The organism is Litoreibacter sp. GN1-5, assembly GCF_055693805.1.
In genome coordinates this window covers 115344-173014 of the sequence record NZ_JBVFUP010000001.1, presented here as the reverse complement: position 1 = coordinate 173014, position 57671 = coordinate 115344, and the positions used below count along the sequence as shown (strand labels likewise).

At 55.3% G+C, this 57671-nt stretch carries 49 protein-coding genes and 7 pseudogenes (2 of these 56 cut by a window edge); 28 read left to right on the top strand and 28 right to left on the bottom strand.

Annotated elements, in window-relative coordinates; all coding sequences use genetic code 11:
* Positions 1–1039, bottom strand: partial view of a glycerol-3-phosphate dehydrogenase gene (gene glpD, locus ACZ1HF_RS00820; protein WP_472655724.1) — the 5' portion only. It extends 563 nt beyond the left edge of the window; 1039 of the gene's 1602 nt are visible here — the first part of the coding sequence; it begins with the start codon at positions 1037–1039; the stop codon falls past the left edge of the window.
* A 100-nt stretch (positions 1040–1139) separates the two neighbouring features.
* Between glpD and ACZ1HF_RS00815 the strand changes: the two genes are divergently transcribed.
* Positions 1140–1922 carry a DeoR/GlpR family DNA-binding transcription regulator gene (locus tag ACZ1HF_RS00815; protein WP_472655723.1) on the top strand — a complete coding sequence of 261 codons (783 nt, stop codon included), beginning with the start codon at positions 1140–1142 and terminating at the stop codon, positions 1920–1922.
* Here ACZ1HF_RS00815 and ACZ1HF_RS00810 read toward each other — a convergent pair.
* The 4 genes from ACZ1HF_RS00810 to ACZ1HF_RS00795 form a co-directional block, all read right to left on the bottom strand.
* Positions 1903–3318 (bottom strand): L-serine ammonia-lyase, encoded by a 1416-nt coding sequence (locus ACZ1HF_RS00810; RefSeq protein WP_472655722.1) that lies wholly within the window; start codon positions 3316–3318, stop codon positions 1903–1905. The two genes, ACZ1HF_RS00815 and ACZ1HF_RS00810, sit on opposite strands and share 20 nt — an antisense overlap.
* Positions 3319–3400: 82 nt before the next feature.
* The gene (locus ACZ1HF_RS00805; RefSeq protein WP_472658944.1) at positions 3401–4675 is read right to left on the bottom strand and encodes an ABC transporter permease; all 1275 of its coding nucleotides are present in this window, start codon (positions 4673–4675) and stop codon (positions 3401–3403) included.
* A gap of 65 nt (positions 4676–4740) precedes the next feature.
* Positions 4741–5547, bottom strand: a complete 807-nt coding sequence (locus tag ACZ1HF_RS00800; protein ID WP_472655721.1) for a taurine ABC transporter ATP-binding protein — start codon at positions 5545–5547, stop codon at positions 4741–4743.
* Between the two features lie 75 nt (positions 5548–5622).
* Complete coding sequence (locus tag ACZ1HF_RS00795; protein WP_472655720.1) at positions 5623–6621, bottom strand: taurine ABC transporter substrate-binding protein; 999 nt, start codon at positions 6619–6621, stop codon at positions 5623–5625.
* 510 nt (positions 6622–7131) lie between these two features.
* On the opposite strand from ACZ1HF_RS00795, the gene ACZ1HF_RS00790 reads away from it, so the two are divergent.
* The 12 genes and pseudogenes from ACZ1HF_RS00790 (at position 7132) to xth (ending at position 22608) form a co-directional block, all read left to right on the top strand.
* Positions 7132–8517: an aminotransferase family protein gene (locus ACZ1HF_RS00790; protein WP_472655719.1), complete on the top strand. Its 1386-nt coding sequence runs from the start codon at positions 7132–7134 to the stop codon at positions 8515–8517.
* Between the two features lie 369 nt (positions 8518–8886).
* The gene (locus ACZ1HF_RS00785) at positions 8887–9924 is read left to right on the top strand and encodes a PP2C family protein-serine/threonine phosphatase (protein WP_472655718.1); all 1038 of its coding nucleotides are present in this window, start codon (positions 8887–8889) and stop codon (positions 9922–9924) included.
* Between the two features lie 78 nt (positions 9925–10002).
* Entirely contained in the window at positions 10003–11457 is a 1455-nt protein-coding gene (gene pdxR / locus ACZ1HF_RS00780) for a MocR-like pyridoxine biosynthesis transcription factor PdxR (RefSeq protein ID WP_472655717.1), read from the top strand.
* Between the two features lie 320 nt (positions 11458–11777).
* On the top strand, positions 11778–13547 hold the full coding sequence (xsc, locus tag ACZ1HF_RS00775) for a sulfoacetaldehyde acetyltransferase (RefSeq protein ID WP_472655716.1): 1770 nt from the start codon (positions 11778–11780) through the stop codon (positions 13545–13547).
* A 150-nt stretch (positions 13548–13697) separates the two neighbouring features.
* The gene (locus ACZ1HF_RS00770) at positions 13698–14657 is read left to right on the top strand and encodes a YeiH family protein (protein WP_472655715.1); all 960 of its coding nucleotides are present in this window, start codon (positions 13698–13700) and stop codon (positions 14655–14657) included.
* 46 nt (positions 14658–14703) lie between these two features.
* Positions 14704–15639 carry a phosphate acyltransferase gene (locus ACZ1HF_RS00765; protein ID WP_472655714.1) on the top strand — a complete coding sequence of 312 codons (936 nt, stop codon included), beginning with the start codon at positions 14704–14706 and terminating at the stop codon, positions 15637–15639.
* A gap of 2 nt (positions 15640–15641) precedes the next feature.
* A complete protein-coding gene (locus ACZ1HF_RS00760; protein ID WP_472655713.1) occupies positions 15642–16400 on the top strand; it encodes a sulfite exporter TauE/SafE family protein in 759 nt (252 codons plus the stop codon).
* A 93-nt stretch (positions 16401–16493) separates the two neighbouring features.
* Positions 16494–19316 (top strand): molybdopterin oxidoreductase family protein, encoded by a 2823-nt coding sequence (locus tag ACZ1HF_RS00755; RefSeq protein ID WP_472655712.1) that lies wholly within the window; start codon positions 16494–16496, stop codon positions 19314–19316.
* A gap of 61 nt (positions 19317–19377) precedes the next feature.
* Positions 19378–20117: pseudogene (locus tag ACZ1HF_RS00750) on the top strand (4Fe-4S dicluster domain-containing protein).
* Complete coding sequence (locus tag ACZ1HF_RS00745) at positions 20118–20993, top strand: dimethyl sulfoxide reductase anchor subunit family protein (protein ID WP_472655711.1); 876 nt, start codon at positions 20118–20120, stop codon at positions 20991–20993. It begins immediately after the preceding pseudogene.
* Between the two features lie 70 nt (positions 20994–21063).
* Positions 21064–21801, top strand: a complete 738-nt coding sequence (locus tag ACZ1HF_RS00740) for a hypothetical protein (RefSeq protein WP_472655710.1) — start codon at positions 21064–21066, stop codon at positions 21799–21801.
* 27 nt (positions 21802–21828) lie between these two features.
* Entirely contained in the window at positions 21829–22608 is a 780-nt protein-coding gene (gene xth / locus ACZ1HF_RS00735; protein ID WP_472655709.1) for an exodeoxyribonuclease III, read from the top strand.
* On the opposite strand, the gene ACZ1HF_RS00730 is transcribed toward xth, so the two are convergent.
* Together ACZ1HF_RS00730 and dksA are read right to left on the bottom strand one after the other, a co-directional pair.
* Positions 22605–23195: a LysE family translocator gene (locus ACZ1HF_RS00730; RefSeq protein ID WP_472655708.1), complete on the bottom strand. Its 591-nt coding sequence runs from the start codon at positions 23193–23195 to the stop codon at positions 22605–22607. The two genes, xth and ACZ1HF_RS00730, sit on opposite strands and share 4 nt — an antisense overlap.
* Positions 23196–23265: 70 nt before the next feature.
* Positions 23266–23688 (bottom strand): RNA polymerase-binding protein DksA, encoded by a 423-nt coding sequence (dksA, locus tag ACZ1HF_RS00725; RefSeq protein WP_472655707.1) that lies wholly within the window; start codon positions 23686–23688, stop codon positions 23266–23268.
* Between the two features lie 194 nt (positions 23689–23882).
* On the opposite strand from dksA, the gene ACZ1HF_RS00720 reads away from it, so the two are divergent.
* From ACZ1HF_RS00720 to ACZ1HF_RS00695, 6 genes are all read left to right on the top strand, one after another.
* Complete coding sequence (locus ACZ1HF_RS00720) at positions 23883–24722, top strand: AAA family ATPase (protein ID WP_472655706.1); 840 nt, start codon at positions 23883–23885, stop codon at positions 24720–24722.
* The gene (locus ACZ1HF_RS00715) at positions 24719–25162 is read left to right on the top strand and encodes a GNAT family N-acetyltransferase (protein WP_472655705.1); all 444 of its coding nucleotides are present in this window, start codon (positions 24719–24721) and stop codon (positions 25160–25162) included. Before ACZ1HF_RS00720 ends, ACZ1HF_RS00715 begins: the two co-directional genes overlap by 4 nt.
* Before the next feature lie 7 nt (positions 25163–25169).
* On the top strand, positions 25170–26525 hold the full coding sequence (locus tag ACZ1HF_RS00710; protein WP_472655704.1) for a DUF2927 domain-containing protein: 1356 nt from the start codon (positions 25170–25172) through the stop codon (positions 26523–26525).
* A 3-nt stretch (positions 26526–26528) separates the two neighbouring features.
* Positions 26529–26699, top strand: a complete 171-nt coding sequence (locus tag ACZ1HF_RS00705) for a hypothetical protein (RefSeq protein WP_472655703.1) — start codon at positions 26529–26531, stop codon at positions 26697–26699.
* A gap of 3 nt (positions 26700–26702) precedes the next feature.
* The gene (locus tag ACZ1HF_RS00700) at positions 26703–27890 is read left to right on the top strand and encodes a vWA domain-containing protein (protein WP_472655702.1); all 1188 of its coding nucleotides are present in this window, start codon (positions 26703–26705) and stop codon (positions 27888–27890) included.
* 174 nt (positions 27891–28064) lie between these two features.
* Positions 28065–28763: a M48 family metallopeptidase gene (locus ACZ1HF_RS00695; RefSeq protein ID WP_472658943.1), complete on the top strand. Its 699-nt coding sequence runs from the start codon at positions 28065–28067 to the stop codon at positions 28761–28763.
* Positions 28764–28944: 181 nt separating this feature from the next.
* Here ACZ1HF_RS00695 and ACZ1HF_RS00690 read toward each other — a convergent pair whose 3' ends face one another.
* From ACZ1HF_RS00690 to ACZ1HF_RS00680, 3 genes and pseudogenes are all read right to left on the bottom strand, one after another.
* The gene (locus tag ACZ1HF_RS00690; protein ID WP_472655701.1) at positions 28945–29661 is read right to left on the bottom strand and encodes a calcium-binding protein; all 717 of its coding nucleotides are present in this window, start codon (positions 29659–29661) and stop codon (positions 28945–28947) included.
* A gap of 142 nt (positions 29662–29803) precedes the next feature.
* Entirely contained in the window at positions 29804–30343 is a 540-nt protein-coding gene (locus ACZ1HF_RS00685) for an RSP_2648 family PIN domain-containing protein (RefSeq protein ID WP_472655700.1), read from the bottom strand.
* Positions 30343–31529 (bottom strand): annotated as a pseudogene (locus ACZ1HF_RS00680) (RSP_2647 family RNA methyltransferase). Before ACZ1HF_RS00680 ends, ACZ1HF_RS00685 begins: the two are co-directional and overlap by 1 nt.
* A 109-nt stretch (positions 31530–31638) precedes the next feature.
* Between ACZ1HF_RS00680 and ACZ1HF_RS00675 the strand changes: the two are divergent.
* The 3 genes and pseudogenes from ACZ1HF_RS00675 (at position 31639) to ACZ1HF_RS00665 (ending at position 34618) form a co-directional block, all read left to right on the top strand.
* A pseudogene (locus ACZ1HF_RS00675) lies at positions 31639–32650 on the top strand (ligase-associated DNA damage response exonuclease).
* Positions 32647–34234, top strand: a pseudogene (locus ACZ1HF_RS00670) (ATP-dependent DNA ligase). Before ACZ1HF_RS00675 ends, ACZ1HF_RS00670 begins: the two co-directional pseudogenes overlap by 4 nt.
* Positions 34235–34327: 93 nt before the next feature.
* Entirely contained in the window at positions 34328–34618 is a 291-nt protein-coding gene (locus tag ACZ1HF_RS00665) for an SCP2 sterol-binding domain-containing protein (RefSeq protein ID WP_472655699.1), read from the top strand.
* Position 34619: 1 nt separating this feature from the next.
* Here ACZ1HF_RS00665 and ACZ1HF_RS00660 read toward each other — a convergent pair whose 3' ends face one another.
* From ACZ1HF_RS00660 to ACZ1HF_RS00640, 5 genes are all read right to left on the bottom strand, one after another.
* Positions 34620–35396: a gamma-glutamyl-gamma-aminobutyrate hydrolase family protein gene (locus ACZ1HF_RS00660; RefSeq protein WP_472655698.1), complete on the bottom strand. Its 777-nt coding sequence runs from the start codon at positions 35394–35396 to the stop codon at positions 34620–34622.
* A 141-nt stretch (positions 35397–35537) separates the two neighbouring features.
* On the bottom strand, positions 35538–35966 hold the full coding sequence (locus ACZ1HF_RS00655) for a GlcG/HbpS family heme-binding protein (RefSeq protein ID WP_472655697.1): 429 nt from the start codon (positions 35964–35966) through the stop codon (positions 35538–35540).
* Positions 35967–36052: 86 nt separating this feature from the next.
* The gene (locus tag ACZ1HF_RS00650; RefSeq protein WP_472655696.1) at positions 36053–38206 is read right to left on the bottom strand and encodes a malate synthase G; all 2154 of its coding nucleotides are present in this window, start codon (positions 38204–38206) and stop codon (positions 36053–36055) included.
* Between the two features lie 108 nt (positions 38207–38314).
* Complete coding sequence (locus tag ACZ1HF_RS00645) at positions 38315–38455, bottom strand: DUF2256 domain-containing protein (RefSeq protein ID WP_472658942.1); 141 nt, start codon at positions 38453–38455, stop codon at positions 38315–38317.
* 10 nt (positions 38456–38465) lie between these two features.
* Complete coding sequence (locus ACZ1HF_RS00640) at positions 38466–40001, bottom strand: FAD-binding domain-containing protein (RefSeq protein ID WP_472655695.1); 1536 nt, start codon at positions 39999–40001, stop codon at positions 38466–38468.
* 95 nt (positions 40002–40096) lie between these two features.
* On the opposite strand from ACZ1HF_RS00640, the gene pepN reads away from it, so the two are divergent.
* The 4 genes from pepN to ACZ1HF_RS00620 all read left to right on the top strand — a co-directional run bounded on the left by pepN (position 40097) and on the right by ACZ1HF_RS00620 (position 45363).
* Complete coding sequence (pepN, locus tag ACZ1HF_RS00635) at positions 40097–42637, top strand: aminopeptidase N (RefSeq protein ID WP_472655694.1); 2541 nt, start codon at positions 40097–40099, stop codon at positions 42635–42637.
* A gap of 69 nt (positions 42638–42706) precedes the next feature.
* Positions 42707–43234 carry a hypothetical protein gene (locus tag ACZ1HF_RS00630; RefSeq protein ID WP_472655693.1) on the top strand — a complete coding sequence of 176 codons (528 nt, stop codon included), beginning with the start codon at positions 42707–42709 and terminating at the stop codon, positions 43232–43234.
* A gap of 14 nt (positions 43235–43248) precedes the next feature.
* Positions 43249–43998, top strand: coding sequence for an SDR family oxidoreductase (locus ACZ1HF_RS00625; protein WP_472655692.1), 750 nt, complete (start codon positions 43249–43251; stop codon positions 43996–43998).
* A 345-nt stretch (positions 43999–44343) separates the two neighbouring features.
* Entirely contained in the window at positions 44344–45363 is a 1020-nt protein-coding gene (locus ACZ1HF_RS00620) for an IS110 family RNA-guided transposase (protein ID WP_472655593.1), read from the top strand.
* Positions 45364–45922: 559 nt separating this feature from the next.
* Here the strand turns inward: ACZ1HF_RS00620 and ACZ1HF_RS00615 are convergent.
* Both ACZ1HF_RS00615 and ACZ1HF_RS00610 read right to left on the bottom strand, forming a co-directional pair.
* Positions 45923–48063, bottom strand: a pseudogene (locus ACZ1HF_RS00615) (esterase-like activity of phytase family protein).
* A 135-nt stretch (positions 48064–48198) separates the two neighbouring features.
* A complete protein-coding gene (locus ACZ1HF_RS00610; RefSeq protein WP_472655691.1) occupies positions 48199–49392 on the bottom strand; it encodes an alpha-D-ribose 1-methylphosphonate 5-triphosphate diphosphatase in 1194 nt (397 codons plus the stop codon).
* Here ACZ1HF_RS00610 and ACZ1HF_RS00605 point away from each other — a divergent pair.
* Positions 49391–49984, top strand: a complete 594-nt coding sequence (locus ACZ1HF_RS00605; protein WP_472655690.1) for a DUF1045 domain-containing protein — start codon at positions 49391–49393, stop codon at positions 49982–49984. The two genes, ACZ1HF_RS00610 and ACZ1HF_RS00605, sit on opposite strands and share 2 nt — an antisense overlap.
* Here the strand turns inward: ACZ1HF_RS00605 and phnN are convergent.
* From phnN to phnG, 8 genes are read right to left on the bottom strand one after another with little or no spacing between them, the layout of a single operon-like run.
* The gene (phnN, locus tag ACZ1HF_RS00600; protein ID WP_472655689.1) at positions 49966–50511 is read right to left on the bottom strand and encodes a phosphonate metabolism protein/1,5-bisphosphokinase (PRPP-forming) PhnN; all 546 of its coding nucleotides are present in this window, start codon (positions 50509–50511) and stop codon (positions 49966–49968) included. The two genes, ACZ1HF_RS00605 and phnN, sit on opposite strands and share 19 nt — an antisense overlap.
* On the bottom strand, positions 50508–51191 hold the full coding sequence (gene phnL / locus ACZ1HF_RS00595) for a phosphonate C-P lyase system protein PhnL (protein ID WP_472655688.1): 684 nt from the start codon (positions 51189–51191) through the stop codon (positions 50508–50510). Before phnL ends, phnN begins: the two co-directional genes overlap by 4 nt.
* A 2-nt stretch (positions 51192–51193) precedes the next feature.
* Entirely contained in the window at positions 51194–51964 is a 771-nt protein-coding gene (gene phnK / locus ACZ1HF_RS00590; protein ID WP_472655687.1) for a phosphonate C-P lyase system protein PhnK, read from the bottom strand.
* Positions 51961–52824 (bottom strand): alpha-D-ribose 1-methylphosphonate 5-phosphate C-P-lyase PhnJ, encoded by an 864-nt coding sequence (locus tag ACZ1HF_RS00585; protein ID WP_472655686.1) that lies wholly within the window; start codon positions 52822–52824, stop codon positions 51961–51963. The genes phnK and ACZ1HF_RS00585 overlap by 4 nt, the downstream gene beginning before the upstream one ends.
* A complete protein-coding gene (locus tag ACZ1HF_RS00580; protein WP_472655685.1) occupies positions 52821–53420 on the bottom strand; it encodes an HAD family hydrolase in 600 nt (199 codons plus the stop codon). The genes ACZ1HF_RS00585 and ACZ1HF_RS00580 overlap by 4 nt, the downstream gene beginning before the upstream one ends.
* Positions 53417–54505 carry a carbon-phosphorus lyase complex subunit gene (locus ACZ1HF_RS00575; RefSeq protein WP_472655684.1) on the bottom strand — a complete coding sequence of 363 codons (1089 nt, stop codon included), beginning with the start codon at positions 54503–54505 and terminating at the stop codon, positions 53417–53419. The genes ACZ1HF_RS00580 and ACZ1HF_RS00575 overlap by 4 nt, the downstream gene beginning before the upstream one ends.
* Positions 54505–55083: a phosphonate C-P lyase system protein PhnH gene (phnH, locus tag ACZ1HF_RS00570; RefSeq protein WP_472655683.1), complete on the bottom strand. Its 579-nt coding sequence runs from the start codon at positions 55081–55083 to the stop codon at positions 54505–54507. The genes ACZ1HF_RS00575 and phnH overlap by 1 nt, the downstream gene beginning before the upstream one ends.
* Positions 55083–55538: a phosphonate C-P lyase system protein PhnG gene (gene phnG / locus ACZ1HF_RS00565; RefSeq protein ID WP_472655682.1), complete on the bottom strand. Its 456-nt coding sequence runs from the start codon at positions 55536–55538 to the stop codon at positions 55083–55085. The genes phnH and phnG overlap by 1 nt, the downstream gene beginning before the upstream one ends.
* Positions 55539–55619: 81 nt before the next feature.
* Here phnG and phnF point away from each other — a divergent pair, with 81 nt between their 5' ends.
* Entirely contained in the window at positions 55620–56339 is a 720-nt protein-coding gene (gene phnF, locus ACZ1HF_RS00560; RefSeq protein ID WP_472655681.1) for a phosphonate metabolism transcriptional regulator PhnF, read from the top strand.
* A gap of 29 nt (positions 56340–56368) precedes the next feature.
* Here phnF and ACZ1HF_RS00555 read toward each other — a convergent pair whose 3' ends face one another.
* The 3 genes and pseudogenes from ACZ1HF_RS00555 to phnE form a co-directional block, all read right to left on the bottom strand.
* Complete coding sequence (locus tag ACZ1HF_RS00555) at positions 56369–56998, bottom strand: LbetaH domain-containing protein (RefSeq protein WP_472655680.1); 630 nt, start codon at positions 56996–56998, stop codon at positions 56369–56371.
* A 2-nt stretch (positions 56999–57000) separates the two neighbouring features.
* Positions 57001–57495 (bottom strand): annotated as a pseudogene (locus ACZ1HF_RS00550) (SDR family NAD(P)-dependent oxidoreductase); the annotation flags it as partial.
* A 149-nt stretch (positions 57496–57644) separates the two neighbouring features.
* A pseudogene (gene phnE, locus ACZ1HF_RS00545) lies at positions 57645–57671 on the bottom strand (phosphonate ABC transporter, permease protein PhnE); it runs 1291 nt beyond the window's last position.

The following is a 57671-nucleotide window of genomic DNA, read 5'->3' as shown; positions in this document are numbered from 1 at the left end:
GGGGGCGGACGCCGGAATACGTCCAGACGATATCATCTTTGGTGACAGGTTGTTTGAAATACTGTGAGGCGAAGTTGAGGAGATAGTTGGATTCTTCCTCTGTACAGACAGGCTTGGTAGATGGGTCGTCATGCTCTGCATCCGTGGTTCCGATGAGGGTGAAATCTGTTTCATAAGGAATGGCAAAGATGATCCGGCCGTCCTCGCCCTGAAAGAAATAGCACTTGTCATGGTCAAACAGCTTGCGCGTGACGATATGGCTGCCACGCACCAGACGAACCCCTTCGCTTGAGTTAATCCGCGCTGTGTTGCGGATGACATCCTCGACCCATGGCCCCCCGGCATTGATCAGCATTTTGGCGTGATGCGTGAATTCACGTCCCGATGCGACATCTTGCAAGGTGATCTTCCACAAATCCCCATCCCGTTCTGCGGACAGAACCTTGGTGCGCGTCATGATCTGCGCCCCGCGCGCCTGCGCATCGCGCGCGTTCAGGACAACAAGTCTGGAGTCTTCAATCCAGCAGTCGGAATATTCGTAAGCTTTCTCAAACCTATCCTGCAATGGCATCCCGACCGGATCCTGTTTCAGATTGACCGTCGTTGTGCCGGGCAATATTTTTCGACCGCCCAGATGGTCATAAAGGAACAACCCCAATCGGATCAGCCAAGCAGGCCTGCGGCCTTTCATCCATGGCATGAAGATGTTCAGAAGCTTCGATATGGGCGTTTCTCCTTCAAACCGCATGTCCCTGTGATATGGCAACACAAACCGCATCGGCCAGCTGATATGTGGCATGGCGCGCAACAAAGTTTCGCGCTCAATCAACGCTTCACGAACCAGCCTGACCTCAAAATACTCAAGGTAGCGCAGGCCCCCATGAAACAGCTTTGTCGACGCGGACGATGTGGCAGACGCCAGATCGTTCATTTCCGCCAAGCCAACCCGAAGCCCCCGCCCCGCCGCATCACGTGCAATGCCGCAGCCGTTGATCCCGCCACCAATGATAAACAGGTCCAGAATGTCTTCGTTTGCCATGGGGTCTCCGACTCATAAGGGCTCAATACCCCCTTTAGAGGCATGTTTACTTTCGTTTCGTCAAGGCATAGCTTCGCTTTATCTTCGTTTGAGAGCTGATATGCCCCTAAACCTACGCCAATCCGAAATCCTGTCGCTAGCCCGTATCCATGGCAAGGTCGAGGTCGATGACCTCGCCAGTCGTTTTGCCATTAGCGTGCAGACCATCCGAAAAGATCTGAGTGAGCTCTCGGAAACCGGCAAGCTAAAACGGGTCCACGGCGGGGCAATCTTGCCATTTGGCATTTCAAATATCGGCTACCAAGAAAGGCGGAAGCTGAATGCATCCGCCAAAGCCGCAATCGCCAAAAGCTGTGCGGCAGAGATTCCGGAAAATACGACGCTGTTTTTGAATATAGGCACCAGCACCGAAGCTGTGGCCCGCGAACTTCTACACCACCGCAACCTTATGGTTGTCACAAACAACATCAATGTTGCGAATATTCTGAGCGAAAATCCCGATTGCCAGATCATGGTCGCTGGCGGCGTTCTACGCAGATCCGATGGTGGATTGACAGGGGCTTTGACCACAAAAATGATCCAGCAGTTCAAGTTTGATTTCGCCGTAATCGGGTGTTCAGCGCTGGATTCGGATGGCGACTTGCTGGACTTCGATTTGCAGGAAGTCGGCGTCAGTCAGACGATCATCGATCAGTCACGCCAGACATTTCTTGTGGCGGATCATTCCAAGTTTCAACGCTCGGCCCCGGTGAAAATAGCGTCTCTGCGGGATGTGAACAGCATCTTCATCGACACTCCGTTACATGAACCACTAGAAGCACAGTGCAACACTTGGGAGACACGAGTAGTGATCAGCCCCTCATTCAGCACTGAGGCAAGTTGACCGCCAACCCACCCTGACTGGTTTCCTTGTATTTCGTATTCATATCGAGCCCGGTCTGGCGCATCGCCTCGATGCAATTGTCGAGTGGCATGAAATGTTGCCCGTCCCCGCGCAGCGCCAGCGAGGCGGCTGAGACCGCTTTTATCGCGCCAAGCCCATTACGCTCGATACAGGGCACCTGAACCAGACCGCCAACCGGATCACACGTCATGCCCAGATGATGTTCCAGTGCGATTTCGGCAGCGTTCTCTATTTGCGCGTTGGTGCCGCCCAGCGCAGCGCAAAGCCCCGCAGCCGCCATCGAAGATGCCGAGCCGACCTCGCCCTGGCACCCAACCTCGGCCCCGGAAATCGACGCATTATGCTTGATCAATCCACCAATTGCCGCAGCGGTCAAAAGAAAAATTCGCACCCCGTCATCATTCGCACCAACGCAATGATCACGATAATAGCGCAGCACTGAGGGCAGCACTCCAGCCGCGCCATTTGTGGGGGAGGTCACGACACGCCCACCGGCCGCGTTTTCTTCATTCACTGCCATGGCATAGACGCTCATCCAGTCATTTATCGTGTGTGGCTGCGACAGATTCCTGCCCTGCTCGGACAGAAGTTGGTCGTGAATATGCTTCGCCCGCCGCTTGACCCTTAGGCCACCGGGCAGTTCCCCCTCCATGCGCAGGCCACGGTCAATGCAGTCGAACATGGCATCCCGCAAACGCATGATCCCTTTGTCCAATACGGCCTTGCCCATATGGCTAAGCTCATTTGCCTCTTTCATGTGCGCGATGCTTTTGTCTGAAGCAGCGCCCATCTTCAGCATCTCTTCCGCTGATCCGAATGGATAAGGATAGCCAATCGCTGCTTTCTGGGCGTGCAATGCATTGGCATCACCGCGTGCCATGTCTTCCAGTTCGGTCGCAGTTAGGACAAACCCGCCACCGATAGAATAATAGGTCTCTTGCAGGTAGAGGTTTCCGACCTCATCAAAGGCTTTGAGGATCATACCATTGGCATGACCGGGGAGCGCAGTGTCGTAGTCAAATACAAGATCAACCTGCGGATCGAAGCGCAATGCACCCAAACCATCTGGCGTCACAGTGCATGTCTGCCGCACCTCTTCCTCCAAAGCCTCAACCGAATCCGGATTCAGTGTGTCGGGCAGAAATCCCATAAAGCCCAACATAACGGCGCGGTCTGTGGCATGACCCTTGCCAGTAAACGCGAGCGAGCCGTGAAGTGACGCCCCTAGCCCAGCCATTTGCCCAGCGCCCGGTTCCTTGTCTCGCCCCCCGCGTAGATCATCCAGAAACCGCCCAGCCGCAGTCATCGGTCCCATTGTGTGGGACGAGGACGGACCGATGCCGATCTTGAATATATCAAAGATGCTCAGAAACATGATAGCACCCCACCCTGAAACGAAAACCACCGCCTGTCCGGACAAGACAGGCGGTGGCGAATTTACGACCTTGGCTTAAGGATCAGCTGCGGCCCTTCCAGGGCACCAGATATTTCTCGGCCTGACGGAACAGAATATCGATGCAGTAGCCGATAATGCCGATCAGGATGATCCCGACGATCACGATGTCAGTCAACTGGAAGCGGGATGCAACCATGATCATCATGCCTGCACCTTCCGTCGCAGCAACAAGTTCTGCCGCAACCACGGTGCCCCAGCAAACACCCATGGCAACCCGCGCCCCGGTGAAGATTTCCGGCAGCGAGTTCGGGATAATCACATGTCGCAATATCTGGAACTTGGAAGCCCCAAGCGAATAGGCTGCGTGAACCTTGGTAATATTGACACCAGACACACCAGCGCGCGCCGCAATCGCCATGATCCATAGCGCCGCAAGGAACAGCAGAATGATCTTACCGATCTCACCGATGCCCGCCCAGATGATCACCAACGGGATCAGCGCAAGTGGTGGCACGGGTCGCATGAATTCCACAATCGGATCGAACCAGCCACGGAACCAACCTGACAAACCCATTGCATAGCCCAACGGAATGCCCACGATTGCACCAAAGAGAAAGCCAATCACAACGCGAAATAAGGAATACCCCAGGTGTTCCACCAGAGTGGAGTTTTGATAGCCTTCCGTCATCAGTTTGAAAAACCGGCTTACAACCGTATCAGGGGATGGCAACCACAGCGGGTCCATCTGTATGCCCTTGGAGGGGATGAAATTCAGCGTCCCCTTAGGTGTCATACCGACTTGTCCCCCGTCCACACGAACGCGGCCACCAGCCTCAAGCGGCGTACCGTTGACTGCAACGATTGTCACGCCGTCATCTCGCCCACGCTCATCATTTTGGTCTACCCGGATCAGTTTGGAACGTCCGGCTTCAACAGTGACTATATCATTCTTTGCAAAACCATCGTCAGCACCTTCCGCAGCTGGGTCCTCAACATCCGTCCCGAATGTATGCACACGGGCGAATACCGTCGCCTCGTCCTCAACACCGGCTTCATCCTGCGCGGTGTAGGTGAAACTCGTATCACCTTTGAATGGCCCCGGCACATGCAGGAAGGATGGCAAAGCAGAAGACGCCGTAAACGAGCCCCATAGAATGAACAAAAACACGATTGAGACTACCGAGGCGACCCCATTGGACGAAACAGAGCTTTCATCCCCGAACGTCACGGTTTTGAGCGAACCATAATCAGCCTTTGGCGACAAAACCTTCCTGATCATCTGGTAGACGAACATCGTTGCAAGGATCAGAGCGACATATCCCAGTATGAACGGCATAGCCCTGATAATACCCGACAGCAGAATCTGAACCTCACCCCAGAGATCGGACAGCGCAAAAGCAATCATGCGTTTTCCTCCGTCCGGCCCATAATTTCCTCTTCCATATCCCAGATCATGCTCAGTATTTCCTCACGCGTAGATGCGTAGTCCTTGTGTTTCTTAACCTCACGCAGATCAGCGCCAACGCCCATTTCTGCGAATGGCAAGCGATATTCCTTGTGAATACGACCAGGGCGCGGTGCCATAACAAGCAGGCGTTCCCCCAATAGCAACGCTTCTTCAACCGAGTGGGTAATCAGAATGATCGTCTTGCCTGTCTCTTTCCACAACTTCAGCACCAGACCTTGCATCTTCTCACGGGTCAGCGCATCCAACGCCCCCAGCGGCTCATCCATCAAGATCACATCGGGGTCATTTGCAAGGCAACGGGCTAGGGCAACACGCTGCTGCATCCCGCCGGACAATTCGTAGATCGCTTTTTCCTTGAAGTCTTTCAGACCAACAACTTCCAGAAGATGGTCAACATTCTCGGCATATTCCGCAGGCTTTTGCCCCTTCATCTTTGGGCCAAAAGAGACGTTTTCACGAACGCTCATCCATTCGAACAGGGCTCCTTGTTGAAATACCATACCACGCTCTGCATCTGGGCCGGTAACAGTATGATCCCCAAGAATGATTTTGCCTTCTGTTGGGGCAAGAAACCCAGCAACAATGTTAAGCAGTGTTGTCTTTCCACAGCCCGAGGGGCCAAGAACAGACAGCAGATCACCTTGTTTGAGATCGAGTGATACGTTCTTCAATGCTTGAACAGATGTTCCGTTCGGCAGGTCAAAACGCATGGAAATATTTTCAATTGACAGACCGGACACGGGCTGTGCTCCTTTAACGAGGGCAGTCAAAAAGGCAGGTCAGAGACCCGACCCGCCTTTGAGGTTTTGCTTAATTTACTGGTTGCTTGACAGAGGGGCGGTATTTACATTGCCCTCATAGCTGTCGAGTGCATTTTCCACATCGCCAGCTTCCACAAACACGTCAGCAACACCCTTCATGAATGTCTGAGATCCGCCACCGAACCACTTGTCAGACAGCTGTTCTTCGACAGATGGGAAGCTGAACGTCGCCATTGTGCTTTCAGCATCGGCAAGCTCCATACCTGCGTCCTTGGCTATAACGGGCAGCATCTCGTCCTTGCTGTCACCAGCGTTCCATTTGGCGTTCATTTCCGCAGTCACAGCCACGAATTTCTCAACCATTTCAGCGTTTTCAGCGACAAAATCTGCTGGTGCAGTTGTGACGTCGAATACCAAAATACCCAGCTCTTCCTTTTCGGCACCGGTCAGCAGAACATTCCCATGCTCTTTCATGCGGCGCAATGCACCGCCCCACCCGCAGGCCATATCAACGGCACCTTGTGCAATCGCGGCAGCACCTTCTGGCGGAGCCATGTTCACGATATCAAGCGACGCGATATCGACGCCAAAATGATCCATTTGCTTCAGGAAGCCATAATGGGCAGCCGTCCCAAGTGGCACTGCAACTTTTTTGCCGGAAAGTTCTGAGGCCGAGTCCTTATCGATCTCAAGACCAGCCGATACAACGCAGTTGTCGTTTTCAGAATAGCTTACAGCAACGTCAATGGCCTGAAGATCCTGCCCGGCAGATGTAGCAACGACGAAAGGTGGTACACCTTGGCTAACAGAAATCTGGACATCGCCAGATGCCATGGCAGCAGACATTGCCGTGCCAGTATCAAATGCAACCCAGTTTACAGTTGTGCCCAAGGCTTCGTCGTAAAGCCCATTCACCTTCCCAAACTGAAATGGCATGGGCCATTCAAGGAAGTACCCTACTGTCAGACTATGGCCATCGGCATTCGCTGACTGTGCGCCAGCCAACATGGCAACGCCTGCAACGGCACTCATCAGTTTTGAAGTTAATTTCATTTCGTTCTCCCAGTAATGAACAGTTGATATTTTGTACTATAGTTTGCGGGAAGTGAGACTTTAACACCGCCCTACTTCTGATGATACTAACCATCACTTTAAAGCCTCTCCCAAGCTTGGCTGACGGTCACACTATATTTGCAGTTCCCCCGTATATATCATGTGCTGCGATACATCTTGTACTTATTAGCAGTGTACATGACCACTTCTCAAAATTGAGTGGAGAAAAGATTCTAGCACGAGTCAATGCTTTCATTCAAAATGCAGGTATATTTTTTAATGCTAATTTCAAAACTAATGATGATGCAAATCCGTTAAAAACAGCGATATATCTGCTTTTAGCCGCATAGATGCTCTGAAAATATCTTACATCTGGATATATCCTATTTGACTTTTTGGCCCTATTAGTTGGCTAATCTGTATGCAGCTTCTTAATTTAGTTACAAAGGTATGTCCGCCGGATTCGCGAGCATACCCCGCTCAACCCTAGTCACAGATTGGAAGACAACCATGGATGGCACTCTGCAAAGCAATGATCTTAGCGGTATCGTCGAGGCGGATCGCGCTCATGTCTGGCATCACCTGATCCAGCATAAACCTTTTGAGACCGGGGAACCGCGTATCATTGTCGAAGGCAAGGGCATGCGCGTCTGGGACCAGAAAGGTAAAGAACATATCGATGCTGTGTCCGGCGGGGTCTGGACTGTTAATGTCGGCTACGGACGTGAAAGCATTGCAAATGCAGTGCGCGATCAACTGGTCAAGATGAATTTTTTCGGTGGCACCGCAGGATCGGTTCCTGGTGCAATATTCAGTGAAAAACTAATCGAGAAAATGCCGGGTATGTCCCGCGTTTACTATGCGAATTCCGGTTCTGAGGCGAATGAGAAAGCCTTCAAAATGATCCGCCAGATTGCCCATAAGAAATATGGCGGCAAGAAACACAAAATCCTGTTCCGCGAGCGTGATTACCATGGCACAACCATCACAACACTCAGCGCGGGCGGTCAGCCGGAACGCAATGCGCTTTATGGCCCTTATACACCAGGCTTCGTGCAGGTTCCCCATTGTTTGGAATACCGCAACCAATATGGCGCTTGCGAAGAAGGGTATGGCGTACACGCAGCAAAGGCCATTGAAGAGGTTATACTACGCGAAGGCCCGGACACTGTTGGCGGTCTGTGCCTGGAACCCGTAACCGCAGGCGGCGGTGTTATCACGCCCCCGGAAGGTTATTGGGAAACTGTGCAAGAGATTTGTGCAAAATACGATATACTGCTTCACATTGACGAAGTTGTCTGCGGTGTGGGGCGAACCGGCACTTGGTTTGGGTATCAGAATTATGGCATCAAGCCTGATTTTGTGACCATGGCGAAAGGTGTGGCCTCCGGTTATGCCGCAATTTCATGCTGCGTCACGACAGAAGACGTGTTCGACATGTTCAAGGATGATGTAAACGATCCGCTAAGCTACTTCCGCGATATATCCACGTTCGGCGGCTGCACTGCGGGCCCAGCTGCCGCGATTGAAAATATGCGGATCATCGAGGATGAGAATCTGCTCGAAAATACCAAGCAAATGGGCGCACGCCTTGTCGACAATCTCAATGCACTGGCAGAGAAACACATCGCTATCGGTGACGTGCGCGGTAAAGGCTTGTTCTGCGGGGCAGAGCTTGTCACAGACCGCAGCACAAAAGAGCCGATGGACGAGAAAAAGGTTCAAGCCATCGTGGCAGATTGTATGCAACAAGGTGTCGTGATTGGTGCCACCAATCGTTCCCTTCCGGGCCTGAACAATACGATCTGCCTCAGCCCTGCTTTGATCGCGACCGCTGATGATATCGATCAGATCACTGATGCAATTGATCAGGCGATGGGTCGCGTTCTGGGCTAGACCTCAAAGCAAAATCACAATCAAAGCATAGCCCCCGTTCTTCGGGGGCTATTTTTCATTAAACATACCGGACTTAGACAGGCCAAGCCGCACAAAAATATAGCGCTCACGAATTTTTTCCGCTCACTTTTTAAGCGATCTCTGCAAGCAACATGGCAATGATGGATTTAGTGGATTTAAACCGCTCTTTTGTCATAATTTATCAAAATAAAATCCCAACCCGTTTTTCATTGCAAACTTAGATAACTCGGGAATAGAAAGATTTATAGTGTGAATAAAGAGTATGGAAATTCGAAAAATGTCGCATGAAACCTATATGGCTCCGACAGTGCCGAAACGGCTGAGTTTCCACGTATGGAGCTTCTTACGATGTCAGACAATACACCATCCGACCTGAACACTTTGTATTTTGACGTTGCCACGGCAGCGAACAAAGGTGGACGGGATTATCAGGAAGATACGCTGATTTCCGGCTTTGCCTTCGGTCAGAACTATGGCTTTGCTATTTTGGCTGATGGTATGGGCGGACACGCAGCCGGGGATATTGCAAGCGCGCTTGTTGCTGCTGAGGTTTTTGCACATTTTCAAATGAATGCCAGCAGCCTTGAGGACGGCTCGGACGTATTGCCATTAATCCTGCGTGATGCGGCTGAACATGCGAATGTGCGTATTGCTGCGCATGTAAAGCAAGAACCTTCCACCAAAGGAATGGGCAGCACGCTTCTTGCGCCTGTGTTTAGCGGCAACAGACTGTCATGGATATCGATTGGCGATTCACCGTTGTTGTTGTTCCGCGATGGCGCACTAAGAATGCTGAACAAAGACCATTCGATGGTTCCGCAGATTGAGCTGATGGTCAAAACCGGTGCGCTCGCCCCGGAAGCTGCTATAAACCATCCAGACAGCAACACATTGCTGTCCGTTGTCGATGGCAATGAAATTGCAGAAATTGACTGCCCCGACACGCCAATCAAACTGTTGCCGGGCGATATTATCGTCGCGGCAAGTGATGGGATACAGTTTCTAAGCAATGAAGAGATCGCAAATACACTCAAGAAATTCCAGAACACAACGAGCGCACAGATCACAGATGCGCTGCTTGATGCGTTGCTGAACCTCAACGATCCAGCGCAGGACAATATATCGTTTATCGTGGTAATGATCGGCGAGAATATCAAAGATAAGTCTGAGCTGAACCCGGATCAGATGCCTGTACTTGCTGTTGCGTCGGAACCAAGTGAGGGACAGGTTGAAGAACCCGCTCCGAAGGAGAAGCAAACGATCCTTCAAAAGTATTTCTACCGCGGAAAGGAATACGCCAAAGAAGTCGAGGTGAAAAAAACCGACGACGATGAAGGGCAATATTACTACTACCGGGGTCAACGCTATAAGCGCGAGGATAAATAAAAAGCGCGGGCGCATATCGCACTTTCCAGACACGCAAATTTCGCATATCCAGAAACTGAACCCAATAAGGCCAGTTTCATGCCTATCGCCGTAGAAACCTTTTTCCTCGACCCTGTTTTCGAGGGGACCCTTCAACAACAAATCCAGCAAATGGTGGCGGGCGGCATCCTGTCGGGGCGATTCCGTCCGGGGGAAAAGCTGCCCTCGTCGCGCAAATTGGCGCAGCATCTTGGAGTCAGTCGCATCACGGTGACGCTGGCGTATAATGAGCTGATGGCCGATGACTATCTCAGTTCGGAAGGGCGTTCGGGCTATTATGTCTCTGCGAACGCGCCTGAACCTCCGCAAGTCACGTCACGCAAATCCGGCGATACGGTGGATTGGTCACGCGCAATCGGCACACGCTTTTCCGGGAGCCTGCAACTCGAAAAACCACTTGATTGGCGGCGTTACAAATACCCGTTTCTTTATGGTCAGGTCGATCCATCCCTGTTTGACAGGCAGAACTGGCGACTTTGTGCGGTGCGTGCGCTGGGGCAACGGGATTTCGACAGCCTGACGGCTGATCAAGTGGACCGCGATGACCCGCAATTGCTGGAATTCATCGCCCGCAATACCTTGCCTCGTCGCGGCATTCTGGCAAATCCGGATGAAATCCTGATCACACTCGGCGCACAGAACGCGCTTTGGTTGACCGCACAGGTGTTGCTGACCCAACGCCGGACCGCCGCCCATGAAGACCCCTGCTATCCCGGCCTGCGCTCGATCCTGCGCCAATCCCGTTGTCATCGGATCACAATCCCCGTGGATGGCGACGGCCTGCCACCGGACCAGATTCCACCAGAAACAGACGTGGTCTTCACCACGCCCAGCCATCAGTGCCCGACAACAGCAACCATGCCAATTGAACGTCGGCAAGAGTTATTGAAACGCGCGACGCAAGATGATTTTCTGGTGGTGGAAGACGATTATGAATTCGAAATGTCGTTTCTCAAACCGCCCTCTCCCGCGCTGAAATCATTGGATTCAGAGGGCCGGGTGATCTACATCGGCTCGTTCTCGAAATCTCTGTTCCCCGGCTTACGACTGGGCTATCTGGTTGGCCCCGCGCCGTTTATCCGCGAGGCCCGCGCCCTCCGCTCGACCGTTTTGCGCCACCCGCCCGGCCATATACAGCGCACCGCAGCATATTTCCTGTCACTTGGCCACTATGACACGATGATCCGACGTCTCCGTAACGCACTCCATGACAGACGCAGGGCGATGGACAACGCCTTGCGCGAACACGGGTTGGAAGTCGCAGGCAGCGGCACATTCGGTGGGTCCAGCCTGTGGATGAAGGCTCCGGACGGGGTGGATGTGGAACTATTAGCGGAAAAACTGCGCGAGCGTAGCGTTTTGATCGAACCTGGCCCGGCCTTTTGCGAACGGGAAAACCGCACCAAAAGCCATTACCGGCTGGCTTACTCGTCGATCACCACCCCGCATATTGCCCCCGGTGTAGCCCTGATTGCTGACGCATTGAAGCAGTAGTGAGCGAGTTTGATGTCATGGGACACAAGGAAGCCAGGCCCTAGATAAGCGGAAGCTAATGCATATGGCATCGCTACAAAATACAAAGCTCCATCTGGTAAATACGATCAGCCAAGGTTGACAAATTGAACTCGATTATAACCGCTTAGCCGCGTGCAAACTGCGACATTTCAACCGACCCAGCTTGCACAGTTGAATTCAATCTGGATATATCGGCGCAATATTTTGGTTATAACACGGAATCGCAATCCAACATATCAACCCCTAGATAGCAGCACACTTTCCGGCCGCTGCGTTCTGCATTTATTGGGAGAACTGCAATGAAAATGACGACCGAAGAAGCCTTCGTAAAAACACTCCAGATGCATGGCATCAGACACGCTTTCGGGATCATCGGCTCTGCCATGATGCCAATTTCTGACCTTTTCCCTGCTGCTGGCATCAAATTCTGGGACTGCGCCCATGAATGCAACGCCGGGATGAGCGCCGATGGCTATACCCGCGTGACCGGCAAAATGTCGATGATGATCGCGCAAAACGGCCCCGGCATTACCAACTTCGTTACACCTGTGAAAACGGCCTATTGGAACCACACGCCGCTTCTATTGGTCACACCACAAGCCGCGAACAAGACCATTGGTCAGGGCGGCTTTCAGGAAATCGAGCAGATGAAACTGTTCGAAGATATGGTTTGCTATCAGGAAGAAGTTCGCGATCCATCTCGCATGGCCGAAGTGCTGAACCGCGTGATTGAAAAAGCCATCCGTGGCTCTGCCCCTGCTCAGATCAACATCCCACGGGATTACTGGACGCAGGTCGTCGACATTGAGCTGCCTCAGATCGTCCGCCTTGAGCGTCCTGCCGGTGGCGAAGAGGCCATCACTGAAGCTGCCGAGCTTCTGTCCAACGCGAAATTCCCGGTCATTCTGAACGGTGCTGGCGTGGTCATCGGCGGCGCGATCCCTGCCTCTGCCAAACTGGCCGAAGCGCTGGATGCACCTGTATGCTGCGGTTATCAGCACAATGACGCTTTCCCCGGCTCGCACCCGCTTTCTGTCGGACCACTTGGCTATAACGGTTCCAAAGCCGCGATGGAACTGATTGCAAAGGCCGATGTGGTTCTGGCCCTTGGCACACGTCTTAACCCGTTCTCGACACTGCCGGGTTACGGCATTGATTACTGGCCAAAAGATGCGAAAATCATTCAGGTCGACATCAATTCTGACCGGATCGGCCTGACTAAGAAAGTCAGTGTGGGCATTCAGGGCGACGCCAAAAAAGTTGCAGAACAATTGCTGGCAAAACTGTCAGATGGGGCTGGCGATGCAGGTCGTGCGGACCGCAAGGCACTTATCGCGGACACCAAATCCAAGTGGCTGCAACAGTTGTCCTCCATGGATCACGAAGAAGACGATCCGGGCACCAACTGGAACGAGCGCGCCCGCAATCGTGAGCCAGAGCGTATGTCACCCCGTCAAGCATGGCGTGCCATTCAGGCGGCTCTGCCGAAAGAGGCGATTATTTCCTCCGACATCGGCAACAACTGCGCTATCGGCAATGCTTATCCAACCTTTGAGGAAGGCCGCAAGTATCTGGCACCCGGTCTGTTCGGCCCTTGCGGCTATGGCCTGCCAGCCATCCTTGGCGCCAAGATCGGTAAACCCGATGTGCCGGTTGTAGGCTTTGCTGGTGACGGTGCATTCGGCATCTCGATGAACGAGATGACAGCTTGCGGCCGCAATGATTGGCCTCCGATCACAATGATCATCTTCCGCAACTACCAATGGGGCGCTGAAAAGCGCAACACAACCCTGTGGTTCGATGACAACTTCGTCGGGACAGAGCTTAACCTTGGCGTGAACTATGCCAAAATCGCAGATGCATGTGGTTTGAAAGGCGTTCAAGTCACGTCGATGGACCAGCTGACCGATGCTCTGAACACAGCTGTCAAAGAACAAATGAATGACGGTGTCACCACCTTCATCGAAATTGTTCTTAATCAGGAACTGGGGGAACCCTTCCGCCGCGACGCAATGAAAAAGCCCGCCCCTGTGGCTGGCATCAGCGCGACCGATATGGCTGCCGAATAATCTGCTGATACGACAATTGAACAGGCCGCTTTGGCGGCCTGTTTCCTAGCCAACACCTTTTGCCCTGCACGACAGAGAAGGATGCACAGGTTGCCAGCACTGTCGCCCCAAGGCATATCTGAGTTTACACAAAAGATGTGGCCCGGCTTCATGATGGCTGCGGTCTTGGCGGCTGCCGCCAAATACCTGTCCGAGCATTATGGCGCACCCGCAATGCTGATGGCTTTATTGCTTGGCATCGCCTTCCATTTCCTTGCCGAAGAGGGCAAATGCGTGGCCGGGATCGAGTTCACCGCCCGCACGGTTCTTCGTATTGGTGTCGCACTGCTTGGTGCTCGGATCAGTGCCGAACTGATCGTCGGGCTTGGCTTTAACCTGATTGCATTGGTTGTCCTTGGGGTTCTTCTGACAATTGGCATAGGCTTTCTGGGCGCAAAAATTCTGGGCCGCGGCTGGCGGTTCGGGCTGTTAACAGGTGGCTCGGTCGCTATTTGTGGTGCCTCGGCAGCAATGGCCATATCCGCCGTACTTCCCAAAAATGAACATTCTGAGCGCAACTTGATTTTCACTGTTCTCAGCGTAACCGTGCTCAGCACGCTTGCCATGGTGATCTACCCGATTGTGACGACAACGCTTGAGCTGGACCACCGTGCCACAGGTGTGTTTCTGGGCGGCACAATCCATGATGTGGCCCAAGTGGTCGGCGCTGGCTTTTCGGTATCGCAAGAAACCGGCGAGATTGCAACGTTGGTCAAGCTGATCCGGGTAACGATGCTGGCACCCGTTGTGCTTATTATTGCACTTGCCGTGCGTCGCTATGCCGATGAGACAGAGCTCAGCGGCACACGTCCACCGATTATACCCTTCTTCGTCATTATGTTTCTTGTCTTCGCCGCCATGAATTCCGCAGGTGCTTTGCCCACAATCGTCATCGACGCAATGAGCGAGGCGTCGCGATGGGCGCTTCTGACTTCGATTGCGGCTGTGGGCATGAAAACGTCGCTCAAACGAATTTTCGAAGTTGGTGGTCAGGCAATCGCTCTGATCGTGGCCGAAACCATTTTCATCGCCATTTTTGTTCTGGCAGGTCTTGCGTGGTTGTCGCAATGATACCTCTGGATGCTCCAAACTCATCACCTCAAGGGAAAGTATGACCATGACGCACACCCCCTTTCTGTCCTCGCGCGAAGCTGTTTGCCCGCAAAACCTGATCGACATGGCACGCAAGGCTGGCGCGCCTCGTGTTGCTATTGCCCGCGCTGGCTCGGCTTTGCCAATGGAAGCCGCGCAGGATGCAACCGAGGCTGGCATTATGGTGCCTGTCTTCACCGGCGAACGTGCCTTGATTGAAGCTGAGGCCGAAAAGCTGGACTGGGACATCTCGGGGTTCGAACTGATCGAAGCCGAGGGCGAAGCAGAAGCCGGTAAAGCCGCCGCCTTTGCTTGCGGTGAAGGCCGTGCAGATGTGATGATGAAAGGTCAGCTGCATACAGATGTCTTCATGAAATCAGCCCTGAACCGCGACGCAGGCTTGCGCACGGGCAATCGTCTTGTACATGTGTTCCACATCACCCACCCCGACGGGGGCAAGCCCCTTGTCATCTCGGACGGGGCCGTGAATGTGGACCCAAACCTTGAAACACGTCAGGATGCCAGCCGCGAAGTGGTCAAGCTGCTGCATAGGCTTGGCAATCCGCATCCCAAAGTGGCCTATCTTTCGGCGACTGAGTCTGTGATCCCCTCGGTTCCCAGTTCAGTTGAGGCGGAAGAGCTGACCACATGGGCCAGAGCGAATATCGACAATGCATCTTTCTCGGGTCCGCTGGCACTCGACCTGATCCTGTCGCCCGAGGCCGTTGCAACCAAAGGATTAACCGACGACCCAGTCGCAGGTCAGGCCGATGCTATCATCGTGCCTGACATCGTCTCGGGCAACGCTTTGTTCAAATCTGTAGTCTATCTGGCTGGCGGATGTGCAGCGGGCATCGTTATGGGGGCCAAAGTGCCAATCCTTTTGACCTCTCGCGCTGATCCACCTGCGGCCCGGCTTGCATCCGCAGCCCTTGCCGCGATCACGGTAGGGCAAAGCTGAATATGGATAATCTCAGCCAGATCACCGGCCTTAGCTCGGGCGATTTGACTGTCCTGATCTTTATCTGTTTCGCCGCAGGTTTGGTCAGGGGCTTCTCGGGCTTTGCCTTGTCTGCCCTCGTCATGGCCACCGCTGTTATAATCATTCCACCTGCGCAATTGATCCCGATCTGCTGGTTTCTGGAAATGACCGCGTCTCTGCTGATGGTACGAGGCGGCATAAAGGAAGCTGACCGCAGGATTGTCACAGGCCTTGTGCTGGGGTCGGTCATTGGCGTGCCGATCGGTCTTGCGCTGACCACATCAGTCCCGGTCGAGACGTCAAAACTTATCGCATTGATCGTTGTGCTGACCCTCGCCGCCATCCAACTGACCAAACTCAAGTTGCCATTCCTTGCCACCAAACCCGGCCTTTACGGGTCCGGCCTGACCGCTGGCATCGTCACCGGGCTGGCTTCAGTCGGTGGCATGGTCGTCGCACTCTATGTGCTCAGCCAGAACGCCCCTGCCCGCATCATGCGCGCCAGTCTGGTAATGTTTCTGTTCCTGTCTTCACTCGCCACCGCGGTCTACCTTACGCTCTATGGCTTGATGACACAGCATACGGTTTCCTGTGGTCTGGTTCTGGCCGTTCCCACAGCGGCCGGCGTGATCCTTGGTAAAACGCTTTTTGTCCCAAAGTGGGAAATCTACTACCGGCCTTTTTGCTTGTCCTTGCTCGTTGGCCTTGCATCCCTTGGCATCATCCGGATGGGTCTGTAAAATGAGACCGAATATCTCAAAAGAACATATAATTTCACTCGCCAAGCCCGGCTCGGGTAGGCTAGATATACAAAGCTTATCGAGGGGGAGACGATGACGCATCACCAGCCTGACCTGAACCTGTCACCGAAAGTCAGTGACGAGGTTCGCAAAACCACCTGCTACATGTGCGCCTGCCGTTGCGGGATCAACGTCCACATGAAAGACGGGAAGGTTGCCTATATCGAAGGCAATCGGGATCATCCGGTCAATCAGGGTGTGCTCTGCGCCAAAGGCTCTGCTGGAATTATGCAGCACAACGCCCCATCGCGGCTGAAAGCGCCTCTGAAACGCACTGGTCCACGCGGCTCCGGCGAATTCGAAGAGATCACATGGGAAGAGGCTTATGACATAGCGGTCGGCATCCTCAAGCCAGTGCGCGAAACGGCCCCAGAGAAACTGGCGTTTTTCACTGGCCGCGACCAGTCGCAAAGCTTCACCTCGCTTTGGGCACAAGGTTTCGGCACACCTAATTACGCGGCCCATGGCGGCTTCTGCTCGGTCAATATGGCTGCGGCCGGTATCTACACGATGGGCGGTGCGTTTTGGGAATTTGGTCAACCCGATTGGGACCGCACCAAAATGCTGATGATCTTTGGCGTGGCCGAGGATCACGATTCAAACCCGATCAAGATGGGTCTGGGCAAGATGAAAGGCCGGGGTGCAAAGGTTATCGGCGTCAACCCTGTGCGTTCCGGTTATAACGCCATCGCCGATGAATGGGTCGGTATTACGCCGGGCACCGACGGGCTGTTTATTCTTGCGCTGGTGCATGAGCTGTTCAAAGCAGGCAAACTCGATCTCGACTATCTGGCACAGTTCACCAACGCACCGGTTCTGGTCAATGGCGACGAGAAGTCCGAGGATTTCGGCCTGCTGATGCGTGACGCAGATAACAAGCTGATGGTCATAGACCGCGCCACCGGTAAACCAGCGGCCTATGACGGCACCGGCGTCAAACCGGACCTCGCAGGCAGCCTTCGCGAGGCTGGCGTCACCCATCGCTCTGTCTTCCAGCACATGGCCGAGAAATATCTCGACCCCGCCTACGCGCCCGAAGCCGTAACCAAACGTACCGGCATCACCGCCCACCGCATCAAACGTATCGCGGCAGAACTGGCAGATGTTGCGTTCAACCAGGCCATCGAAATTGATCAGGAGTGGACCGATTTCCGCGGCCATAAGCACAACAAATTCGTCGGCCGCCCCGTCAGCTTCCATGCGATGCGCGGTATCTCGGCCCATGCCAACGGCTTCCAGACCTGCCGCGCGCTGCACCTGTTGCAAATCATCCTTGGCAGCGTCGAAACCCCGGGCGGTATGCGCTTCAAGCCACCCTACCCCAAACCACCAGAGGCACATCCAAAGCCGCATTATGGTGTAACACCCGGTCAAGCCCTCGATGGGCCACACCTTGGCTTCACTCATGGCCCTGACGATCTGTGCCTGAAGGAAGACGGCTCCCCCGCCCGCATCGACAAGGCCTTCACTTGGGAAAACCCCATGTCGAGCCATGGGATGATGCACATGGTGATTTCTAACGCCCATGCCGGTGTACCCTACAAAATCGACACGCTGTTTATGTATATGGCCAATATGTCGTGGAATAGCTCCATGAACACGCGCGGCGTGATCGACATGCTGACGGACAAGGACGCTGACGGCAATTACGTCATCCCCAACATCATTTACTCGGACGCATACAGCTCTGAAATGGTAGCCTATGCCGACCTGATCCTGCCCGACACCACCTATCTGGAGCGTCACGACTGCATCAGCCTTCTGGACCGCCCCATCTGCGAGGCCGACGCAGTGGCTGATGCCATCCGCTGGCCCGTGGTCGAGCCTGACCGCGACGTCAAAGGATTCCAATCCGCGCTGTGTGACCTTGGCGGTCGTCTCGGCCTGCCCGGTTTCGTGAACGAGGACGGCACCCAAAAATACAAAGATTACGCCGACTACATCACCAACCACATCCGCCGCCCCGGCGTCGGACCTTTGGCTGGGTTCCGTGGCAATGGTGAAGATCACGGGCGCGGTGAAAGTAACCCTGCGCAACTGGATCGCTACATCGAGAATGGCGGTTTCTGGATGGAGCACGTCCCCGAGGACGCCACCTATTACAAGCCCTGGAACATGAACTATCAGGACTGGGCGGTGAAGATGTCTTTCTTCGACAAACCCCAGCCTTATGTATTCAACCTCTACGTGGAACCCATGCGTAAGTTCCAGCTTGCAGCCGAAGGCCACGGCACTCGTCAGCCGCCCGAGCATCTGCGCGAGCGTATCAAGACCACGATGGACCCGCTGCCGATCTGGTATTCCAATGAGGACGACAACAAGGCGGCAGACTTCCCCATCACCGCACTGACGCAACGCCCAATGGCGATGTACCACTCCTGGGGGTCACAAAACGCATGGCTGCGCCAAATCCACGGCCACAACCCGCTCTACGTCTCCAAGAAAATATGGGATGAGAACGGGTTCCAAGATGGCGACTGGGCAAAAGTGACCTCACCCCATGGTGAAATCACCGTGCCCGTGGCCCTGCAGGCTGCCTTGAATGCCAACACCGTCTGGACATGGAACGCCATCGGCAAACGCAAAGGCGCTTGGGCCTTGGAGGACGACGCGCCTGAAACCACCAAAGGCTTCCTGCTGAACCACTTGATCCACGAGCTACTGCCAGCAAAAGGCGACGGGTTACGGTGGGCCAATTCTGACCCTATCACCGGCCAAGCCGCATGGTTCGATCTCAAGGTCCGCGTCGAAAAAACCGACGCGCCCGCGGATGTGCAAACCCAACCCAATATTCCGGCACAGAAATCGCCAGTAGGCCAAGGACCGGATCATCTGGAATGGAAGGTGGAAAAATGACCCTATCATTGTTTCCAAAATACTCCCGCCGGAGGCTGCAACAGATGCAAGAGGCACAGACATGACCCAATTGCCCGCAACAACACAAAAGAAGCTCGGCCTTGTCATCGACCTCGACACCTGTGTCGGTTGCCACGCCTGCGTGGTGTCCTGCAAGGGCTGGAACACCGAGAACTACGGCGCACCTCTGTCAGATCAAAACCCTTACGGCGCAGACCCGGTCGGCACGTTTCTCAACCGTGTGCATTCCTACGAGGTAATGCCAGAACAAGGGCCCGCCCAAACCGTGCATTTCCCGAAATCCTGTCTGCATTGCGAGGACGCTCCTTGTGTCACCGTCTGCCCTACCGGGGCCAGCTACAAGCGTGTTGAAGATGGCATCGTGCTTGTCAATGAAAGCGATTGTATCGGCTGCGGCCTATGTGCATGGGCCTGCCCCTACGGCGCACGGGAATTGGATCAAGCCGAGGGTGTTATGAAGAAATGCACCCTCTGTGTAGACCGCATCTATAACGAAAACCTTCCCGAAGAAGACCGCCAGCCTGCCTGCGTGCGCACATGTCCCGCTGGCGCGCGGCACTTCGGCGATTTGGGCGATGAAAACTCAGATGTGTCCAAGCTTGTCGCAGACCGCGGTGGTATGGACCTGATGCCCGAACAAGGCACCAAACCCGTCAATAAATACCTACCCCCCGCCCCAAGGATGAGGACATCGACATCCTCGCCCCCTTCCTCGAACCTGTCGCCGCAGAGCCAAAGGGCTTCTTGGGCTGGCTTGACAAAACGCTGGAGAAACTCTGAATGCATCCCGCACCATCCATCATTTTCTTCACCGTTTTCAGCGGCCTAGGCTTCGGTCTGCTGACATTTCTTGGGCTTGGCAAACCGGATGTCTCGGGCTTCACCGCCTTCATCTTCTTCCTTATCGCCTATGCTATGGCCGTTGGCGGGTTGATCGCCTCTTCATTCCACTTAGGCAATCCACAACGCGCCCTTAAAGCTTTTACCCAATGGAAAAGCAGCTGGCTGTCGCGCGAGGCCTGCCTATCGGTGGCAGCTCTTGTTGTGATGGGACTTTATGCAATCGGCGTGGTCTTCTTTGACACAAAAATCGGGGTGTTAGGGCTGATCGGCTCCGTTCTATGCTTGGCGACGATCTTTGCCACATCTATGATCTATGGTCAGCTCAAGACCGTACCACGGTGGAACCACTGGACCACCCCTGCCCTGTTTATGGGATATGCCATCACCGGGGGCGCGTTTATGGCAGGTCAGGTAACACTGGCGGCCCCGTTGCTACTGGTACTTGGGGCAGCACAGCTTCTGGCATGGATTGCTGGCGACAAACGCTTCAAAGAGGCTGGTAGCACGATAGAAACAGCGACCGGGCTGGGAAATATGGGCAAGGTTCGCCTGTTCGAGTCCCCTCATTCCGGCACCAATTACCTGCTTAAGGAAATGGTCCATGTTGTCGGACGCAAACATTCCAAAACCTTGCGAATTATTGGTGTGGTCTGCCTCAGCATGATCCCTTGGGTACTGGTTGGCATGCTGCCTTTTAACCATGTTCTGGCCGGGATCGGCATTGTCATCCACGTGGTCGGTGTTCTTGCAACACGCTGGCTTTTCTTCGCGGAAGCCGAACATACGGTTGGCCTGTATTACGGGCAGCGCTAGGGGTTGGGCGCCCCGCTTTTGCCTTCGAGAAACCGCGGCCTATTATTGGGTTTCGTAACTTGGGGTTGGCATGACATGTATTCTGATATTGGGCAGTGGCCCGAACGTGCTGAATTGCCGTGACTGGTCCCGCCGCGGGTTCGTTCATATCCTTGCGATTAACAACGCTTGGCAGGTCCGTCCCGACTGGGACAGCCTGATCTACCCGGAAGATTTCCCAAAAGATCGTCTGCCTGACAGGATCGCCCCCACCCAAACCTGTGTCGCAGCGGATCAATACGTAGAGGCGCAAAACAATTACGGCGGTTTCGTTTATGCAGGCGGGACTATGGCATTCACGGCCGGATATTGGGCCTTGCACCGGCACAAGCCATCGACACTCGCCTATTTCGGCTGCGATATGGTCTACCCCAAGGCGCGCAAAACTCACTTCTACGGCACTGGCACAGCGGATCCATTGCGCGATGACCCGACCCTGCAATCGCTGGAGGCGAAGGCCGCGCGTCTCGCCTGGTTTGCCGTCCAACAGGGCTGTCGCGTAGCAAACCTCTCTGACCAGCCCAGCCGCCTGCCATACCCCCGCACAACACAGTCCGACCTTACAACGCCCAAAATGGGTTTTGACGAAACAGCGGCGCAAGCTGCACTTCGTATGGAAGCTGATCTGGATTATCAAATCCCCTCCGGGCGCTATTGGCAACATTTGGACCAGATTGATCCTGCCAAGCTACGGGAGCTCGATAGCCTCTGGCTTATCGCGGCCGGTCTAACACCGCTTGCGCATGAGATATGCATCAGTCAAAACTGAGGTCCAAAGCAGCGCCGGGGGCCGCACATGAAAATCGCCACATTCAACATCAACGGCATCAAGGCGCGCATAAACGCTTTGTCAGACTGGCTGGACGAAGCGCAGCCCGATGTGGCGCTCCTGCAAGAGATCAAATCCGTGGACGAGGCCTTCCCGCGCGAAATCTTCGAAGACAAGGGGTACAATGTCGAAACCCATGGGCAGAAAGGGTTCAACGGCGTCGCCATTCTGTCAAAACTGCCCCTTGAGGATATCGCGCGAGGCCTACCCGGCGATGAGACTGACGAACAGGCCCGTTGGATCGAAGCAACTGTAGTTGGCGATACAGCGATCCGAGTGTGCGGGTTGTATCTGCCCAACGGCAACCCTGCACCGGGGCCAAAATACAACTATAAACTTGCATGGATGGAGCGTTTATATTCCCGCGCACAACAGCTTCTGTCTGACGAGATGCCCGCCCTGATGGCCGGCGATTACAACATCATCCCACAGCCCGAGGACGCCAAACGCCCCGAAGCCTGGACGGATGATGCGCTCTACAGGTTGGAAAGCCGCGCCGCCTACCGCCGCATCCTGAACCTCGGCTTCACCGAAGCCTTCCGCGCCTGCAATCAACTGCCCGAACAATTCAGCTTTTGGGATTATCAGGCGGGTGCCTGGAACCGTAATGACGGCATCCGCATCGACCATTTTCTGATGACACCCCAATGTGCTGACCTTATGCGCGACTGCAAAATCGACGCTGAAATTCGCGGCCGCGAGAAACCATCGGATCATGTCCCTGTTTGGGTCGATCTGGCCGTTTAAAACGCCGCAATAATCGCCAGCGCGACCACACCCACCAGCGCAAGGGCCATCGTGATATTGATGACCCGCTGAATCTTCTGCGGCAGGTTCAACCGCTTGATCACCCCACCCATCCAGAGCCAAAGAAGATGGATAGGCACCCAGATTGCGTTGACGATCAGAAATTTCACCACCACTTCCACAGTCAACGCATCAGGGAAGATGACAAACCCTGAAAACAGGGCCGTGTTGACCGCATAGGCTTTGGGATTAATCGCCTGCAGCAAAAGCCCGGCACCGATACCGGGCTGGCTTTGCGCTTCTATAAACGCAACACGACTGCCAGCAAAAGCAATACGCCACGCAAGGTAGAGCAGATAGAATGTCGAGGCTACGAACAGCACTTTGCGGATCACAGGGTTGGCCAGCACCAAAGCGGCCAGACCGCTGACAACGGCCAGTGCAACAAGATTTGTCCCGATAAACAGCCCAGCCAGATAGCGCAGCCCCGCGCGAAACCCAAAGGCGGCCCCGACACCCGCGATAGACAAAACGCCTGGCCCCGGAGTGATCAGCAGCAAGAAGACCGCCAGTGCAAATGTTGCCATGGATTACCGCCCCTGAATTACAAAAGCCGGACCAATGGCCCGGCATTTGTGATGTTCACTATTATCAGGCTCAATCGTCGCGATGCACTTTCTCGCGCCGCTCATGACGTTCTTGCGCTTCAAGGCTAAGCGTTGCAATCGGACGGGCATCAAGGCGTTTCAGCGAAATCGGATCCCCGGTTTCTTCGCAATACCCGTATTCCCCAATTTCAATCCGGCGCAAAGCACTGTCGATTTTGGCGATAAGTTTGCGTTCCCGATCCCGTGTGCGAAGTTCCAGCGCACGATCAGTTTCCTCACTGGCCCTGTCGGCAATGTCGGGAATATTACGCGTCCCGTCTTTCATGCCTTCAATGGTGGACGCCGTTTCCTCTAGAATGGAGTGCTTCCAATCCAGAAGCTTGCGGCGAAAATATTCTGTCTGGCGGTCGTTCATGAAAGGTTCATCTTCCGCTGGACGATAGTCATCAGGTAGAAACACTTCGGCTTTCATCCCTACTCCCTCAACTATACTATACACGGGATACCGTGACCCGAAGACGACTCAAACACGTCGGGCATCCTGTGTTTCCCACGCATGCTCTAACCGAATGCCACCCCCTTGTCACGCAGATAAGGCACGTTATGACTGTTATCTGGATCACTTCTTGAAGATGATCAACTGCACAACACAGAGGTCTGATTTTTATGCAATTTAACGGTACCAAATCCTACATCGCTCCAGATGACCTGACTGTGGCCGTCAACGCCGCCGTCGCGCTGGAGCGGCCTTTGCTGGTTAAGGGCGAACCCGGCACCGGAAAAACAGAACTTGCAAGGCAGATCTCTGACGCGCTGGGGCTGCGAATGATCGAGTGGCATATCAAATCCACCACCAAGGCTCAGCAGGGCCTCTATGAATATGACGCGGTCAGCCGTCTGCGCGACAGCCAGCTCGGGGACGCCCGCGTGAATGACGTAAAGAACTACATCCGCAAAGGAAAACTATGGCAAGCGTTTGAAGCAGAAGCAAAAACTGTCCTGCTGATTGATGAAATCGACAAGGCCGATATCGAATTCCCCAATGACCTTCTGCAAGAGCTCGACCGGATGGAGTTCCACGTCTACGAGACGGGTGAAACTATCAAAGCGCACCAGCGTCCAATTGTGATCATCACGTCGAATAACGAAAAGGAGTTGCCCGACGCTTTCCTGCGCCGATGTTTCTTCCACTATATCCGCTTCCCGGACATGGACACGATGAAACAGATCGTCGAGGTTCATCATCCCGGCCTGAAGGAGCAGCTTTTAAGCACCGCCCTGACGCAGTTCTACGAAATTCGTGACACCCCTGGCCTTAAAAAGAAGCCATCTACATCCGAAGTGCTGGATTGGCTCAAATTGCTATTGGCCGAGGATCTGAGCCCCGAAGACCTGAAACGCGATGGCGTTAATGCTTTGCCCAAGCTGCACGGGGCGCTTTTGAAGAATGAACAGGACGTGCATCTGTTCGAACGCCTTGCCTTCATGGCGCGCAATCAAAGATGAGCGTTGTTATTCGACCGCTGAGCCCGGAAGATGAACCCGCATGGCGACGTTTATGGACCGATTATCTGACGTTTTATGAGACCACAGTGCCCGAAAACGTCTATGAGACAACATTTCAGCGCCTTCTCGGCGATGATCCGCAGGATTTCAGGTGTCTGATTGCTGAATATGATGGGCGCCCTGTGGGTCTGACGCATTTTCTATTTCATCGTCATTGCTGGAAAATCGAAAAAGTCTGTTATCTACAAGACCTTTACGCGGACCCGGACATACGCGGTAAGGGTGTTGGACGCGCCTTGGTCGAGGGCGTTTATGCAGAGGCTGACCAGCAGAATTCCCCATCTGTGTATTGGTTAACGCAGGACTTTAACGCCACAGCACGAAACCTTTATGACCGCATTGGACAAGTTACTCCATTTATTAAGTACAACCGGCTATAAACGCCTGATGATACGTTACCTTGTTCTGATTCTATGTTTCCTGGCAGCCTGTACACCGGCCCCGGAAACAACCAAACGCAGTGGACCTCTGGTGGACCGTCTGCCCCCGATGAAAACCTTCGCCAGTGGGCGAACACAGCCTGCTATCAGGCCAAATTCCGAGATTATGCAGGATTTTCTTGATCTGTCTTTTATGATGGAAAGCGGTCGAAAACTGCCCCGGCTGACAAAATTTGAGGGCCCAATCAAGGTCGCGGTTACATCAGGTGCCCCCAGAAGTCTTGAAAAAGACCTCAATCAGCTTCTGGCCCGTTTGCGCCGCGAGGCGCGCATCGACATCTCTCGGGCACGGTCTGGGGAAACACCAAATATCATTGTGCAAGCGGTAACGCGCAAGACATTGCAACGCGCAGTACCACAGGCTGCCTGTTTTGTTGTGCCCAATGTCAGCGGCTGGAAAGAGTTCAAGCGCACCCGTGGGCGTGGCACAACCGATTGGGCCAAGCTGACGGAACGTAAGTTGGCAACAGTCATCATTCCAAAAGATGTCAGCCCACAGGAAGTGCGCGATTGTCTGCATGAGGAAATTGCGCAAGCGCTAGGTCCACTGAATGATCTGTACCGCTTGCCTGACAGTACGTTCAACGATGACAACTTCCACACGGTTCTGACCGGTTTCGATATGTTGATCCTGCGGGCCTATTACAGCCCAGAAATCCGCAACGGTATGAACCGTGGTCAGGTCGCTTCGGTTCTGCCTGGTGTTTTGGCACGGCTTAATCCACGCGGAAACTCTGCCGCTGCCCGCCCGCATTCGCAAACTCCACGCGCGTGGAACAAGGCGATTTCGGCAGCACTCGCAATCAATTCAAGTCCCGCAAAGCGTGCAACCTACGCAGCCAAAGCAGTTAATATCGCCAAACGCGAGGGTTGGACTGACAATCGCCTGGCCTTTAGCCTGTTTGTGCAAGGTCGCGTGACGCTTAGTACTAACGCCCAGACATCCATTGCAGCCTTCCTGCAAGCAAGCGCGCTTTACAATGGGCTTTACGGCAAATCCGTGCAGACAGCCCATGTGGCGACTCAAATGTCTGCCTTTGCACTCTCCTCTGGGCAGTCTGATGTTGCAATCCGAATTGTGGATGATGCCTTGCCTGCCGCCCGCAGTTCTCAGAATGCAGCGCTTCTTGCCACTCTGCTAATGATCAAGGCCGAAGCACTGGACCTGTCCGGCAAGACAGAACAGGCTAGGGCTGTGCGGCTGGACGGGCTGGCTTGGGGGCAATATGGGTTTGGCTCAGATAAGAATGTGCGGGCGAGACTGGCGGAAATCCAAGCGCTCACCCCAGCAAAGAGAGGCTGACGCGTGGCACCATTTATCGGTTTCATTATAGGCGCTGTGCTGGGTAGCGTCATCGCCAAGCGTCGTGATGGGCAGGTTCTTGATATCGCGCAATATGCGTTTGGCTATGGTGTCCTCTTCGGTCTGATTGGTCTGTTCGTCGCAATTTTTCTGGCGCGCAGCGCCGTAGGCTAAACAATGTTCCTGCCATTCTTTGACACGCTGCGCGCCGTCAAAATTCCGGTGTCCTTGCGGGAATATCTGGCGTTTCTGGATGGCGTGCACGCAGGTCTTGTCACCTATGATATCGACGGGTTCTACTATCTGGCCCGCGCAATCATGGTGAAAGACGAAAGACATCTGGACCGTTTTGATCAGGCATTCGCAGCTACCTTCAAAGGGCTTGAAGACGTCTCGTTTGACGAAGTCGTCAAAGCAATTGAGCTGCCTGAGGACTGGCTGCGCAAACTTGCCGAGAAAACCCTGACCGAAGAAGAAAAAACCGAAATCGAGGCCCTTGGTGGGTTCGACAAATTGATGGAAACCCTAAAGAAACGACTTGAGGAACAGAAAGCGCGTCATCAGGGCGGCAATAAATGGATCGGCACCGCCGGAACCTCACCCTTCGGTGCCTATGGCTACAATCCCGAAGGCGTGCGCATCGGCCAATCAGAAAGCCGCCATCAGCGTGCCGTTAAAGTGTGGGACAAGCGCGAATTTCGCAACCTTGACGACAGCGTAGAACTGGGAACGCGCAACATAAAAGTCGCGCTGAAACGCCTGCGTCGTTGGGCGCGGGACGGCGCAACCGAAGAGCTGGACCTAAACAATACAATTCGGTCCACGGCCGAGCATGGATATCTGGACGTGATCACCCGCCCAGAACGACGCAATGCCGTCAAAGTGCTGCTGTTTCTTGACGTCGGCGGTTCAATGGATCCACATATCAAGTTGGTTGAAGAACTATTCAGCGCCGCCAAATCCGAATTCAAACATCTTGAGCATTTCTACTTCCACAACTGCCTTTACGAAGGTGTCTGGAAAGACAACCAACGCCGCTGGAGCGAGCAAACACCGACTTGGGATGTGTTGCGCACTTACGGGTCCGACTATAAATGCATTTTTGTCGGCGATGCCTCTATGTCCCCATACGAGATCGCCTATCCCGGTGGCGCAAATGAACATATGAACCCCGAGGCAGGTCAGGTGTGGCTGACCCGGGCGCGCGAGCAATGGCCAGATCATCTGTGGATAAATCCGTTGGACGAACGGTACTGGCGCTACACACAATCAATTGCCATGATACAGGAAATTTTCGGGGCAGATCGTATGGTGCCGATGACCCTGAGCGGCCTTGAACGGGGCATGAAGACGCTTAGCCGCTAAGGAACGAACGCAAGCGCCTCTTCTCAAAACCTGTCCAAAATCACCATGCTGCATATCATGAACAGCATAGATATTGATAACCTGACACCACACCGTCTTGCGTAGACCGGATAATTTTCGGAGCGGGCTTTGTTTTTATTTGCCCAATGCGTTCCGTGCCCCCATATTCTCAATATGCTCAAACTGTCCCCTATCCTGCTGACAATCCTTTACGGGTTGGTCATGTATAAATTCTCGGCCTGGAGAACGGCCAAGCAATTGGACAACCAGTCAACTGTTCTGCAAGACGCAGAGCTTGAACGGCTGAACGAAGACATGGCCAATGCGCTCGACCTACCGCAGATCCGCGTCCATGTCTATGAGATCGAACCGGTCAACGGTCTTGCCGCACCAGACGGTCGCATCTTCATTACACGCGGGTTTTTCAACAAATACAAAGCGGGCGAGGTCAGCGCAGAAGAAATGGCCAGCGTCATCGCCCATGAGCTGGGGCATGTGGCACTGGGCCATTCCCGTCGCCGCATGATTGATTTTTCAGGCCAGAACGCAATTCGCATTGCGCTGGCTTCGATGCTCGGCCGTTTCATCCCCGGCGTGGGTGTCTGGCTTGCCAATATGCTGGCCACGATGCTGGCCGCCCGCCTATCACGTCAGGACGAATATGAGGCGGACGCCTATGCGTCTGCTCTGCTGACCAAGGCGGGGATCGGCACCGAACCCCAGAAATCCCTTTTCAATAAGTTGGAAAGCCTGACCGCCAGCACAGGCAGTGGACCCCCTGCCTGGTTCCTAAGTCACCCCAAATCAGCCGAACGCATCGCAGCAATCGAAGCGAATGAGGCGAAGTGGGGAACTACTATAATAGGGCGTTAATTTTTTGAGCAAAAAATATCAGACTACCAAATCTCTTATGTGCTCATGTATTTGAAATAGTGTTGTATCTGTAAAGAAAACCCCACCCCAGTATGTTGGGACGGGGAATTTAGTGCTGACTTTGTGCAAGTCACATTCTGTCTATTACAAAATCGAATTTAACGACAAACTGCAACATCGCTTACAGTGCAATAATATCAATATTTTCAAGACCTGTAAATTCGATCACAACTTCACCAGCAAACAGAACCTCACCTGATGTAGCGTCGTTTTCATCATATTCGATCGTTACAAGCCCAGGTGCAGCAGGGTTATCAACGATTACAAGAGAGTCGTCACCAGCCCCACCATAAATGGTGTTAGACCCGATTTGCCCAGCGACATACTGGAAAGTGTCATCGCCGGTCCCACCATGCATAGTATCATCACCGAAACCGATCAGAAATCTGTCATTCCCTGCGCCGCCGAAAAGTATATCATTTCCGAAGCCACCAATTTCCCCGTTTTCGCTCAAGCCACCTGATGCTTCCGCAGCAGAGACAAAAACATCATCACCGGCACCGCCAAAGACGATATCATCGCCCAAACCGTCATCTATAGTATCGTTTCCGGCACCTCCAAAAAGGACATCACTCGCCTCTCCAACACCGCCAATAAGGATATCGTTACCTGCGCCGCCGAAAAGAACATCACTATCTTCGCCACCATCCAGCGTGTCATTACCTTCCCCGCCGAAAAGTACATCAGATCCAGCGCCGCCGCTTAAAGCATCATCGCCATCCTTACCAAAAATGACATCATTACCTGCCAAGCCGTCGATAATATCATTGCCTGGAAGACCGAAAAGCACATCAGCCATCTCCGTAGCTGAAATAGCTTTATCACTTGAAGTTTTCATTTATGTGTTCCTTTAATTAAATACACAATTTCAAACTATTAGATTTAATTCATCAACTAAAGCAAATATTTTCCAGGATTGTCTTAAAAACGAGGCATAGGCAAAATGCTGCCCATTATACTCAGATCAATAATTTATAGCTTTATAACAAAGCCTTACCCAACCGAGGAAGGCGTGCACGTTTCAGAAGATCGCGTTGCGGTATTGTTCCATCAAAAAGGCGCTGTGCCTCTGCATGAACCTTACAAACTACCAAGGCTATAACTTCCGGCGACTGTAGCCATAGGTTCATAAGAAACGCATCGGGGCTGTCACGGTCCAGCCCTTCATCGCGCAAAGTCGCGCGGGGGAAATCCTTCGCGTTGAACGTCAGAATGACATCCGCCGATCCCGCAATGGCAGCCGCCAAAACATGCACGTCATTCTCGTCCGGCAACCACAACCGCGCCATATCACCATCCCGTGGGATAATCACAGCAGAAGGCCACCCAGCGCGCAACAAAGCAATCTCGGCACGGGCCTGCATCTCGCCAGTGGGGCCAATCTTGCGGGCAGCGCGTGCCCATTCTTCTAAAATACGTTCGGACCAAAGCGGGGTGAAAAGCCCTTGCCCGGCGACACCAAGCAGGATTTCCCGCAGCACCGTCGGGTACAAAACACAGGCATCCAGCAGAACCCGCATCAGTCGAGCCGGAAGAACAATACTTTGAGATAACCGCTTTCCGCCAAATGGGGATGTGTCGGATGATCTGGCCCCGCACCACCTGTATAAAGAAGTTGCGGAGCGCGCCCGCCTTTGCCGATCCCACGTATCGACGCTTGCCGGAACTTGCTGATATCTGCAGCATGAGAACATGAACAAAGGCCAAGATATCCCCCCGGCGCAACCAGCCGAGCAGCCAGAGATGCCACCCGGGCATAGGCCCTGAGGCCATTTTCCAACGCTTGTTTGTTCGGCGCAAAGGCAGGCGGATCAGCAATCACAAGATCAAATTGAGCGCCTTCTTCAACCAAGGCCTCCATCGTTTTGAAAGCATCACCCTTGCGGGTTGTCAATCGGCCGCTGGCCCCCATTGCGGCAGCTCCTGCCTCGGCCAGCGACAATGCAGCCTCGGATCCATCCACAGCTAGGGCCTGCGTTGCACCACCTGCCAAAGCAGCAAGCGAGAATCCCCCAACATGGGAAAACACATCAAGCACACGTGCGTCCTTGGCCAATCTGGCCGCAAATTCATGGTTAGGGCGCTGATCGTAAAACAGCCCCGTCTTCTGCCCACCAATCACGTCAGCCATATAAGTCGCGCCATTCATGAGCACCGGAATTGGGGCATCTACCCCCCACGCAGAACCACGCTGTTCTCGTCCAGCCCTTCCAAGCTACGCGCCCGACCGCTGGCGTTCTTGATGACGGTACGGCAGCCCGTGACTGAAACCAACGCCATCTCAAGATCAGCCAATCGGACATCAGCCCAAGCCGCATTGGGTTGGACAACAAGGGCATCGCCAAACTGATCAACGATCACACCCGGCAACCCGTCCGCCTCTGCATGGATCAGCCGATAGTAAGGGGTATCATACAGGCGCTCACGCAGGTCCACGGCGCGCTTAATACGTGCGGTCAGCCACTCCTGATCCACAACAGCTTTTGGATTCCTATCCAGAACACGCGCCATGATCTTGGAGCGTCCGTTGAGCGCCGCAATCCCCAAAAAGGTGCGGTCCGCATCCTGAAGTTCCGTAATCGTGCCGGGCACAAGAGCCTTTGTCCGGCGGTCCGTCACAAGCTGATCAGAATAGACCCATGGGAACCCAAAGCGGATCGCTTTAGCATCAGTTTTCGGTTTCAGGCGAATAATGGGATAACTCATGCCCTCCCATACTTCCGTTTAGACACGTTTGGAAGCGCCTGCTCTATCATCTTGTGAAAAATACTTTCTCACGCTGGCAACCAAATCTCCTGCTGCTAAGTTTGACGTCATGGTTCTCGAATTTCGTCCTCAAGGCATTTATTGTCCCGCCGGTGATTTCTTCATCGACCCATGGCGCCCGGTAGAGCGGGCATTGATCACCCATGGTCATTCGGACCACGCGCGTTGGGGGCATAAACACTACCTCGCAACCGAGGGCCGCGGCGCCGGTGATGAAACTTCGGCTCGGTGATATCACACTTGAAACCACGCCTTACGCTGCCCCGCGCCAGATCGGCGATGCATTGGTCAGTTTCCATCCGGCAGGCCATGTGCCGGGTTCAGCCCAGATCAGGGTCGAGGTCGGCGGCGAAACTTGGGTTGTCTCAGGTGATTACAAAATCACCAATGATGGCTTTTGCGAACCATTTGAACCCGTGAGCTGCCATACGTTTATCTCTGAATGCACCTTCGGGCTGCCGGTCTTTACATGGGACGTTCAGGAAGACGTGATCGCCCAGATCAACGCGTGGTGGCAGGGCAACCGTGATGCTGGACGGTTCTCGATCCTCGGGGCTTATGCGCTTGGGAAGGCTCAAAGAATCCTCGCAAATATTGATAGCTCTATCGCCCCTGTCCTGACCCATGGTGCTATCGAGAACACCAACGAGGTGTTACGTGCGCAAGGGCTTGAGCTGCCCCAGACGATCCGCATCACCCCCGATCTGAACATCAAGGATCATCAGGGCGCGCTGGTGCTTGCCACGCCATCGGCAATGAACAGTACATGGGCGCGGCGGTTCGGGCAGGCATCCACCGCTTTCGCTTCGGGCTGGATGGCCTTGCGCGGGGTCCGACGTCGCCGCGCCGCAGACCGCGGGTTTGTGATGTCAGATCATGCGGATTGGGAAGGGTTGAACGCAGCCATCAAGGCTACAGGGGCAGAACGCGTGTTCGTTACCCATGGTTACACTTCGGTTTTTTCACGCTGGCTGGCCGAGCAAGGCTATGACGCAGGCATTGTAGAGACGGAATTCGAAGGCGAAAGTCTTGATAAAGGCGAAGCGGAGGTCATTGAATGAAACGCTTCGCCACACTGTTCACCGCACTTGACCAGACCACAAAGACCAACACCAAAGTCGCAGCGCTGGCAGATTACTTCCGAGACGCCCCTGATACGGACAAGCTCTGGACAATTGCCATCCTGTCCGGCCGACGCCCCAAACGCGGCGTTACAACAACCCTTCTGCGCGAATGGGCTGCCGAAGTTGCAGGCATTCCCCTATGGCTTTTCGAGGAAAGCTATCCGATCGTGGGCGACCTGTCCGAAACCATTGCACTGGTTTTACCACCTGCGCAGGAAAGCTCCGACGACACACTGACCGAGTGGCTGGATATTGTGGCAAACCTCGGCACACGCACCGTGGAGGAGAAAAAGCAAACAGTGTTGACAGCCTGGAATAGCCTGCCCCCGGTCGAGCGCTTCTTGTTCAACAAACTGATCACAGGCGGTATGCGCATTGGCGTTAGCCAAAAGCTGATGACCCGTGCGCTGGCGCAAGCCACCGGGATCGAGGAAACGCAACTTGCCCACCGCATCATGGGCAATTGGACACCGCAAACGACCAGCTATCAAGATCTGATCCTGACCGATGACCCGTCTGCGGATGCGTCAAAGCCCTACCCGTTCTACCTCGCCTATCAGCTTGAAGATTTGGACGTACTTGGCCCACCCGTTGACTGGCGTGCTGAATTCAAATGGGACGGTATTCGCGGACAACTGATCTTGCGGGATCGTCAGCATTTCCTGTGGTCACGCGGGGAAGAGCTGATCACTGACCGCTTCCCCGAATTCGCCCAAGCCCCTGACTTCATCGAGGATGGCACAGTAATTGACGGCGAAATCCTTGCTTGGGCGGACGAAAAACCTCTCCCTTTAGTGCCTTGCAAAAACGCATCGGACGTAAAACCGTACCGAAGAAACTGCTCAGCGAAGCCCCGACGATCCTGTATGCCTATGACTTGCTGGAATATCGCGGACAAGACATTCGTGACCAGCCTTACAATACAAGGCGTGCCTTGCTGGCAGATATGATTCAATGTCTGCCACAGACAGCACCCTTGCGGCTTTCATCCATTTTGTCATTTGAGACATGGGATGATCTGGCCGCGTTGCGCGAAACCTCACGCGACAGGCAGGCCGAGGGGCTTATGTTGAAACGCGGGGCTCCCCCTACCTTGCGGGGCGCAAAAGGGGCGATTGGTGGAAATGGAAGGTCGATCCACTGATGATTGACGCGGTGATGATCTATGCGCAGGCAGGTCATGGGCGACGGGCCAATCTGTTTACCGATTTCACCTTCGCAGTCTGGTCCGGCAATGATCTGGTTCCGTTCACCAAGGCGTATTCAGGCCTCACCGATGCGGAGTTTCGCAAGATCACCGCATGGGTCCGCAAAAACACGTTGGAGCGTTACGGCCCCGTGCGTGCCGTTACGCCCGAGCACGTGTTCGAGATAGCGTTCGAAGGGATACAAGCGTCTCCGCGGCATAAGTCGGGGGTCGCGTTGCGCTTTCCGCGCATGTCACGTTGGCGCCATGACAAGCCCGTACAAGAGGCGAACACTCTGGATGATCTGAAAGAAATGCTCGAAACCTATGGCTAATCCGACTGCTCACACGCGTCTCTGACGTGACGTCCCACTTGCCGTTTGCGCATGATCGTCAAAACTGGAGCTATATCTAGCCAGAGGAATCCCATGTCCGCCATAGTCGACGAATTCGTAACCTTGCTGCATGACAAAGCCAAAGGTACGATCAAAGGCACCGCCAAGCTTGAGATCACGGGCGAGGGTAGCGTCATGCTGACTGAACACGGCGCTACGGCTGGCAATGCACCTGCCGATGTCACACTCAAAGCATCCGAGAAAACATTCCGCGCGATCCTTGATGGGTCTCAAAACCCGATTATGGCGGTGATGTCTGGCAAGCTGAAAGTGGATGGGAACAATATGCGCGCCTTGAAGGTTAGTGAAATCCTGACCAGCTAATTCAGGCCGATTTCAACAAAACCGGTCGCTCCCCTGCGCGCCAAGCCGATGCAGCCTCGCCAAACGCCTCGAATAATGGTCGCGATACAGGATCATGTGCCGCCCGGTATTCCGGATGCCATTGCACCGACAGAGAAAACCCCGGCGCATCCTTGATATAGATAGCTTCCGGCGTCCCATCCGGGGCCACACCATCTATCACAATCCGTTCTCCGGCAGTCTTTATCCCCTGCCCGTGCAACGTGTTCGTCTGGACCACAGAGCTGCCCATCAACCGTTCAAACGGCCCACCTTCGGTAAAACGGACCTCATGGCGCAGGGCAAACTTCTCCTCTATTGTCCCATCAGGCGGCATACGGTGGTTCAACCGGCCCGGTAGATCGCGGATTTCGGGGTGAAGCGTGCCCCCCATGGCGACATTGACCTCCTGAAAGCCACGGCAGACCCCAAGAAACGGTTGTCCTATCTCGATACAGGCTCGGATTAATGGCAGGGCAACGCGATCACGTGCCCGATCAAAGGCGCCATGCGCCTCAGTCGGGTCCTCGCCATATTCTTCCGGATGCACATTCGGGCGCCCTCCTGTGAACAAGAAACCGTCACAAGCCTCCATGAGATCAGTAACCGAAACCAATTCAGGATCCGTAGGAACGATCACCGGTACCGCGCCGCAAATTTCTGCGACAGCTTCGGAATTCATCCGCCCGCCCGCATGGACGGGATATTCCTCATTGATGAGGTGATAGTTGCCGATAATCCCGATAATTGGCTTTGCCATCTTATACCGCTCCTGCAATCCCCCCACTTTATGTTTAGGCAAAAATCTCACTCAGGTCGAGTGTCTAGTCCCGCACAATCCATGTGCAAAATCTCGAGATCAAAATATAGGCATCTCTGTATCAGGATAGCCAAACGATATTCAGATTTCGCCCGAAAGCCCTGCCGCTTCGATCCCTGCCATTGCAGCGATCGCATCATTGTCTGATGTATCACCCGTTACACCAACGGCACCAATCACAGCACCCTTTTTATCATACACCAAAACACCGCCAGGCACCGGTATAACTGAGCCACCAAAAAGCCCATTCACAGCGGTCATGAAGTAATGTTGTTGCTCGGCCCGTGCCATCTGCGCCGTGCCTGCCATGCCCAGCATAACCGAGCCGTAAGCCTTGCCACGCGCAACGTCAAACCGTCCCGGTGCCGCTCCGTCTTCTCGTTCAAACGCCTGCACATGACCACCGGCATCCAACACAACCACGGACAAAGGTTTCAACTCCATCTCCCGCCCCTTTGCCAGCGCCTTGCGTACAATGGTGCGCGCCTTGTTCAGTGAAATCGCAGCCATGTCCTCATCCTTATCATTGTTTCATAAATACTCTGGGGTTTGGGGGCAAAGCCCCCACGGATCGTCGCAGCAAAGCTGCGACGAAATCAACTCGCCTTCAACTCCAAACGCCGCTGATGCAACACGGGCTCGGTATAACCCGAAGGCTGCACACGCCCTTTGAAGACCAGATCGCAAGCCGCCTGAAAGGCAATCCCGTCAAAATTAGGTGCCATCGAAGCATAGCCGGGATCACCCGCGTTCTGACGATCCACAACAGCGGCCATCTTCTTCATCGCCGCCATTACATCTGCCTCTGAAACCACGCCATGATGCAACCAGTTCGCCAACGCCTGCGACGAAATCCGGCAGGTCGCGCGATCCTCCATCAAATCAACATCATTGATATCGGGCACCTTCGAACATCCGATCCCCGCATCTACCCAGCGCACCACATAACCAAGGATGCCTTGGGCGTTGTTCTCGACCTCTTGGATGATCTCCTCATCCGACCAGTTTTGGCCATGCGCTACCGGAATGGTCAGCAAGTCGGCCAAAGTCCCACGCACACCGCCTGCTTTGATCGCATCCTGACGCGCAAACACATCGACCTTGTGATAATGCATCGCGTGCAAGGTCGCGGCTGTTGGCGACGGCACCCAGGCGCAATTCGCACCAGATTTGGGATGACCGATCTTCTGTTCCAGCATATCAGCCATCAGATCAGGCATTGCCCACATGCCCTTGCCGATCTGCGCTTTGCCCTGAAGACCACAGGCCAGCCCAATATCCACATTGCGATCCTCGTAAGATGCAATCCAGGGCTCGCCCTTGATATCACCTTTCTTAAGAAACGGTCCCGCCTCCATCGAGGTATGAATCTCGTCGCCCGTGCGATCCAGAAAACCTGTATTGATAAAGGCCACACGCGATTTCGCCGCGCGGATACATTCTTTGAGATTAACTGAAGTACGCCGTTCTTCATCCATGATCCCAAGTTTCACAGTGTTTTGCGGAAGGCCCAGAATAGCCTCTACCCGAGTGAAAATCTCGTCCGCGAAGGCCACTTCTTCGGGCCCGTGCATCTTGGGTTTAACGACATAGACCGATCCCGCAACAGAATTGCCCCCATCCCGCTTCAGGTCATGGATCGCAATCAGTGTGGTGCAGAGCGCATCCATTAGACCTTCCCCGATCTCAAGTCCGTCACGATCCAGAACCGCTGGATTTGTCATCAGATGGCCAACATTGCGCACCAGCATAAGTGACCGCCCCTTCAGGGTCAGGTCTTTGCCGTCACGCGTTTTGAAATGTTTGTCCTCGGCCAAAACCCGATCAAACGTCTTGCCACCTTTGGTCACGCTCTCGCGCAGATCACCTTTCATCAAGCCTAGCCAATTGGAATAGGCAAGCACCTTGTCCTCACCATCCACAGCGGCGACAGAATCTTCGCAATCCATGATTGTCGACAGGGCAGATTCCAGGATTACATCCGAAATTCTAGCCGGGTCGGTTGCGCCAATCTGGTGGGACGGGTCAATAACAATACGGATATGAAGGCCGTTTTTGACCAGAAGTATTTCGCCCATGTTTTCGGTGTAACCTGCAAATTGCGCAGGATGTGCCAGACGTGCCTGACCGCCACCCGTCTTGACGATCAAACCATCATCATCGGTGTCAAATCCTGTGGCCTCGGCCCATTTAACACCGTCCAGCGGGACCGCATCGTCCAGATGTGCCTTGGCCGTGGCGACCACACGCGCCCCGCGTGCATGATCAAACCCGCCGGCAGTGGGCAAATCGCCCATCGCGTCCGTGCCATACAACGCATCATAGAGCGATCCCCAACGCGCATTGGCTGCGTTCAGCGCAAAGCGTGCATTCATAATCGGCACAACCAATTGCGGCCCCGCGATTGATGCAATCTCGGGGTCGACATTTTCTGTCTCGATCATGAAATCAGGGCCTTCGGGGACCAGATACCCAATCTCTTTGAGAAATTCTGTATAGGCGGCTGCATCATGGACTTGCCCGCGCCGCTCAATATGCCAAGCGTCGAGGGCGGATTGTATCTCTTCCCGCTTTTGTAAAAGCGCACGGTTCTTTGGGCCAAAGTCATGCGCAAGCTCAGAAAGTCCCGCCCAAAAACTATCCGCTTCGACACCAGTTCCCGACAGTACCGTCTCTTCAATAAAACTGACCAATTTCGGGTCAACCGACAGGCCTGCCCGCTCCACGCGATTTTCAGCGATATCTTTCATTTCAGTCTCCCGGCAGAATAGGGGTCGTATGCTATGGTAAACCTTCTAGAAAAAAAGTTTCCGATAGGCAACAAGCGTGGTTAGAAAATCTGACCAATTCTAAGAACTTCACTCGTGCCCTCGCGCATCACGGCATTGCGTTGAACAATATCGCACCTCATCCCAAACCTTTGCCCATTTCTTGCGCCATGCAAAAGGCCGTCCGCATTTGGTACAAATCTTGGTGGGGAGGTTAGCTTTCTTGCGCATCTTTGGCATATCACAAATCCAGCTTCATCTGGCGCGTGTCCTTGGTCCGTGGCTTTTTGCGACGCGGCGCGCGATCATCGACAAAGCGGCCTTGCGGATCTTTGCGACTAGCGTGTTTTTGCACGACCCGCGCCGCCTCGGCCCGAAACGCTTCGCCCTTACGCACCGCCCAGACCGCATCACGCGCAGCTTTAGCTGCGGCTTTCACATCAACAATCGGTTCAGGGTAGGCACGCCCCAGCAAGGTTGCTGCACCGCCCCAGCGCCATGGTTCTTGCAGAAAAGCGTCCGGCACCTCTACCAATTCGGGACACCAGCGCCGGGTGAATATACCGGTTTCATCCTGCTCCAGACCTTGTTTGACAGGATTATAAATCCGCACGGTGTTTATTCCAGTGGTCCCCGATTGCATCTGCACCTGAGACCAGTGAATACCCGGCTCATAATCGGTAAAATAGCGCGCAAGGATCGGGCCGTGGTTTCGCCAGCCCAGCCAAAGATGGTAAGATGCCACAGATGTAACCATTGCGCGCATACGAAAATTGAGCCATCCGCCCGCACGGGTAAAGCGCATACACGCATCGACAAATGGCAACCCGGTCTCGCCTGCGGACCAGGCGCTCAGCCGCGCAAAGTCACTTTGCCGGGGGCGCAGGTTTTCATAAGCCCGGTGCAGACAATGCGTCTCGATCCGGGGCTCGTCCTCAAGTTTCTGGGTAAAGTGATCACGCCAAGCCAGCCGTGCCTCAAAAGACCGCATCGATCCAAGCCATCCCGCACGCGTGCCTTTCAACGCTTCTCTGCGCGCCATGGCCGCCTGAACCGCCTCGCGCATTGACAGGCTACCAAAGGCCAGATGCGGCGAGAGGCGTGAACAGGACCATTCACCTGCAACAGGAGACGACATCGCCTGACGATAATCCTGCCCACGCTCGTGCAGGAAAGACTGCAATACAGACATAGCCTCTGCGCGCCCACCATTTTGGCGGTCAGGACAAGGGTCAGCTGCCATCCCAAGATCATGCGCCGACGGGATTGACCCCGGCACCAGTCCGGACACAGCCTGCAAGCCGGCAGGCAACGCAATCTGAAGCTGCGCCAGAAAGCCATCACGGGTCTTGGCCCAGCCATCACGGGACTTCAGGCGTCGGATCACACCTGTACCACTCTGCTCGTCCCATTGAACCGCATTGTTGCGCGCCCATGCGGCGACGCGCAGATCACGTTGATATGTCCACTGATTGCCAGTCTCTTCATGGCTGACCATTCGGGTTACGCCATGATTTAACCGTAGCTGATCCAGCACCTCGACCGCATCGCCCTGACGGATCACCAGCGGCGCGCCCAATGCGCCAAGCTCTGCACGAAGGCTCTCCAGACACTCCGCCACAAATTCCCATTGCCGCGCCGAGGTATCGGGCAAACCCCAATATTCCGGCTCCGCAATAAAAAGCGGGATCACAGGCCCTTCCAGACCTGCCGCATGGGCTAAAGCTGCGTGGTCTTGCACCCGCAGATCACGTTTGAACCAAAGCAGAACACTCATAGTTTGCATCTATATCGACGCGGCCCAAAGAAAACCCCATCTTGCAGCTGCCGAAGCGCACGTTACTGTTGCGATAACTTTGATGGAGCCCTTTCATGCGCGATGCTGCCCCCCAAGCGATTTACCTTTCCGACTACACGCCCCCGGCCTATCTGGTGGATACGGTCGAATTGACGTTCAAACTGCACCCGACAAAAACACGCGTGATCAGCAAGATCGCTTTCCGACCAAACCCGGAAGCATCGAACAAAACATTTTATCTGCATGGCGAAAATCTGGACCTGAAATGGGCTAGGATCGATGGTGCAGAGGTAAAGGCCAACCAAACCGAACTTGGCCTGACGGCACAGGTCCCCGACGCCCCCTTCATCTGGGAGGCAGAGGTCGAGATCAGCCCGGAAACAAATACAGCGCTCGAAGGGCTCTATATGTCGAAGGGCATGTATTGCACCCAATGCGAGGCCGAGGGCTTTCGCAAGATCACCTACTATCCTGATCGCCCCGATGTAATGGGGGTTTTCAGTGTGACAATCGAGTGTGACGAGAAGATAAAACTGTCCAACGGCAACGATCTGGGCGACGGCAAGTGGCATGATCCGTGGCCCAAACCTGCCTATTTGTTCGCGCTTGTCGCGGGGGATCTGGTAGCCCATTCCGACAGCTTCACCACCATGTCAGGCCGTGATGTAGCGCTCAATATCTGGGTCCGGGACGGCGATCTGCATAAATGCGCCTTCGGGATGGATGCGCTGAAACGATCAATGAAATGGGATGAAGAGGTCTATGGTCGCGAATATGACCTCGATCTGTTCAACATTGTCGCGGTTGATGATTTCAACATGGGCGCGATGGAGAATAAGGGGCTGAACATCTTCAACTCGGCGGCTGTTCTGGCCAGCCCCGAGACCTCGACAGATGCCAATTTTGAGCGGATCGAGGCGATCATCGCCCATGAATATTTCCACAACTGGACCGGCAACCGCATCACTTGTCGTGACTGGTTTCAACTTTGCCTGAAGGAAGGACTGACTGTCTTCCGCGACCAACAATTCTCGGGCGATGTGCGTGGCCATGCGACACAAAGGATCGGCAATGTACTGGCCCTGCGCGCGCGCCAGTTTCGTGAAGACAATGGGCCTTTGGCCCACCCCGTCCGACCGACAAGTTTTGTCGAGATCAATAATTTCTACACATCGACAGTTTACGAGAAAGGCGCAGAGATCATCGGCATGCTAAAAACCCTGATCGGGGATGAAGCTTATTACAAAGGCTGTGATCTCTATTTCACCCGCCATGATGGGCAGGCCTGTACGATAGAGGATTGGTTGAAATGCTTTGAGGACACCACAGGCCGCGATCTGAGCCAGTTCAAGCTTTGGTATGAGCAAGCTGGAACACCGAGGGTCAAGGTGGGCGAGGATTTTAACGACGGCACCTATACGCTTACTTTCACCCAAACGACGCCGCCCACACCGGGGCAGGATGTGAAAGACCCAAAGGTAATTCCGATTGCTGTCGGGCTGCTAGCCGAAAATGGCAACGAAATTCAGACGACGAAGATTTGCGAAGTTACAGATGAGGTGCACAAATTCCGCTTCACCAACCTCGACGCCAAGCCCGTGCCGTCCATAAACCGTGGCTTCTCGGCCCCGGTCATTCTAGAGCGGGATCAGACCAACGCTGAACGTGCTTTTCTACTGGCCCATGACACCGACCCATTCAACAAATGGGAGGCAGGACGCGCCCTGGCAAAAGACGTCATGATCCGCATGGTGACAGAAGATGCGACGCCTGATCAGGCCTATCTGGATGCACTGATCACGGTCGCGCGGGATAACACACTGGATCCGGATTTCCGCGCACTGGCCCTTGGTCGACCATCACAGGATGATATAGCGCAAGCGCTGTTTGACGGTGGCCAGACCCCTGACCCAACACGTATCTATCAAGTCAGTGAAACGCTAAGCCAATCCGTGGCTGAGGCCATGCAGGATATCACCCCAAAGCTCTATGCCGAGATGGCAGTGGACGGGCCCTATAGCCCTGATGCCAAAGCCGCCGGAAAGCGTAGCCTGCAAAATTCCTGCTTGTCACTGATCTCGCGCATCGATAGCGGCGCTCTGGCCGCAAAGCAGTATGCTTCATCTGACAATATGACAATGCAATTCAGTGCCTTGGCAAGCCTTCTTAATGTCGAAAAAGGCGAGGACGAGAATATCGCCTTTTATAAACACTGGAAGGACGATCGCCTTGTCATTGACAAGTGGTTCTCGTTGCAAGTCATGTCAGCCAAGCTCTCCAAGGCCACTGCAAAGGCCAAGGAAATGACCGCGCATCCGGATTTCGACATGGCCAACCCAAATCGCTTCCGCGCGGTTTTCGGGGCATTGGCAGGCAACACAGCGGGCTTCCATGATCCCTCAGGCCAAGGCTACGGGCTGATGGCCGATTGGCTGATCAAGCTTGACGCCAAAAACCCACAAACTGCTGCCCGCATGTCCACCGTGTTCGAGACCTGGCACCGCTATGACGCCGACCGCCAGCAGATGATGCAAGCGGCGCTGGGGCGCATCCTGAACACCCCAAATCTAAGCCGTGACGTTACGGAAATGGTAACACGCATTCTGGAGGCGTGAACGGGCCATATTTGTGCCGTGATCATTGCCTTAAATATTGGCATCATTTCTATTGGAAGAGCTACCTCGATGCCAATTCTTTTAATCATTCTTGGGGCGGTTGGTGCCGCTATTTTCTGGATGTATCGCGCGCGCAATGCTGTGGATGCGGGGAAAGAACTGCTTGACGTTGCCAATGATGTCCGTGCCGCTGCCCGTCGTTTCGGCTTTCGCCGCACCTATGATCGCCACCCGGTTGAGGATGTCGATAATTCAAATCTTGCCATTGGTGCAATTGCCGTCGCGTTTCTTGAGCTGGACGACTACCCCACGCAGGAGCAGCGAATTGCCATGATGCGCGGGCTGCAATCAGCCTTGCGAATTGATCTGACAACCGCCGAAGAAATGGCGGTTCTGGGGCGTTGGCTCATGACGGAATGCACCAGCCCCGATGCGGCAATCACGCGCCTGTCACGCAAACTCAGCAAACTTAGCGGTCCTGCCAGTGTAACCCCGTTGATGAAAGTCTTGCAGGACATTGTTGCAGCTGGCAAAGGGGATATGACCGATAAACAGCGGGACGCGCTTGATGATATAAAGCGGGCCTTCCGCATTTGAGCGGAGCCCACCTTATGTCCCGTAAATGCGTTTTAATCACTGGTGCCAGCGCAGGTATCGGGGCAGCTACGGCTGAGCTTGCCGCACAGGCGGGTTATGATGTGGCAGTCCATTACAACAACGATAAGGCCGGGGCGTCACATGTTGCAACGCAGGTCGAGCGTGCCGGCAGCACAGCGCATCTGATCCAGGGAAATATCGGTGATCCCCATGACATAACCCGCATCTTCACTGATCTGGACGCACGATTTCCAAAACTCGATGCTTTGGTGAACAATGCAGGCATCGTGGATCAACCCTGCCGCGTCGATGAAATGACGCCTGAACGGCTGACACACATGGTCTCCGTCAACCTGATCGGTGCGATGCTTGTCGCTAAAGAGGCAATCTTACGCATGTCAACGGCTCATGGCGGCAAAGGCGGGGCAATCGTCAACATATCTTCTGCGGCAGCACGGCTTGGCTCGGCCAATCAATATGTCGACTACGCTGTGACAAAGGCAGGGATCGACATCTTCACCAAAGGCCTGTCAGATGAGGTTGCCACCGAAGGTGTCCGGGTGAACGCTGTTCGGCCCGGCATTATCGAAACCGCAATTCACGCCAAGGGCGGTCTGCCAAACCGCGCCGCTGATATGGCCGATATGGTGCCTATGAAGCGCGCAGGCTCCGCAAAAGAAGTCGCTGACGCTATCCTGTTTCTGATATCGCAGCAGGCAAGCTATATCACTGGGACAACGCTTGATATATCTGGCGGACGTTGAAGGCGGACCTCGCGTATGGAACGTCGCACATCTTTGTTTCGATGCAGTGGGTCTATTGAATCCAGGCGAATATGTCTGCCAGACAATATTGGCCCAAATGTCACGCCTTCCCAACTTAGACCGGACCTTCATCCCTCTCTACGGCAAGGCCTGCACAGCGGACTTTCCCGACATTGGTGTTTGGGCATATTGCTGACGCAGCATTCTCTCGCATTTGCAGCGACGTGCGTTTCTTAGTGCGGCGGGTTTCACGAAAGCGGATGAAGTGGATGGCTCCTGCTCCACCCGGCGTCGCAATGCGCCATAATGCAGGTGTCGAAATCTGCTTTTGAGAGGAGCCACCCAATGCAAGTAAAAACCATAGGACTGGATCTGGCCAAGAATGTTTTTCAGGTTCACGGAGTTTCTGTGACTGGCGACAAGGTCTTCAACAAGAAGATCAAACGCGCAAAACTGTTAGAGTTCTTTGAGGGCCTACCGCCTTGTGTGGTCGGTATGGAAGCCTGCGGTTCGGCCCATCATTGGGGCCGTGAACTTCGCAAGTTAGGGCACGATGTCCGTTTGATGCCAGCAACTTACGTCAAGCCATATGTCAAACGCGGAAAGACCGACGCAGTGGATGCAGAGGCAATCTGCGAAGCGGTTGGCCGCCCGACGATGAGATTTGTTGAGATCAAGACCGAAGACCAGCCAGCTCTTTTGACCGCCCACCGCACGCGCGAACTCATCGTCCGCCAGAGAACCCAGGTCTCAAACATGATACGGGGGATGCTGCGTGAGTTTGGCTATGTTCTCCCAACCGGGGTTGAGGCTGTGGCCCGCTTTTCCAAAAGCCACCTGGACGGTGATCAACCTAAAATTCCCGAACTGGCGAACGGGGTTCTCGGCACCTTGTGTTATCAACTCCTTGGGCTCAGCGCCCGAATTGAAGGCTTTTCCAAGTTGATCGAGAGCCATGCTCGGCGAGATGCCAACGCACGCCGACTGATGCAGGTGCCTGGGATTGGTCCAATTACGGCGTCGGCCATCGTGGCGACCGTCGGCGACGCCAAACAGTTCAAAACCGGACGAGATCTGGCCGCTTGGCTGGGCTTAACCCCGCTCAACAAGTCCAGTGGCGGCAAAGAGAGGCTTGGGCGGATTACCAAGAAAGGTGATCATTACCTCAGGAAACTTCTTATCGTTGGCATGACATCGCGCGCATTGATGGCAAAACTCCATCCCGAGAAAGTCGATATCTGGACAGCGAGGATGCTCGCTGGAAAGCCGGTTCGACTTGCAACAGTTGCCATGGCAAACAAAACCGCGCGCGTGATCTGGGCAATGTTGACGAGACAGGAGAATTACCGGCAGCCGGTCACCTGATCGGGACACCTGCCAGAGATGCAAGGCGCATGACGTGATGATGCGGACTAAGTCAACCAAGAGCGAGGACACTCCGGGAATGACGTTGGCCCTCGAAGGCCGTGAAGCCGATTGGAACCTCGCTTGCGGAAATCATCAAGGCCAGTGGCAGATCACCACATGAACAGGCCGGACAGACGACTGTACTGATTAAACGCCGCAATAAACGTCAAAAATGTCTTGCAATGCAGGAGCCATCCACAGACGACATTCAAATAGACTGACTAATCTTGCTGGGTCTCAGCTTAGCGGATGTCAAAATCCTACGAATTTATGGTTGCTTTCATTTTGCCGTTTGGGCAGCGAAGCGCAGTATCTGGCGGATAGAGTATATGTGCTGCGGCTCTAAAAGTGCCGATCTTAGTCTGCCGAAGTTGTTTGCAGTTAAATGCCTCAAACCCGATGTGCTGTGTTCCGCAGATGGAGTCCCCTTTGCCAAGGGAGGTGCGAGCCTTCAAATGAAAAACAACGAGCCCCGCGCAAACTGCGGCGGGGCCCATGGACGTCGTGAAGCGATGCGCTATTCCATGGTGACGGGGAAGAACATCGTCTCACCCGAATGGTCGTCGACACCGTCGTTGTCTGTAGAAACCCACATCGTGCCATCTTCTGCGATGGCCAGACCTTCGACCTTGTCGAGAACATAGCCCCCGTGGATGTCAGATAGGGCAACAGATCCACGACCAGTTCAGGCACCAGCACCGCAGGCGTCTCTCCAAATGCGACCAGATTATTCATCGCCGACATCGGCACGCGGGTGATGATCTTGGTCACAGCACGGGTGTCATGCTGGTTGTCACGTTCAATGAAGTACATGAAATCACCATGTGCGACGATTTCTGACAAGCCGACCCAACCCGTTGCCGGCTCGGTTTTGGCGTAATGGATCACCGACCATTCTTCCGTTTCCAAATTGTAACCGAGAACCTTGGCGTGGTTTGCCGGATCGTCGCGCCATTCGCGCTGCACAGCGAGGTAGAGCATGTCATCCACGCGCGTGATACCCTCGAACCCGAAACGGGTTTCGACGGCCAGAAGTTCGGTTGGCAGCGCGATATAGTCCTTGATCGCGCCATCTGCACCGACGTGATAGATCGCGTGGGGCACCAGACGGTCAGAGCGACCCTCAGAAGCGATCCAGAAGCCGCCGTCACCGTCCAGCGCGATGCCTTCCATGTCCATCAGTTGTGCAGGCTGGCCTTCGCGCGTGATCCGAATGGCGTCCACGATCTGCGCCGGTGTGTCTGACACGTCGATATGGAAGATCGTTGGCTGCATACCATAGAAGCTGTCGGACACGGCGTAGATCGTGCCGTCCTCGGCCATGACCTGACCAGAGATCGCACCCCATCCTGTCAATTCATCCATTCCGGCCGATGTTAGGTGCGGATAAGCGGCAGGTGCCTCCTGATATTCGAAAAGCATGACGTGTGCCCGCGCGCCTGCATCATCGACCTCGTTGGCAGAAATTAGCAGGTTGCGTTCGGGGATCGTCACGTAACCTTCTGGCCCGATGCCTGAGGGCAGCAGTTGGGTCAGCTCTGGGGCGGCGGGATCGGTTATGTCATAGACACCGATGATCGAAGACCGCTCGGCACCCACGAAGATATAGGGCGTGCCGCCGAAGGTGTCGAATGTCACGCTTTCAGGCTCTACGCCTTTGTTACCTGAGCGTTCTTCGGGGTAGTGGCCCACCGAGATAATGGCGTGTTCAAAGGATACGCCGCTTTCATAAACCACATCGCCGTCCTGGCTAAAGATCGTCCAACCGCGCGAACCGCCGTCCATGTCGCCCTCGTTGGCCATGGCAAAATGCGTGTTGTCGATCCATGTGATACTGTCGGGTTCAAGTGGTACAGTGATTGTCTGGTCGAACACCAGCGCGCCTTCTTCTTCCGTATCGACGCCTTCTAGCGTGACTGCACCGGCGGAAAAGTGGCTCAGCACCTCACCCGCTGAGGACAGAACAACGATGTGGTTGTTTTCCTGCATCGTCACGACGACTTCGTTTTCGCCGTTGATGGACACGAATTCGGGCTCTGGATCTTCGGGCGCGATATCGGCAAGGCCGGTCACATCGGCGACGCGGGCAGTGTCACAGGCGATCAGGCCATCGGCTGTCAGGTCCACCATAAAGACGGAACCCGCAGGCATCTGGCCGACGCGGCCATCGCCAAGGTCTTCGTCGCGTTCATTCTCAATCGCAACAGCGAGGAAAGATCCGTCAGGTGCGATGCCGACACTGTCTGGCTGACCGGGCAGATCGCAACGACCGACTTCTTGTTGCGTCGCCACGTCGATTTCCACCAGAAAGCCCGATGGCTCTGTATAGCTGGCGGATGTGTTTACGCCCGCAAGCGCGTAGTTCCCGATCACCGCAACAGATGTCGGCTCTCCCTCCGGCATAAATACACCTAGTGGGGCCGGGTTTACCGGGTCTGTGATGTCGATGAAGCCAATCGAGGCCCCAGGGCTGTCCGTATAGACCAGCGTCATCCCATCGGCGGTCGCCGCAATAATCTCGGCCGAGGTTTCTTCGGCCTCTGGCAGGTTGTCAGCGACTTGAAACGACGCAATCCGGTTGAAGTTCATGTCTTGCGCATAGGATGGCAGCGCAAAGCAAGCGAGTGAAGTCGTCAAAAGTAGCGTGCGAACGGTCATATTTCTTTCCTATCAACTCGGGGGTGAAAGCGCGCTTGGCGCAGCGCGCCCCGAACGACGGAAACATGACAATGTAACAGATAGGCGAAGGCGCAGACTGCAAAATCGCCTGCGCTATCGCTTTCTCATTGCGCATCAGGCGATGCGCGCGCCTTTGGCCCACACACCACGCAGCACTGGGGTGCCTTGGCTATTTTTGACCCTCAAGACATCACCGCGCAGACCTGTTTGCAGGTTGCCACGATCCAGCAATCGCGCCGCCATTGCGGGTGTGCGGGTCACGGTCGCAATCGCGCGTGGCAGATCGTTCCAAAGTTCGGCGACGCGGAACGCCGCCATTAACAACCCACCGGGCACATAGTCAGACGACAGAATATCCAGCAAATCGGCTTCGGCCAATTCTGTTGCGACGACGTTGCCGGAATGGGATCCGCCACGGATGACGTTTGGCGCGCCCATCATGACGGCGATACCATGGTCTCGGCAGGCTGACGCGGCCTCAAAGGTGGTTGGAAACTCTGCGAACCCGACGCCGTTGCTGTGCGAAGTGACAACGTGATCGCGGGTTGTGTCATCATGGCTGGCCAGAACCGCACCCAGCCGCTTGGCCTCCAACACGGCACCCTTCTCGTGCTTGTCGCCAAACTGGGACTGCAACCTTTTCAGGTTCGCCACATGTTCAGCGAAGTCATTGTCATCCATGCCACGTTTCTTGGCGACATAGGTGCGCAAGGCGGTCAGGTCGCGGAATTGGCGCTGGCCTGGGGTGTGATCCATCAGGCTGACAATGCCGACACGGTCATCGGGCGTGAAACGGGCTAATTCTTCGAGTAGGGTTTCAGAACAGATCTCAGCGCGCAGGTGCAGGAAATGACTGATCTTGAACACACCTTGGGCGCGCGCCGCCAAAAGCTCATCCGCGACCGCGCGGGCATAATCTATGTAGCGCCCTTTCCCAGAGTGAATGGACCCGGCACGTAAAGCGTCAAACACGGTCGTGATCCCGACCGATGCCAATTCCGCATCATGGGCGATGAGTGCAGGCAAATGCGGCCAGTCGACTTCCGGGCGCGGTTCCATATGGCGTTCGAGGTTGTCGGTGTGCAACTCGACCAGCCCGGGCATGACGAAATCACCTGCACAGTCCAAGCTACCGCTTGGTTTATGATCACCTTCGACAATTTCGGTGATCACGCCTTGCTCAATGGTGAGGGACCCTGTCAGAACTTGATCTAGCAAGACCAGTTGTGCATTGGCGAGGCAAAGATCGCCTGACACAGAAGTGTCATCTGAATGGTCCATATCAGCAGGCCTAAGAGGATAATTCATGACATACACTCGTTTCGCAATTTATGACGCGCCGATTGATGACGCGTTGGCCGGTTTTGGGGCGACGTGGCTGGGCTGGGATGTGCGGACAGGCAGCGCCACTCGTCCGGCAGATGTGCCCGGTTTGGATGACATTACGATGACACCGCGAAAATACGGCTTTCACGGGACGTTGAAGCCGCCGTTCAAGCTGGCGGATGGTCGCACACTCGAAGACCTGAAAGCGAGGGCCGCAGATTTGGCCGGTCGCTGCGCGCCTGCCGTCAGCGGTGGTTTGCAGCTGACGACATTGGGCGGATTTCTGGCGTTGACCCCGACGGGCAATCTGAGCGGGTTGGAGCGGGTCGCAAGCGCGTGTGTGCGTGACCTCGATCCCTTTCGCGCGCCTGCGTCCGAGGTCGAGTTGGCGCGACGGCGCAGCGCAAGTCTGAGCGGACGTTTGGCGCAGGCGGATCGTACCGCGTGGATGAACACAGCGCGGACGCATCTCCCGCCATTGGCCGACCGCTATGAATTGGGCAGCATTGCCTTGTGCGGTGAGCGTCCCGATGGGCGATTTGAACTTATCCAACGCTACACCCTCACGGGTTGAAGCAGCGACAGGGCGTTTGCGACGGTGTCTTCAAGCGGGCCATCATTACTGATCGACATGACGTTCGGGCCACCGGGCAACGGTTTGGTCGCTTGCGCCAAACGTTTTGCAATCTGTTCCGCACTCTCGCGGCTTCGCGCCGTCAGACGCGACGCAAGCGTCTCGGGCCGAGCGGTGATGTTAAGGACACAAAAATAGGCAAAGGCCGCGTCACCCGCGACCAATGCAGAGCGTGAAAAATTAGCGAGGCAGTCCTGACCGCCCGCCAGTACAGTTCGGACGGACGCAGGAATGCCATATTGCAAGTCATGGGCGCCCCAGTGAACGGCAAAATGCCCCGCTGCCGCCAGTTCATTAAACTTTTCAACGCTGACGGCATCGTAGTCTTCACCCCCCAATTCCGGCGCGCGGGTGATCGTGCGGCGCACCAGATGGAGCGATGGATCGGCTGCGGCGAGCCCTTCCATGACGCTGTCCTTGCCTACACCGGACGGGCCTACAACGGCGATGAGACGCCCGGCTTTCATGCCGCAATTCCGGGCGTAAATTGGCTCACGTCGATTTCACGGTCGCAGACGCGGTCGCGGGCAGCTTCGTCGTGAAATATGCCGATGATAGCAGCACCTCGGGCTTTGGCCTCTTCGATCAAGGACAAAACAACCTCGCGGTTGGCGGCATCAAGGCTAGCCGTCGGTTCATCCAGTAGCATCGCCGGATAAGGGTGGGCAAACCCGCGTGCGATGTTCACGCGCTGCTGCTCACCACCAGAAAAGGTTGTAGGTGACAAGGACCAAAGCCGCTGTGGAATATTGAGTTTGGCCAACAAATCTTTGGCACGGGCCTGCGCATCGGTCGCGCTGGCACCCACAGCGCGCAGCGGTTCAGCGACCACATCCAGCGTTGGCACGCGCGGCACGACCCGCAGGAATTGGCTGACGTATCCAAGAGTCTCGCGGCGCAAGGCAATCACGTCGCGGGGTTCGGCCTGCACCAGATCGATCCCGTCGATCAGGATTTGCCCGGCCTGCGTCAGGTAGTTGCCGTAGATCATCCGCATCAGCGTCGATTTTCCGGCACCTGATGCACCGGTCAGCGCCACGCATTCACCTGCCGCCACGGACAATGTCACATCATTGACTACCTCAATCACTGCACTGCTTTGATTGTGCAGCGTAAAAATCTTGGACACGTTTCTAAGTTCAATCATTTTCACACCTGCAAAACAGAACTGACGAGGAGTTGGCTGTAGGCGTGCTGGGGATCATCCAGCACTTGATCGGTCAGACCTGCTTCGACCACATGGCCGTCTTTCATGACCATCAAACGATCCGCCAGAAGGCGCACCACGGCGAGGTCATGGGTCACGATGATCGCCGACAGCCCCATATCGCGCACCAACCCGCGCAACAGATCAAGCAGCCGTGCCTGAACAGAAACATCAAGCCCGCCTGTGGGTTCATCCATGAAAACCAGCCTTGGCCCTGTCACTAGATTGCGGGCAATTTGAAGGCGCTGTTGCATCCCGCCAGAAAACGTCGTGGGGCGATCATCGACGCGGTCCGCATCAATTTCGACGCGGCCGAGCCAATCGGTTGCCTTACCCCGGATATCGCCGTAGTGGCGCTCGCCCACGGCCATCAGGCGTTCGCCCACATTGCCGCCCGCACTGACGCCCATACGCAGGCCATCGCGGGCGTGCTGATGCACAAAGGCCCAATCGGTGCGCGACAACATGCGGCGTTCGGGTTCGGACATCGTGACAGTATCGCGCGGTCCGTTCGTTCGCGTATCGAACACGACCGCGCCAGCGTCAGGTGTCAAATGCCCCGCCATACAGTTCAGCAAAGTGGACTTACCAGACCCGCTTTCCCCGACAATCCCCATGACCTCACCGGGGTAAAGATCAAACCCTACATCCCTGCAGCCAATATGGTGGCCGTAAAATTTGGTGATCCCTTGGACCGAAAGCAAAGGCGTCATGCCGCGTCCTTTCCGTTCATCGTGCCAGCGTGCCCAGCGGCCTGTCGTCCTTCGCAGAAATCAGTGTCTGAACACACAAACATCCGCTCGCCCGCGTCGTCGGTGATTACCTCGTCAAGATAACTGTCTTCCGCCCCGCACATGGCACAGGGATGATCCGGTTTAGAGGCTTCGAACGGATGGTCTTCGAAATCGAGTGACACCACCTGAGTGTAGGGCGGCAGCGCATAGATGCGTTGCTCGCGGCCTGCCCCAAACAGTTGGATCGCCGCCATATCGCCCAGTTTGGGATTGTCAAATTTCGGGATCGGCGACGGGTCCATCACATAACGCCCCTCAACCTTGACCGGATAATCATAGGACGTCGCGATGTGGCCGTGGCGGCTGATGTCTTCGTAAAGCTTCACATGCATCAGCCCGTATTCCTCAAGGCTATGCATCTTGCGCGTTTCACTTTCGCGGGGTTCCAGAAACCGCAGAGGCTCAGGGATAGGCACTTGATAGACAAGGATCTGGCCCTCGCTAAGCGGCTCTTCGGGTATGCGGTGGCGGGTCTGGATGACGGTGGCATGGGACGTGTTGATTGTCGTGGCCACCCCGGCGGTGCGCTCAAAAAACGTACGGATCGAGACGGCGTTGGTCGTATCATCCGCCCCTTGGTCAATCACTTTGAACCGATCATCTGGTGTCATCACCGCGGCCGAGACCTGCACCCCGCCCGTACCCCAACCATAGGGCATGGGCATTTCACGGCTGGCAAACGGTACCTGATAGCCAGGGATCGCCAACCCCTTGAGGATCGCGCGGCGGATCATGCGTTTGGTTTGTTCGTCCAGATAGGCAAAGTTGTAGTCGCTCATAGCAGGCTCCGTGCTGACAGGTCTTTACGCAAGGCATCGGGACCCTTGAAATGGATCGCGTCCATGCCTGCCGCCCGTGCGCCCAAGCAGTTGTGCAACCCGTCGTCGATAAACACACACCGCTCTGGCGCAACATCTGCACGGTGGCACAGAAGGGCATAGATTTCGGTTGAGGGTTTGATGACGCCGACCTCACCGGAGACCACCGTCGTGTCGAATACCTCCAATAGCTCGGGATGCGCCTTACAGCCTTCGGGCCATGTTTCCGCCGACCAGTTGGTGATTGCGTGCACGGACGTTCCGGCGTCTTTCAGGGCGTACAAAATGTCCCATGTCCCGGCGATCTTGGCGGGGACTGTGTGTTGATACCGCGCGACATATCGGCCGAGCCGCGCCGCATCTTCGGGGTTTGCAATCCGGGATGCCGCCAGCGCAAATGTCGCCCCCGCATCACAGGCAAGGTTCAGCTTGTCAAAGGCGATCCGATCCATGAAATCGTGCGCTTCAGACGCGTCCATCTCATCAGCCCATGCCAGATGTGGCTGCCAGTCGATCAGCACGCCGCCGATGTCAAAAACGACAATATCGGGGGTCATTCTGCGGCCTCAGGCACAGAGTTCGCGCCTGCCTCTTCACGCAGCTTTCGCACCAGTTCCAATTCGGCTTGGAAATCGACGTAGTGGGGCAGTTTGATGTGCTCAAGAAACCCGGTCGCCTGAATATTGTCCGCATGATACAGCACAAATTCAGCATCCTGAGCAGGGGCGCCTTCGTCTTCCTCACCCAACTCTTCCCAACGCAGCGCCCGATCGACCAGCGCCATCGAAATCGCCTTGCGTTCGGTTTGGCCGAAGACCAACCCGTAACCACGTGTGAACTGAGGCGGCTCAGATTTCGAGCCTGTGAACTGGTTGACAGTTTCGCATTCGGTCAGCGTGACCTCGCCAATCTCAATGCTGAACCCAAGCTCGGGGATGTCCATTTCGACAGGTACGGCACCGATGCGCAATTCGCCGACAAAGGCGTGATTGCGCGCATAGCCACGCTGGGTGGAATAGGCCATGCCAAGCGTGAACCCTTCGTCCGCGCGGGTGAGTGCCTGCAGACGCAGTGCGCGCTCTGCGGGCATCTCTAGCGGTTCGCGGGTCACGTCTGGCGGTGTCGTGTCATTATGAATGGCCTCTTCGATCAACCCTTCGTGGTTAAGGAAGTCGGTCACATGGGGGACGTCGCCGGGCGTCGCCTCGCGTGTCGCGGCCTCTGGCACCTCGCCGTCGGCGGCCAGTTTGAAATCCAGCAGACGGTGCGTGTAATCAAACGTTGGCCCCAGAACCTGTCCGCCGGGCAGGTCTTTGAATGTCGCCGAGATGCGCCGGTCGCAGGCCATTTTGCCCGTGTCGACGGGCACCGATGCGCCAAAACGGGGTAGCGTGGTGCGGTAGGCACGGATCAGAAAGATCGCCTCAATCAGATCGCCGCGTGCCTGTTTGATCGCAAGTGCTGCAAGGTCCGGATCATAAAGCGACCCTTCGGCCATGACGCGATTAACGGCCAATGCCAACTGTTCGCGGATTTGCCCGATGCTGAGCTCGGCAATGGACGTATCGCCGCGGCGTTCTTCTGCAAGCCAAGCATGCGCGTTCTCAATCGCCCGCTCGCCGCCTTTGACGGCCACATACATCAAATAGCTCCTGTCTGCGTGACGACTGTTGTCCGCGGCAAGGCCGCCACGTGATCGCCGCACGTAAAGATGAAATCGAGGCCAAGGGGGAAATGCCCCGCATTCTGCTGAAACGCCCGGGTCTCAGGCAGCGATAAGCTGTGTGTGTCTTTGATGCCCGGGCCGGACAATGTGGCACCATTCGGCGCCAACCGTTCGACCTGAACGATCAGCGTGGCAGAGCGGTCTGGGTATTGGGGTGTACCAATTTGATAAGCGTTGAGCGGCATAAGGTCGTCCCAGTCCCCCACTGCAAACATGCAATGAGAAGGCCCAACGACCGGCGCGCCTGTATGAAAAGCGACCCAGGCGCGCACCGCATCGCAATCCAGCGCCCCCGCCAGATGCACAGGAGTATCAGGGTCACACAAGGTCAGCAAAACGGCCCCCGTCGCGGGGGAAAGGGGCGCTGGCGGAGCGGCGCCGGTTAACCGGTGGATCGTGCCGGGTCGGGCCATCGCTTCCATCACCTGACGAAACGCCGCCGCTGAGGCGATGGCCGGGTCGGCAAATCCGCCGCTCAGGGTCTGGGCCTGCATCAGTCTTCTCCTCTTACCATCGTAAAGAAATCAACCTTTGTGGCGGCTGCTTTGGCGGCACGCGCATCCCTCTTGGCGGTCTGTTCTGCCTCGAGCACGTCCAACACCGCGGCCTGCAACGTCTGTGCTGCTGTCGTTTGCATCAGGGCGTCTACCAGTGCCACCGCCTCTGCATCGACCTTACTGCGCCCTTGCATGTAGGCATGGCCGACCTCGCCTGTTGCAAGGGTCAGCGCACAGCGTGTCACGGTGACTTCGCCAAGATTGAACGGGCCGCCTGTGGCACCAGTGCGGGCGCGCACCATGGTGCTGCCGACCTCGGGTGCGCGCAGCCATGTAAACGTGGGGCGCGTCACGGTCTCGTCCAGCAGGGTGGCTACGCGCCCCATAGGAGCTTTGGCCATAAGGCCGAGCCAGTGCTGGCGCGGTGCATGGTCTTCGCTAGTATCTTTCATCTCGACAACTTTTCGATATTCTATACAACTAGACACATCATAACATACCCCATCGATTCCCCCAGCGGAGATTTGTGAATTTTGCGTGACACTTCCCCCAAAACACCGATCTGGAAAGCCATCGCCCATGCCCTGCGCGGTGATCTGGCCGAAGGGCGCTATGCGCCCGGTGACAAGCTCCCGACCGAAGCCGCCTTGGCCGAGCGGTTCGGCGTCAACCGCCACACCGTGCGCCACGGGATTTCGGCGTTGGTGGAAGAAGGGCTCATCCGCACCCGGCGCGGTGCGGGGGCATTTGTGGCCTCAACGCCCACCGATTACCCCATCGGACGCAAGGTCAGGTTCCACGACAATCTGATCGCGGCAGGACGATTGCCCGAAAAGCGCGTCCTGTTGGTCGAAGACCGGTTTGCGACAGACGGCGAAGCACAGGCGCTTGCCATCAATGCGGGTGACCCGGTCTGTTCCTACCACGGGCTATCCTTGGCCGACGGTCAGCCCATCGCAGTGTTCGAAAGCGTCTTTCCATTGGCGCGAACCCCTGGCATTTCAGCAGCCTTTGGCGCGCAAGGCAGTGTCACCGAGGCTTTGGCCACTGTCGGTGTGGCAGATTATACGCGTGCGTCCACGCGGCTGACGGCGGTGCGCGCTGGCGCGACACATGCACTGCATTTGCTGGTCACGGAGGGGGACCCGCTGCTGCGCTCGTCCGGGGTGAATGTCGATCAGAACGGCGACCCTGTTGAATACGGGCGCACGTGGTTTGCCGGCGATCGGATCACACTGACCTTGGAAAACTAAAACGGCCCCGCCCGAAACAGGCGGCGACTTTAACCCTGCGTCTCGCCTTCGTACTTTTCCAAGAACGCTTCGGCCTTCATGGCCCGAAAGCCGTCCAATGCCGCGCGCAATGTCTCATGGTCCCAATCCCACCACGCCAGCGCAATAAGACGGTCCGCGATGTTGCGTGGCTGGCGCAACCGCAAGGGTTTGGCAGGCGTGCCAGCGACGATTGTGTAGGGATCGACATCCTTTGTGACCACGGCCCCGGCGGCCACGACCGCGCCGTGCCCCAATGTCACCTCGGGCTTGATCATGGCACCCGCACCAATCCATGTGTCGTGACCGATCTGGGCGATGCGGGACTGGCGGTAGGCAAAAAACGCCTCATCGCGGGTCGTATCATCCCAGTAGTCCGCAGAACGGTAGAGGAAATGGTGACAGGCGGCAGTGTCTAGGGGATGGTCCGTTGCACCGATCCGGCTGAATGCGGCGATGTTGGCGAATTTTCCAACCCGCGCGTTGGCGATGTCGGCATAACGGTCGCAATAGGAATAATCCCCGAACGTCACGTTGTTCAGCCTGCTGCCTCGCCCGATTTCGACGTAGGTGCCAAAGGTGCTGTCGGTGATATCGCAATCGGGGTGGATGAAAGGGTCGTCAGCACTTAGTCGGGTCATGATCAGAATTCTCTTTCTTCGCCAGAAAAGCGGAAGAACTTACCGGTCTCGGCAAGGGTCAGTCCGGCGGAAATATCAAGGATGCCTGCTGCGACATCACTTGGGTCTTCTTCTGCGTCCATCCCGCTCATGTCCGTGCGAACCCAGCCCGGATCCACAAGAACAACGGGGATCCCGTCGGGTTCCAGCATTGTGGCGAGGCCCTGCATCACTTTGTTCAGCGCAGTTTTTGAGGCGCGGTAGGCGATTTGTGTGGGTTTGCGATAGCCCATCCATGCCATCTGCGACGACACGGTCAGAATCTTTGGAGCGCGACTTTCCTGCAAGCGCGGCAGCACCGCCTGGGCCACGGCCAAAGGCGCCATCGTGTTGACCGATAAGGTGTGGGCAAAGCCGTCCCAATCCATGTTCAACGGCGTTTGATTTTCCGCCTCAGGCCCAATGATGCCTGCGTTGTTGATGAGCACGTCAACGGGGGTGATATCTGCCAATTGCGCAGCAATGCCAGCAGGGTCATCGAGGTTAAGCGGCACAGTTCCGTCCCGCCCATCGCGCGTTGTGCCAATGACGGTATGTCCACGCGCGGAAGCACCGGCCAATAAAGCAGCCCCGATGCCTCGGTTCACACCTGAAATCAGATAGGTCGTCATCCGTCTTTGGTTCCGATCAATTT

Excerpts from the sequence above, each read along its gene's own strand:
- dksA (WP_472655707.1), bottom strand. The coding sequence starts at position 23,688 with ATGAAAGCCGAAGTGTTTCTACCTGATGACTATCGTCCAGCGGAAGAT.
- ACZ1HF_RS00650 (WP_472655696.1), bottom strand. The coding sequence starts at position 38,206 with ATGAAAGATATCGCTGAAAATCGCGTGGAGCGGGCAGGCCTGTCGGTT.
- ACZ1HF_RS00720 (WP_472655706.1), top strand. The coding sequence starts at position 23,883 with ATGCAATTTAACGGTACCAAATCCTACATCGCTCCAGATGACCTGACT.
- phnK (WP_472655687.1), bottom strand. The coding sequence starts at position 51,964 with ATGACGCCTTTGCTTTCGGTCCAAGGGATCACCAAATTTTACGGCCAC.
- ACZ1HF_RS00610 (WP_472655691.1), bottom strand. The coding sequence starts at position 49,392 with ATGAATTATCCTCTTAGGCCTGCTGATATGGACCATTCAGATGACACT.
- ACZ1HF_RS00710 (WP_472655704.1), top strand. The coding sequence starts at position 25,170 with ATGATACGTTACCTTGTTCTGATTCTATGTTTCCTGGCAGCCTGTACA.
- ACZ1HF_RS00645 (WP_472658942.1), bottom strand. The coding sequence starts at position 38,455 with ATGCGCAAGAAAGCTAACCTCCCCACCAAGATTTGTACCAAATGCGGA.
- pepN (WP_472655694.1), top strand. The coding sequence starts at position 40,097 with ATGCGCGATGCTGCCCCCCAAGCGATTTACCTTTCCGACTACACGCCC.
- ACZ1HF_RS00805 (WP_472658944.1), bottom strand. The coding sequence starts at position 4,675 with ATGCCGTTCATACTGGGATATGTCGCTCTGATCCTTGCAACGATGTTC.
- ACZ1HF_RS00685 (WP_472655700.1), bottom strand. The coding sequence starts at position 30,343 with ATGCGGGTTCTGCTGGATGCCTGTGTTTTGTACCCGACGGTGCTGCGG.
- xsc (WP_472655716.1), top strand. The coding sequence starts at position 11,778 with ATGAAAATGACGACCGAAGAAGCCTTCGTAAAAACACTCCAGATGCAT.
- ACZ1HF_RS00730 (WP_472655708.1), bottom strand. The coding sequence starts at position 23,195 with ATGGCAACATTTGCACTGGCGGTCTTCTTGCTGCTGATCACTCCGGGG.
- ACZ1HF_RS00715 (WP_472655705.1), top strand. The coding sequence starts at position 24,719 with ATGAGCGTTGTTATTCGACCGCTGAGCCCGGAAGATGAACCCGCATGG.
- ACZ1HF_RS00625 (WP_472655692.1), top strand. The coding sequence starts at position 43,249 with ATGTCCCGTAAATGCGTTTTAATCACTGGTGCCAGCGCAGGTATCGGG.
- ACZ1HF_RS00630 (WP_472655693.1), top strand. The coding sequence starts at position 42,707 with ATGCCAATTCTTTTAATCATTCTTGGGGCGGTTGGTGCCGCTATTTTC.
- ACZ1HF_RS00765 (WP_472655714.1), top strand. The coding sequence starts at position 14,704 with ATGACGCACACCCCCTTTCTGTCCTCGCGCGAAGCTGTTTGCCCGCAA.
- ACZ1HF_RS00770 (WP_472655715.1), top strand. The coding sequence starts at position 13,698 with ATGATGGCTGCGGTCTTGGCGGCTGCCGCCAAATACCTGTCCGAGCAT.
- ACZ1HF_RS00760 (WP_472655713.1), top strand. The coding sequence starts at position 15,642 with ATGGATAATCTCAGCCAGATCACCGGCCTTAGCTCGGGCGATTTGACT.
- ACZ1HF_RS00660 (WP_472655698.1), bottom strand. The coding sequence starts at position 35,396 with ATGGCAAAGCCAATTATCGGGATTATCGGCAACTATCACCTCATCAAT.
- ACZ1HF_RS00695 (WP_472658943.1), top strand. The coding sequence starts at position 28,065 with ATGCTCAAACTGTCCCCTATCCTGCTGACAATCCTTTACGGGTTGGTC.
- ACZ1HF_RS00690 (WP_472655701.1), bottom strand. The coding sequence starts at position 29,661 with ATGAAAACTTCAAGTGATAAAGCTATTTCAGCTACGGAGATGGCTGAT.
- ACZ1HF_RS00555 (WP_472655680.1), bottom strand. The coding sequence starts at position 56,998 with ATGACCCGACTAAGTGCTGACGACCCTTTCATCCACCCCGATTGCGAT.
- phnN (WP_472655689.1), bottom strand. The coding sequence starts at position 50,511 with ATGAAAGCCGGGCGTCTCATCGCCGTTGTAGGCCCGTCCGGTGTAGGC.
- ACZ1HF_RS00745 (WP_472655711.1), top strand. The coding sequence starts at position 20,118 with ATGCATCCCGCACCATCCATCATTTTCTTCACCGTTTTCAGCGGCCTA.
- ACZ1HF_RS00665 (WP_472655699.1), top strand. The coding sequence starts at position 34,328 with ATGTCCGCCATAGTCGACGAATTCGTAACCTTGCTGCATGACAAAGCC.
- phnG (WP_472655682.1), bottom strand. The coding sequence starts at position 55,538 with ATGAAAGATACTAGCGAAGACCATGCACCGCGCCAGCACTGGCTCGGC.
- phnH (WP_472655683.1), bottom strand. The coding sequence starts at position 55,083 with ATGCAGGCCCAGACCCTGAGCGGCGGATTTGCCGACCCGGCCATCGCC.
- ACZ1HF_RS00700 (WP_472655702.1), top strand. The coding sequence starts at position 26,703 with ATGTTCCTGCCATTCTTTGACACGCTGCGCGCCGTCAAAATTCCGGTG.
- pdxR (WP_472655717.1), top strand. The coding sequence starts at position 10,003 with ATGCCTATCGCCGTAGAAACCTTTTTCCTCGACCCTGTTTTCGAGGGG.
- ACZ1HF_RS00810 (WP_472655722.1), bottom strand. The coding sequence starts at position 3,318 with ATGTTTCTGAGCATCTTTGATATATTCAAGATCGGCATCGGTCCGTCC.
- ACZ1HF_RS00655 (WP_472655697.1), bottom strand. The coding sequence starts at position 35,966 with ATGGCTGCGATTTCACTGAACAAGGCGCGCACCATTGTACGCAAGGCG.
- ACZ1HF_RS00585 (WP_472655686.1), bottom strand. The coding sequence starts at position 52,824 with ATGAGCGACTACAACTTTGCCTATCTGGACGAACAAACCAAACGCATG.
- ACZ1HF_RS00755 (WP_472655712.1), top strand. The coding sequence starts at position 16,494 with ATGACGCATCACCAGCCTGACCTGAACCTGTCACCGAAAGTCAGTGAC.
- ACZ1HF_RS00815 (WP_472655723.1), top strand. The coding sequence starts at position 1,140 with ATGCCCCTAAACCTACGCCAATCCGAAATCCTGTCGCTAGCCCGTATC.
- ACZ1HF_RS00605 (WP_472655690.1), top strand. The coding sequence starts at position 49,391 with ATGACATACACTCGTTTCGCAATTTATGACGCGCCGATTGATGACGCG.
- ACZ1HF_RS00740 (WP_472655710.1), top strand. The coding sequence starts at position 21,064 with ATGACATGTATTCTGATATTGGGCAGTGGCCCGAACGTGCTGAATTGC.
- ACZ1HF_RS00795 (WP_472655720.1), bottom strand. The coding sequence starts at position 6,621 with ATGAAATTAACTTCAAAACTGATGAGTGCCGTTGCAGGCGTTGCCATG.
- ACZ1HF_RS00575 (WP_472655684.1), bottom strand. The coding sequence starts at position 54,505 with ATGTATGTGGCCGTCAAAGGCGGCGAGCGGGCGATTGAGAACGCGCAT.
- phnL (WP_472655688.1), bottom strand. The coding sequence starts at position 51,191 with ATGATTGAACTTAGAAACGTGTCCAAGATTTTTACGCTGCACAATCAA.
- xth (WP_472655709.1), top strand. The coding sequence starts at position 21,829 with ATGAAAATCGCCACATTCAACATCAACGGCATCAAGGCGCGCATAAAC.
- ACZ1HF_RS00620 (WP_472655593.1), top strand. The coding sequence starts at position 44,344 with ATGCAAGTAAAAACCATAGGACTGGATCTGGCCAAGAATGTTTTTCAG.
- ACZ1HF_RS00640 (WP_472655695.1), bottom strand. The coding sequence starts at position 40,001 with ATGAGTGTTCTGCTTTGGTTCAAACGTGATCTGCGGGTGCAAGACCAC.
- ACZ1HF_RS00790 (WP_472655719.1), top strand. The coding sequence starts at position 7,132 with ATGGATGGCACTCTGCAAAGCAATGATCTTAGCGGTATCGTCGAGGCG.
- ACZ1HF_RS00580 (WP_472655685.1), bottom strand. The coding sequence starts at position 53,420 with ATGACCCCCGATATTGTCGTTTTTGACATCGGCGGCGTGCTGATCGAC.
- ACZ1HF_RS00785 (WP_472655718.1), top strand. The coding sequence starts at position 8,887 with ATGTCAGACAATACACCATCCGACCTGAACACTTTGTATTTTGACGTT.